Annotated in this window: 61 protein-coding genes, 6 pseudogenes and 1 riboswitch (1 of these 68 only partly in view); of the genes and pseudogenes, 29 read left to right on the forward strand and 38 right to left on the reverse strand. The window is 69.9% G+C overall.

All coding sequences use genetic code 11. The features are described 5' to 3' along the window. A protein-coding gene (locus ACIRR9_RS36935) for an IS630 family transposase (RefSeq protein ID WP_403761196.1) crosses the window boundary here: on the forward strand, positions 1–159 show its end. Its footprint begins 963 nt before the window's first position; only the last 159 of its 1,122 coding nucleotides appear in the window; its start codon lies beyond the left edge, outside the window; it ends in the stop codon at positions 157–159. 31 nt (positions 160–190) lie between these two features. Here the strand turns inward: ACIRR9_RS36935 and ACIRR9_RS36940 are convergent, their stop codons facing one another. The 5 genes from ACIRR9_RS36940 to ACIRR9_RS36960 form a co-directional block, all read right to left on the reverse strand. Continuing rightward, positions 191–1,279, reverse strand: coding sequence for a pentapeptide repeat-containing protein (locus ACIRR9_RS36940; RefSeq protein WP_403761199.1), 1,089 nt, complete (start codon positions 1,277–1,279; stop codon positions 191–193). A gap of 102 nt (positions 1,280–1,381) precedes the next feature. Next, complete coding sequence (locus tag ACIRR9_RS36945) at positions 1,382–2,920, reverse strand: CHAD domain-containing protein (RefSeq protein WP_403761202.1); 1,539 nt, start codon at positions 2,918–2,920, stop codon at positions 1,382–1,384. 307 nt (positions 2,921–3,227) lie between these two features. After that, positions 3,228–3,383, reverse strand: coding sequence for a DUF6131 family protein (locus ACIRR9_RS36950; RefSeq protein WP_403761205.1), 156 nt, complete (start codon positions 3,381–3,383; stop codon positions 3,228–3,230). 116 nt (positions 3,384–3,499) lie between these two features. Further along, positions 3,500–3,979, reverse strand: a complete 480-nt coding sequence (locus ACIRR9_RS36955) for a hypothetical protein (RefSeq protein ID WP_403761208.1) — start codon at positions 3,977–3,979, stop codon at positions 3,500–3,502. A gap of 33 nt (positions 3,980–4,012) precedes the next feature. Then, complete coding sequence (locus ACIRR9_RS36960) at positions 4,013–4,570, reverse strand: hypothetical protein (protein WP_403761210.1); 558 nt, start codon at positions 4,568–4,570, stop codon at positions 4,013–4,015. A 252-nt stretch (positions 4,571–4,822) separates the two neighbouring features. On the opposite strand from ACIRR9_RS36960, the gene ACIRR9_RS36965 reads away from it, so the two are divergent. Both ACIRR9_RS36965 and ACIRR9_RS36970 read left to right on the forward strand, forming a co-directional pair. After that, positions 4,823–6,340, forward strand: coding sequence for a catalase (locus ACIRR9_RS36965; protein ID WP_403761212.1), 1,518 nt, complete (start codon positions 4,823–4,825; stop codon positions 6,338–6,340). Between the two features lie 67 nt (positions 6,341–6,407). Then, positions 6,408–6,566, forward strand: coding sequence for a hypothetical protein (locus tag ACIRR9_RS36970; protein WP_403761215.1), 159 nt, complete (start codon positions 6,408–6,410; stop codon positions 6,564–6,566). A 134-nt stretch (positions 6,567–6,700) separates the two neighbouring features. Here the strand turns inward: ACIRR9_RS36970 and ACIRR9_RS36975 are convergent, their stop codons facing one another. The 7 genes from ACIRR9_RS36975 to ACIRR9_RS37005 are packed head-to-tail and all read right to left on the reverse strand — an operon-like array spanning position 6,701 to position 11,056. Beyond that, positions 6,701–8,551, reverse strand: coding sequence for a complex I subunit 5 family protein (locus ACIRR9_RS36975; RefSeq protein WP_403761217.1), 1,851 nt, complete (start codon positions 8,549–8,551; stop codon positions 6,701–6,703). An 11-nt stretch (positions 8,552–8,562) separates the two neighbouring features. Continuing rightward, the gene (locus ACIRR9_RS36980; RefSeq protein WP_158927556.1) at positions 8,563–8,907 is read right to left on the reverse strand and encodes a sodium:proton antiporter; all 345 of its coding nucleotides are present in this window, start codon (positions 8,905–8,907) and stop codon (positions 8,563–8,565) included. After that, entirely contained in the window at positions 8,904–9,659 is a 756-nt protein-coding gene (locus ACIRR9_RS36985; RefSeq protein ID WP_403761220.1) for an MnhB domain-containing protein, read from the reverse strand. The genes ACIRR9_RS36980 and ACIRR9_RS36985 overlap by 4 nt, the downstream gene beginning before the upstream one ends. Further along, complete coding sequence (locus ACIRR9_RS36990) at positions 9,649–9,954, reverse strand: Na(+)/H(+) antiporter subunit B (protein WP_403761223.1); 306 nt, start codon at positions 9,952–9,954, stop codon at positions 9,649–9,651. The genes ACIRR9_RS36985 and ACIRR9_RS36990 overlap by 11 nt, the downstream gene beginning before the upstream one ends. Positions 9,955–9,961: 7 nt before the next feature. Next, entirely contained in the window at positions 9,962–10,270 is a 309-nt protein-coding gene (locus tag ACIRR9_RS36995) for a cation:proton antiporter (protein ID WP_403761226.1), read from the reverse strand. Between the two features lies 1 nt (position 10,271). Next, positions 10,272–10,565 (reverse strand): MrpF/PhaF family protein, encoded by a 294-nt coding sequence (locus tag ACIRR9_RS37000; protein WP_403761229.1) that lies wholly within the window; start codon positions 10,563–10,565, stop codon positions 10,272–10,274. Beyond that, positions 10,562–11,056: a hypothetical protein gene (locus tag ACIRR9_RS37005; protein WP_403761230.1), complete on the reverse strand. Its 495-nt coding sequence runs from the start codon at positions 11,054–11,056 to the stop codon at positions 10,562–10,564. Before ACIRR9_RS37005 ends, ACIRR9_RS37000 begins: the two co-directional genes overlap by 4 nt. A 424-nt stretch (positions 11,057–11,480) precedes the next feature. On the opposite strand from ACIRR9_RS37005, the gene ACIRR9_RS37010 reads away from it, so the two are divergent. The 3 genes from ACIRR9_RS37010 (at position 11,481) to ACIRR9_RS37020 (ending at position 13,247) form a co-directional block, all read left to right on the forward strand. After that, positions 11,481–11,912 carry a low affinity iron permease family protein gene (locus ACIRR9_RS37010; protein ID WP_403761232.1) on the forward strand — a complete coding sequence of 144 codons (432 nt, stop codon included), beginning with the start codon at positions 11,481–11,483 and terminating at the stop codon, positions 11,910–11,912. Between the two features lie 139 nt (positions 11,913–12,051). Beyond that, complete coding sequence (locus ACIRR9_RS37015; protein WP_403761235.1) at positions 12,052–12,978, forward strand: PhzF family phenazine biosynthesis protein; 927 nt, start codon at positions 12,052–12,054, stop codon at positions 12,976–12,978. Positions 12,979–13,124: 146 nt separating this feature from the next. After that, positions 13,125–13,247: a hypothetical protein gene (locus ACIRR9_RS37020; RefSeq protein WP_403761238.1), complete on the forward strand. Its 123-nt coding sequence runs from the start codon at positions 13,125–13,127 to the stop codon at positions 13,245–13,247. A gap of 58 nt (positions 13,248–13,305) precedes the next feature. Here ACIRR9_RS37020 and ACIRR9_RS37025 read toward each other — a convergent pair whose 3' ends face one another. Further along, positions 13,306–14,076, reverse strand: coding sequence for a maleylpyruvate isomerase N-terminal domain-containing protein (locus ACIRR9_RS37025; protein WP_403761241.1), 771 nt, complete (start codon positions 14,074–14,076; stop codon positions 13,306–13,308). Positions 14,077–14,414: 338 nt separating this feature from the next. Here ACIRR9_RS37025 and ACIRR9_RS37030 point away from each other — a divergent pair, with 338 nt between their 5' ends. Continuing rightward, positions 14,415–15,209 carry a VOC family protein gene (locus ACIRR9_RS37030; protein ID WP_403761395.1) on the forward strand — a complete coding sequence of 265 codons (795 nt, stop codon included), beginning with the start codon at positions 14,415–14,417 and terminating at the stop codon, positions 15,207–15,209. Here the strand turns inward: ACIRR9_RS37030 and ACIRR9_RS37035 are convergent. Beyond that, positions 15,190–16,089: an AraC family transcriptional regulator gene (locus tag ACIRR9_RS37035; RefSeq protein ID WP_403761397.1), complete on the reverse strand. Its 900-nt coding sequence runs from the start codon at positions 16,087–16,089 to the stop codon at positions 15,190–15,192. The two genes, ACIRR9_RS37030 and ACIRR9_RS37035, sit on opposite strands and share 20 nt — an antisense overlap. On the opposite strand from ACIRR9_RS37035, the gene ACIRR9_RS37040 reads away from it, so the two are divergent. The 4 genes from ACIRR9_RS37040 to ACIRR9_RS37055 are packed head-to-tail and all read left to right on the forward strand — an operon-like array spanning position 16,063 to position 18,147. Further along, positions 16,063–16,380 (forward strand): hypothetical protein, encoded by a 318-nt coding sequence (locus ACIRR9_RS37040; RefSeq protein WP_403761406.1) that lies wholly within the window; start codon positions 16,063–16,065, stop codon positions 16,378–16,380. The two genes, ACIRR9_RS37035 and ACIRR9_RS37040, sit on opposite strands and share 27 nt — an antisense overlap. A gap of 44 nt (positions 16,381–16,424) precedes the next feature. Further along, the gene (locus tag ACIRR9_RS37045; protein WP_403761244.1) at positions 16,425–17,069 is read left to right on the forward strand and encodes an NAD(P)-dependent oxidoreductase; all 645 of its coding nucleotides are present in this window, start codon (positions 16,425–16,427) and stop codon (positions 17,067–17,069) included. Positions 17,070–17,107: 38 nt separating this feature from the next. Further along, positions 17,108–17,389 (forward strand): YaaC family protein, encoded by a 282-nt coding sequence (locus ACIRR9_RS37050; protein WP_403761248.1) that lies wholly within the window; start codon positions 17,108–17,110, stop codon positions 17,387–17,389. Further along, complete coding sequence (locus ACIRR9_RS37055; protein WP_403761251.1) at positions 17,386–18,147, forward strand: YaaC family protein; 762 nt, start codon at positions 17,386–17,388, stop codon at positions 18,145–18,147. Before ACIRR9_RS37050 ends, ACIRR9_RS37055 begins: the two co-directional genes overlap by 4 nt. A 458-nt stretch (positions 18,148–18,605) precedes the next feature. Here ACIRR9_RS37055 and ACIRR9_RS37060 read toward each other — a convergent pair. The 3 genes and pseudogenes from ACIRR9_RS37060 to ACIRR9_RS37070 all read right to left on the reverse strand — a co-directional run. Continuing rightward, positions 18,606–18,797 (reverse strand): annotated as a pseudogene (locus ACIRR9_RS37060) (hypothetical protein); the annotation flags it as partial. Further along, positions 18,721–19,659 (reverse strand): transposase, encoded by a 939-nt coding sequence (locus ACIRR9_RS37065; RefSeq protein WP_403761254.1) that lies wholly within the window; start codon positions 19,657–19,659, stop codon positions 18,721–18,723. The gene ACIRR9_RS37065 and the pseudogene ACIRR9_RS37060, both read right to left, overlap by 77 nt. Positions 19,660–20,033: 374 nt before the next feature. Then, positions 20,034–20,129: pseudogene (locus ACIRR9_RS37070) on the reverse strand (hypothetical protein); the annotation flags it as partial. Positions 20,130–20,164: 35 nt separating this feature from the next. On the opposite strand from ACIRR9_RS37070, the pseudogene ACIRR9_RS37075 reads away from it, so the two are divergent. Together ACIRR9_RS37075 and ACIRR9_RS37080 are read left to right on the forward strand one after the other, a co-directional pair. After that, positions 20,165–20,356 (forward strand): annotated as a pseudogene (locus ACIRR9_RS37075) (hypothetical protein); the annotation flags it as partial. Beyond that, positions 20,337–20,564, forward strand: coding sequence for a hypothetical protein (locus tag ACIRR9_RS37080; protein ID WP_403761257.1), 228 nt, complete (start codon positions 20,337–20,339; stop codon positions 20,562–20,564). The pseudogene ACIRR9_RS37075 and the gene ACIRR9_RS37080, both read left to right, overlap by 20 nt. Before the next feature lie 50 nt (positions 20,565–20,614). Here ACIRR9_RS37080 and ACIRR9_RS37085 read toward each other — a convergent pair whose 3' ends face one another. From ACIRR9_RS37085 to ACIRR9_RS37120, 8 genes are all read right to left on the reverse strand, one after another. Next, positions 20,615–21,214, reverse strand: a complete 600-nt coding sequence (locus ACIRR9_RS37085) for a cation transporter (RefSeq protein ID WP_403761259.1) — start codon at positions 21,212–21,214, stop codon at positions 20,615–20,617. A gap of 124 nt (positions 21,215–21,338) precedes the next feature. Continuing rightward, a complete protein-coding gene (locus tag ACIRR9_RS37090; RefSeq protein ID WP_403761262.1) occupies positions 21,339–22,628 on the reverse strand; it encodes an NRAMP family divalent metal transporter in 1,290 nt (429 codons plus the stop codon). Next, positions 22,625–23,992 (reverse strand): magnesium transporter MgtE N-terminal domain-containing protein, encoded by a 1,368-nt coding sequence (locus ACIRR9_RS37095; protein WP_403761264.1) that lies wholly within the window; start codon positions 23,990–23,992, stop codon positions 22,625–22,627. The genes ACIRR9_RS37090 and ACIRR9_RS37095 overlap by 4 nt, the downstream gene beginning before the upstream one ends. Positions 23,993–24,281: 289 nt before the next feature. Then, positions 24,282–24,459, reverse strand: a riboswitch (M-box (ykoK) riboswitch). 154 nt (positions 24,460–24,613) lie between these two features. Further along, entirely contained in the window at positions 24,614–25,672 is a 1,059-nt protein-coding gene (locus ACIRR9_RS37100) for a cation diffusion facilitator family transporter (protein WP_403761267.1), read from the reverse strand. Between the two features lie 496 nt (positions 25,673–26,168). Beyond that, complete coding sequence (locus tag ACIRR9_RS37105; RefSeq protein WP_403761270.1) at positions 26,169–26,513, reverse strand: transposase; 345 nt, start codon at positions 26,511–26,513, stop codon at positions 26,169–26,171. Beyond that, on the reverse strand, positions 26,471–27,025 hold the full coding sequence (locus ACIRR9_RS37110) for a transposase (protein ID WP_403761400.1): 555 nt from the start codon (positions 27,023–27,025) through the stop codon (positions 26,471–26,473). Before ACIRR9_RS37110 ends, ACIRR9_RS37105 begins: the two co-directional genes overlap by 43 nt. Continuing rightward, positions 26,922–27,371, reverse strand: coding sequence for a helix-turn-helix domain-containing protein (locus tag ACIRR9_RS37115; RefSeq protein ID WP_403761273.1), 450 nt, complete (start codon positions 27,369–27,371; stop codon positions 26,922–26,924). The genes ACIRR9_RS37110 and ACIRR9_RS37115 overlap by 104 nt, the downstream gene beginning before the upstream one ends. Before the next feature lie 217 nt (positions 27,372–27,588). Further along, complete coding sequence (locus ACIRR9_RS37120) at positions 27,589–28,290, reverse strand: hypothetical protein (protein WP_403761276.1); 702 nt, start codon at positions 28,288–28,290, stop codon at positions 27,589–27,591. Positions 28,291–28,751: 461 nt separating this feature from the next. On the opposite strand from ACIRR9_RS37120, the gene ACIRR9_RS37125 reads away from it, so the two are divergent. Continuing rightward, positions 28,752–30,008: a sialidase family protein gene (locus ACIRR9_RS37125; RefSeq protein WP_403761278.1), complete on the forward strand. Its 1,257-nt coding sequence runs from the start codon at positions 28,752–28,754 to the stop codon at positions 30,006–30,008. Between the two features lie 135 nt (positions 30,009–30,143). Next, positions 30,144–30,533: a hypothetical protein gene (locus ACIRR9_RS37130; protein ID WP_403761281.1), complete on the forward strand. Its 390-nt coding sequence runs from the start codon at positions 30,144–30,146 to the stop codon at positions 30,531–30,533. Between the two features lie 692 nt (positions 30,534–31,225). On the opposite strand, the gene ACIRR9_RS37135 is transcribed toward ACIRR9_RS37130, so the two are convergent. Then, entirely contained in the window at positions 31,226–31,702 is a 477-nt protein-coding gene (locus ACIRR9_RS37135) for a hypothetical protein (RefSeq protein WP_403761284.1), read from the reverse strand. A gap of 77 nt (positions 31,703–31,779) precedes the next feature. Then, a pseudogene (locus ACIRR9_RS37140) lies at positions 31,780–31,851 on the reverse strand (hypothetical protein); the annotation flags it as partial. Positions 31,852–32,279: 428 nt separating this feature from the next. Between ACIRR9_RS37140 and ACIRR9_RS37145 the strand changes: the two are divergent. Together ACIRR9_RS37145 and ACIRR9_RS37150 are read left to right on the forward strand one after the other, a co-directional pair. After that, on the forward strand, positions 32,280–32,996 hold the full coding sequence (locus ACIRR9_RS37145; protein WP_403761287.1) for a DUF4232 domain-containing protein: 717 nt from the start codon (positions 32,280–32,282) through the stop codon (positions 32,994–32,996). Between the two features lie 128 nt (positions 32,997–33,124). Then, positions 33,125–33,226, forward strand: a pseudogene (locus tag ACIRR9_RS37150) (VapC toxin family PIN domain ribonuclease); the annotation flags it as partial. Positions 33,227–33,373: 147 nt separating this feature from the next. Here ACIRR9_RS37150 and ACIRR9_RS37155 read toward each other — a convergent pair. Then, a complete protein-coding gene (locus ACIRR9_RS37155; protein ID WP_403761403.1) occupies positions 33,374–34,033 on the reverse strand; it encodes a response regulator transcription factor in 660 nt (219 codons plus the stop codon). 1 nt (position 34,034) lies between these two features. Continuing rightward, complete coding sequence (locus ACIRR9_RS37160) at positions 34,035–35,339, reverse strand: sensor histidine kinase (protein WP_403761290.1); 1,305 nt, start codon at positions 35,337–35,339, stop codon at positions 34,035–34,037. Between the two features lie 170 nt (positions 35,340–35,509). Between ACIRR9_RS37160 and ACIRR9_RS37165 the strand changes: the two genes are divergently transcribed. The 5 genes from ACIRR9_RS37165 (at position 35,510) to ACIRR9_RS37185 (ending at position 40,538) form a co-directional block, all read left to right on the forward strand. Then, positions 35,510–35,752: a hypothetical protein gene (locus ACIRR9_RS37165; protein ID WP_403761293.1), complete on the forward strand. Its 243-nt coding sequence runs from the start codon at positions 35,510–35,512 to the stop codon at positions 35,750–35,752. Next, positions 35,749–36,522: an ABC transporter ATP-binding protein gene (locus ACIRR9_RS37170; protein WP_403761296.1), complete on the forward strand. Its 774-nt coding sequence runs from the start codon at positions 35,749–35,751 to the stop codon at positions 36,520–36,522. Before ACIRR9_RS37165 ends, ACIRR9_RS37170 begins: the two co-directional genes overlap by 4 nt. Positions 36,523–36,525: 3 nt before the next feature. Further along, positions 36,526–39,051, forward strand: coding sequence for an FtsX-like permease family protein (locus tag ACIRR9_RS37175; RefSeq protein WP_403761299.1), 2,526 nt, complete (start codon positions 36,526–36,528; stop codon positions 39,049–39,051). Between the two features lie 217 nt (positions 39,052–39,268). Continuing rightward, positions 39,269–40,204 (forward strand): CPBP family intramembrane glutamic endopeptidase, encoded by a 936-nt coding sequence (locus ACIRR9_RS37180; protein ID WP_403761302.1) that lies wholly within the window; start codon positions 39,269–39,271, stop codon positions 40,202–40,204. A 64-nt stretch (positions 40,205–40,268) separates the two neighbouring features. Continuing rightward, entirely contained in the window at positions 40,269–40,538 is a 270-nt protein-coding gene (locus ACIRR9_RS37185; protein ID WP_403761304.1) for a hypothetical protein, read from the forward strand. Positions 40,539–40,777: 239 nt separating this feature from the next. On the opposite strand, the gene ACIRR9_RS37190 is transcribed toward ACIRR9_RS37185, so the two are convergent. The 5 genes from ACIRR9_RS37190 to ACIRR9_RS37210 form a co-directional block, all read right to left on the reverse strand. Continuing rightward, positions 40,778–41,392 carry a hypothetical protein gene (locus ACIRR9_RS37190; RefSeq protein WP_403761306.1) on the reverse strand — a complete coding sequence of 205 codons (615 nt, stop codon included), beginning with the start codon at positions 41,390–41,392 and terminating at the stop codon, positions 40,778–40,780. A 238-nt stretch (positions 41,393–41,630) separates the two neighbouring features. Further along, positions 41,631–42,689: a CPBP family intramembrane glutamic endopeptidase gene (locus tag ACIRR9_RS37195; protein WP_403761309.1), complete on the reverse strand. Its 1,059-nt coding sequence runs from the start codon at positions 42,687–42,689 to the stop codon at positions 41,631–41,633. A gap of 186 nt (positions 42,690–42,875) precedes the next feature. Further along, positions 42,876–44,102, reverse strand: a complete 1,227-nt coding sequence (locus ACIRR9_RS37200) for a DMT family transporter (protein WP_403761312.1) — start codon at positions 44,100–44,102, stop codon at positions 42,876–42,878. Beyond that, positions 44,099–44,332: a hypothetical protein gene (locus tag ACIRR9_RS37205; protein ID WP_403761315.1), complete on the reverse strand. Its 234-nt coding sequence runs from the start codon at positions 44,330–44,332 to the stop codon at positions 44,099–44,101. Before ACIRR9_RS37205 ends, ACIRR9_RS37200 begins: the two co-directional genes overlap by 4 nt. 406 nt (positions 44,333–44,738) lie before the next feature. Further along, positions 44,739–45,164 carry an organic hydroperoxide resistance protein gene (locus ACIRR9_RS37210; protein ID WP_403761318.1) on the reverse strand — a complete coding sequence of 142 codons (426 nt, stop codon included), beginning with the start codon at positions 45,162–45,164 and terminating at the stop codon, positions 44,739–44,741. Positions 45,165–45,534: 370 nt separating this feature from the next. Here ACIRR9_RS37210 and ACIRR9_RS37215 point away from each other — a divergent pair, with 370 nt between their 5' ends. Continuing rightward, on the forward strand, positions 45,535–46,470 hold the full coding sequence (locus ACIRR9_RS37215) for a helix-turn-helix transcriptional regulator (protein ID WP_403761321.1): 936 nt from the start codon (positions 45,535–45,537) through the stop codon (positions 46,468–46,470). 52 nt (positions 46,471–46,522) lie between these two features. Further along, positions 46,523–46,693: a hypothetical protein gene (locus ACIRR9_RS37220; RefSeq protein WP_403761324.1), complete on the forward strand. Its 171-nt coding sequence runs from the start codon at positions 46,523–46,525 to the stop codon at positions 46,691–46,693. 69 nt (positions 46,694–46,762) lie between these two features. Here the strand turns inward: ACIRR9_RS37220 and ACIRR9_RS37225 are convergent, their stop codons facing one another. Continuing rightward, on the reverse strand, positions 46,763–48,148 hold the full coding sequence (locus ACIRR9_RS37225) for a nucleotide disphospho-sugar-binding domain-containing protein (RefSeq protein WP_403761327.1): 1,386 nt from the start codon (positions 48,146–48,148) through the stop codon (positions 46,763–46,765). 54 nt (positions 48,149–48,202) lie between these two features. Here ACIRR9_RS37225 and ACIRR9_RS37230 point away from each other — a divergent pair, with 54 nt between their 5' ends. From ACIRR9_RS37230 to ACIRR9_RS37245, 4 genes and pseudogenes are all read left to right on the forward strand, one after another. Next, positions 48,203–49,093 (forward strand): LysR family transcriptional regulator, encoded by an 891-nt coding sequence (locus ACIRR9_RS37230; RefSeq protein WP_403761330.1) that lies wholly within the window; start codon positions 48,203–48,205, stop codon positions 49,091–49,093. 135 nt (positions 49,094–49,228) lie between these two features. Beyond that, positions 49,229–49,426: pseudogene (locus ACIRR9_RS37235) on the forward strand (hypothetical protein); the annotation flags it as partial. Positions 49,427–49,430: 4 nt separating this feature from the next. Further along, positions 49,431–49,595, forward strand: coding sequence for an acyl-CoA dehydrogenase family protein (locus ACIRR9_RS37240; protein WP_403761333.1), 165 nt, complete (start codon positions 49,431–49,433; stop codon positions 49,593–49,595). 105 nt (positions 49,596–49,700) lie between these two features. Beyond that, on the forward strand, positions 49,701–51,665 hold the full coding sequence (locus tag ACIRR9_RS37245; RefSeq protein ID WP_403761336.1) for a protein kinase: 1,965 nt from the start codon (positions 49,701–49,703) through the stop codon (positions 51,663–51,665). A gap of 859 nt (positions 51,666–52,524) precedes the next feature. On the opposite strand, the gene ACIRR9_RS37250 is transcribed toward ACIRR9_RS37245, so the two are convergent. From ACIRR9_RS37250 to ACIRR9_RS37260, 3 genes are read right to left on the reverse strand one after another with little or no spacing between them, the layout of a single operon-like run. Then, a complete protein-coding gene (locus ACIRR9_RS37250) occupies positions 52,525–52,767 on the reverse strand; it encodes a tautomerase family protein (RefSeq protein WP_382726866.1) in 243 nt (80 codons plus the stop codon). 17 nt (positions 52,768–52,784) lie between these two features. Next, the gene (locus tag ACIRR9_RS37255; RefSeq protein WP_403761339.1) at positions 52,785–52,910 is read right to left on the reverse strand and encodes a hypothetical protein; all 126 of its coding nucleotides are present in this window, start codon (positions 52,908–52,910) and stop codon (positions 52,785–52,787) included. Positions 52,911–52,916: 6 nt separating this feature from the next. Continuing rightward, on the reverse strand, positions 52,917–53,507 hold the full coding sequence (locus tag ACIRR9_RS37260) for a flavodoxin family protein (RefSeq protein WP_403761342.1): 591 nt from the start codon (positions 53,505–53,507) through the stop codon (positions 52,917–52,919). Positions 53,508–53,668: 161 nt separating this feature from the next. On the opposite strand from ACIRR9_RS37260, the gene ACIRR9_RS37265 reads away from it, so the two are divergent. Beyond that, positions 53,669–54,094, forward strand: a complete 426-nt coding sequence (locus tag ACIRR9_RS37265) for a winged helix-turn-helix transcriptional regulator (protein ID WP_403761345.1) — start codon at positions 53,669–53,671, stop codon at positions 54,092–54,094. The last annotated feature ends 74 nt before the right edge of the window (positions 54,095–54,168 follow it).

The following is a 54,168-nucleotide window of genomic DNA, read 5'->3' on the forward strand; positions in this document are numbered from 1 at the left end:
CACACCGTCCTGACCAGAGCCCTGCACGCCTACCTACGCTGGCGGAACAAGAACGCTCGGCACCCCGACCTGTTGGCCGCCCAACGCAAGGAGCGCGCCCGCGTCCGCAGCGAGAAGGGCATCCGCTGGGGCGGACGCCCCCTCAAGTCGGCGGCCTGATCAATCCAATGCGATAAAGTCGAACCAAGCATCAGGCTGACATCAGGGGCGGGACTGGCCTCGTGATCGCGGCAGCCGGCAGCAGAACGTCAGGTTCGGCGCCGGGGTCCTCGGTGATGACAAGGCCAGCCGCGTCGATGTCGAAGCCGTTCGGCCAGATGGTCAGGTCGCTCGCCAGCGCGCCTTCGAGCCTCGCGTGCCGCAGGTCGGCACCGCCGAGGTCGCAGCCCCGCAGATCGGCCAATCGCAGGTCCGCACGGACGAACACCGCCCCATGGGACCGAGCCTTGCGCAAGTTCGCCTCCCTGAGGTCCGCACCGGAGAAGTCCGCCTCCCGCAGGTCGGCCTTGACCAGGCGCGCGCCGCGCAGATCGGCGTCAAGACACCGGACCTGATGGAGTATCGACGTCCCGAGTTCGGCATGCCGCAGGTTGGTCTCGATCATTGACGCCCCGCTCAGGTTGACCTGGTACACGCTCGCCGCTTCCAGGCACGTGGCGTCGAGATTGACACCGTTCAGCCACAGCCCGTCGCAGTCGGCCCGACGAAGGTCGGTGAAGCTGACGTTGACCCACCCCGGGCTGCGTTCCTGACCAAGCACCCCGAGGCAGGTGAGCGCCACCTGAGCATCGGCGGCACGGGTCTCCAGCGGGCGCACTGAGTTGATCGACACGTCCGCCGCCGGAGCGCCCGGTTCCTGCGGCGGCCACGGCAGGTGCGTCCGAAGGTACGCCGCCATGATCGAGACGACCGCCTCGTGGTCGCGGGCGGAATGGTCCGCGATCCGCCACAGTGCGTAGAGGCCACCGATCCGCACGTCCAACTTGTCACTGCCGAGCTGTTCCACGGCCCGGCTGAAGCGATCGGTCACCTGGCCCTCTCGAGTGGCGTTCAGCCCGTCCTGGCTGACACGCAACTGCCGCCAGGTGGCGTAGGCACCGAACAGGACGACTGCGCCACCGATCGCCTGCAGGAGCGTGGTGCGCACGTTGTTCACCGCGTTCATCCGGTCCGCGGCGGCGAGGCGGGCACCGGCGAGATCGTGGTCCACCATCATGCCTGGAAGAACCAGGAGCACGACGAACAGCACAGCCAGTGCAGCCACCACGACCGACGCCATGGCGACCATGCGAGTCCCACGCCAACGGCGATGAACAGATCCCCCCATAGCCATCGGATCCTAGAGCAAGGCCGAACCCGGCGAACCTACGTGGTCAGAGCACTAGTTGAGCGTCTTACGCGGATCGCGCCGCGAAGCGTCGGCCCACACCATCGGCAACTCCCGTTCGCGCCTGTCGGCCTCGGCTTGCTCCTGTCCGTACAACAGGCCCCAGACGAAGGAGGGTTCATCGGCCGCGTGGGCTGCCACGGTCAGCTTACGCAGGGCGCCCCGTGCCACAACGCTGTCCTGATGGTCCCCAAGCACCTTCTGGACGGCTTTGACGCGTTTACCCAGGCGCTTGGCAGGTTTGCCGAGTGCGTCGCGCGCCGGCTCCGTGGCGTACCTGGTCTTCTTCGCCGCCTTACGGGCTGCGTGGAGGGCCGTGTCGCGTTCTGGCCCCGGCGAGAGTTCCAGCGCGTAGGAAACGCGGCCGGCGAGACGGTCGTATTCCTTGAGGATGGCCTTGGCCAAGACGTTCTCCGCTCCCCGGTCGGCCTTGTCACGTAGTGGGGGCTGTTCCGTAAGCATTGCCAGGGAGTCCAGTAGCGCCAGGTAACGGGGGGAATTCAGGGCGTCGAGGGTGCCTTGGTGGGCCTCGGAGCTGTTGCCGAGGTCCCACACCTGCAGCCGGGCGGCGACGGGACCGAAGACCAGTTCCGGAGGCAGAGCGTCGATCCTCGAAGTCAGTCTCTCCAGGAGTACCTCCTGGTCGCGTTCGGCGGCGAGCTCGTTTCCCAACCACTTGAGTTCCTCGCGGACGGGATCGGTGACCTTCCGGTCCAGGACGGACCGGAAGGAGCGCAGGACGCTACGCAGCCGCCGGCATGTGACGCGCATTTTGTGCACCGAGTCGGGCACATCGCGCCGTACCGCGGGGTCCAGGCTCACCAGAGTGTGAACCCGGTCTTCCACATAGCCCAGCACAGCTTCACCGGCGGATTCCGGCACCGCGGTCTCGGCAGCACGCTCGTCCGGCAGAAGGGGGGTTCCCGTCATCGTCTCCTCCAGCGCCCGGGCCAGCTTGGACGCAGAGTGCGCACGGTCCACACCGCTCTCGCGCAGCTTCTCGTCCACGACGTCCAAAAGCGCCGGGTCGGTCTCCGGTGCGAGTTCGACCTCCATCTCGGTCCAAGAAGCCCGCGCGTCGGAGCCGAGCAGGGACTCGGCGCGGACCGAGTCGATGCTCAGCTCGGCGAGGACAGTGCTCCCGGAATCGACGAGTTGCCGTATGCCACGGGTGGAACGGATCCGGACGACCGGCCGCACCTCCGCTCGCCGGGTACGTGAAAGGGCCAGGTCGCGCAGCGTGTCCGGAAGGGCATCGGACAGTGGGGCCCGTACCTCTTCCCGGCTGTCCGGGGACAGGGGCAGTTTGAGATGCCAGCCCGCATCGGTCCCGCCCGTCCTCCGCCTGAGCACGGCCGAGGTAGCAGCCAGGCGCAAGTCGTCCGTGTCGTAGTACACCGCGTCCAAATCCTCGGTGCCCTGATCCACGACGGTATCAATCGGGCCCACACCGGTGAGGTCGGGCAGCCACGTCGTGTCGTCAGCCCAAGGGACTTCGTACTTTCGCTCGATTTCCTGCTTCGTGTCGGTCATATCCTTCGCCTACACGCATGTGCCCCGTACAAACATCGCCAACCCGGATCCGGCGGCCCACGCCCATCAGGTCACTCGTCCCCAGGACGGCATTTCCATGATCGGTGATGGCCGCGTTTCCTCTCCCCCAGTCACTTCCGCGATGGCGCCCCGCCGGGCCGGCGCTCGAAGGCGCAGCAGCCCGCAGACTCCAGGACCTGGCAGGACCGGCCGCACCGCCGTCGCCGTGGGGCCGAAGCTGGCCTGTACCGGGCAGCACGCCTTTCGTTGGAGCCTGTCGGGTGTCCTGGGCGCACCGACTGGGGCGCTACCAGTAGTGGCGCCGTCCGGCGACGGCATGCCCCAGGGAGCCGAGAAGGAACAGGACGAGCCCGATCACGAGCAGGACGATCCCGATTGTCCACAGGATGGCGATGTGGAAGATGAATCCGAGGATGAGCAGGATGACGCCGATGGCGATCACGGCCTTCTCCTCTCTATCCGGCCGGAGTGCCGGCCTCTGATGGGTGTGGGACGGGGGTCGCCCTTTGGTCTTCCCGCCGCTGCCGGCCGTCTGCCTTCGGCCATCGGACCGGCGTTTCAGGTGGTCAGCAGGCGGTTGAAGAACGAGCGGTAGTGGCGGAGGGCCGTACGCAGGGCTTCGGTGTCCGCCTCCCCGCCCTGGTTCCACTGGCCTTCGAGCTCCTTCTTGTGCTCGTCGAACGTCGCGGCGAGTGTCTGCATGACGCCGGCGACCAGGCTGTCCGCGTCCTGCACGGCATGGCGGGGGTCGTCGACGAACGTGGTCTGGATCTTCTCCCAGTCAGTACGGAATTCCTGCTCGTCGTGGACCGTCAGCAGTCGCGGCATCTCGTCCGCGTCCTCGGCCCGTGCCTCCGCCGCAGGGGCGTCTGCGTCGTGAGCCCCGAAGCCCTTCACGTCGGCTCGCGCGTCGCTCTCGCCAGGGTAGGCGGGGGCCGGCGACGTGCTGTCCGGTGCTCGGTCGGTCTCGCGAGGCTGTGCGAGGTCCTGGGTCGAGAGCCTGGTGTCAGCCGTGTGCGGTGTGTCGTTGCGTTCCATGTCGTCTCCGTCGGGCTTCTGTCCGCTTGGCAGTCAGGCCCTTGCATGGCGGGTCTGGCCGCCGTCGATGAGGAGTTCGTCGAACAGTGCCCGGTAGTGCACCATGGCGCCGCGCAGCTGTTCGGTGGTGGCTTTGTGGCCCGTGCTGAGCGTGTCGATCTCGTGGGCGGCCCGGTAGTGGTCAAGGGTGCGGCCGTGTTCCACGGAGAGATCCTTGAGCTGCTGGTCGTAGCTCTCCGTCGGATAACCGCGTGCCTGCATCAGTGACGTCACCAGCCGGTCCGCATCGTGCACGGCGTCCTCGGGCCGGTCCACGAACTCGTGCTGCACGTCGTTCCAGTCCCGGGTGTAGCGCTCCCGGACACCGTCGGGCAGCGGCTTGATGTCGAGCTTGTCATGTCGCTTCTCGCGCGTGCTGAGCTCGCGCTCCGCGGCCATCCTGCTGTCCGCGCCGTCGACCGTCCGGTCGTACTCCGGGCCGAACCGCTCGCGCAGAGCCCTGCGCCGCCGGACGAGAGCCAGAGCCAGGACGATCAGCACGACGACCACCGCGACGGGAATGACGATCTCCAGAAGCGTGCCGGTAGACATCGGATCGGCCTCCTTTCCGATGGGTCGATGTCGTCCGGGTACCCCTTCCGCTTCGGATATCCCAAGGCGCGGAAAGAGTTTGGGTCAGCAGGGACCCGGCGCGTCGGGGATCCATCGTCCAGAGGATGTTTGGCGCGGCTGCTCGGGATCACGCGGCTTGTGGGTCCCGCGAGGCCGCCGCAACAGGCGCCGAATTTCCTGCGCTCGTCCAGTGCGACGGCTGTGAAGCCCGGCGAAGGGAGAAGAAGTGCCATGACGGAGATCCACAACACCACCACGACCGACTCGGGCGCTCCGGTGGAGAGCGACGAACACTCACTGACCGTCGGCCCCGGGGGGCCGATCCTCCTGCAGGACGCCTATCTGATCGAGCAGATGGCGCAGTTCAACCGCGAGCGGATTCCCGAGCGCCAGCCGCATGCGAAGGGCAGCGGCGCCTTCGGCCGCTTCGAGGTGACTCATGACGTGAGCGCCTTTACCAAGGCGGCCCTCTTCCAGCCGGGCACCCGTACCGACCTGGTGGTCCGGTTCTCGACCGTGGCCGGCGAGCGCGGCAGCCCGGACACCTGGCGCGACCCGCGCGGCTTCGCGGTGAAGTTCTACACCAGCGAGGGCAACTACGACATGGTCGGCAACAACACGCCGGTGTTCTTCGTGAAGGACCCGATGAAGTTCCAGCACTTCATCCGCTCCCAGAAGCGCCGCGCGGACAACAACCTGCGCGACCACGACATGCAGTGGGACTTCTGGACGCTCTCTCCGGAGTCCGCGCACCAGGTCACCTGGCTGATGGGCGACCGCGGCATTCCGCGGAGCTGGCGCCACATGAACGGCTACACCTCCCACACCTACATGTGGATCAACGCCTCCGGCGAGCGGTTCTGGGTGAAGTACCACTTCAAGACGGACCAGGGCATCGAGTGCTTCACCCAGCACGAGGCCGACCAGATGGCCGCCGTCGACACGGATTACCACATGCGGGATCTCTTCGAGCACATCCGGGACGGCGACTTCCCCAGCTGGACACTGTATGTGCAGGTGATGCCGTACGAGGAGGCGCCGGGCTACCGCTTCAACCCGTTCGACCTGACCAAGGTGTGGCCGCACGGCGACTACCCGCTCGTCCCGGTCGGCCGGATGACGCTCGACCGCAACCCGACCGACAACCACGCCGAGATCGAGCAGGCGGCCTTCCAGCCCAACAACCTGGTCCCGGGTATCGGGCCGAGCCCGGACCGGATGCTGCTCGCCCGGCTCTTCTCGTACGCGGACGCGCATCGCCACCGCATCGGCACCAACTACCAGCAACTCCCCGTGAACGCCCCGATCACCGACGTCCGTTCCTACTCCAAGGACGGGGCGATGGCCTACCGGAAGACATCCGATCCGGTCTACGCCCCGAACTCCAAGGGCGGCCCGGCGGCCGACCCCGCCCGATACATCCCGCCGAGCTGGGAGGCCGACGGCGAGATCGTCCGCGCGGCCTACGTCAGCCACCCCGAGGACGACGACTGGGGGCAGCCCGGCACTCTGGTGCGCGAGGTCATGGACGACGACGCCCGTGACCGACTGGTCGACAACGTCGTGGGGCACCTCCTCAACGGCGTGAGTGAGCCCGTCCTCGACCGCGCCTTCGAGTACTGGTCGAACATCGACGAGACCATCGGCAAACGCATCGCCGACGGTGTGCGAGCGAAGTCCCACGAAAAGGACCCGAAGGCGGCCGAACAGGGCAGTCCCGCGCGCCGCGCCATGCAGCGCAAGGCATAGGACGCTTCAGCAGCGGCCACGTCGAGCGACACGGCCCACGCTCCGAAATCCGAGAGAGGAGAATCCCATGAAGACACCCGACGACAACGACACACCTCCACTCGACGACGAGACACGGCAACGGTCCGCAGAGCAGCGGCATGTCACCGCACCCACACCGCGAGACGTACGGGAAAAGGCCGAGCGTGATGACGAGCCCGAATTCCCGACCGGAGACAGGACCTGACCACCGTCGCATATCCCGGGAGAAGGAAACCCGCCGTATGCCGGCGGGTTTTCCTGTTGCCGCCGCAGGCGGTGCCGTGCCGCGATGGCGGCCGTCGTCTCAAGGTCAGTTGGCGGCGGCTCAGTGACAGCGCACTACGCGGTCATGGCGACCAGCAGCACCGCGACCCCGACGACGAGCCAGGCGACGTAGTCACCCAGGTGTCCTGAGTGCAGCCGTCGCAACGGCACGATCACCCGTCGTCCCACCGTCTCGCAGACAGCCGTGACCCGGCCCGCGAACGGTGACCGCAGAGCTGGACCCCATACGGCGACTGCGGCAAGGAGTACCGCCACAAGAGTCGAGACGAGCCCGAGGAGCACGCCCTCGGTGTTCCAGCCGACGGTGGGCACCGGCGCGGACGGCGCCACGGGATGGCCGAATGCGGCGGTGGTGTAGGCGGTGCGGTCGGTGAACTGCCTGGCCGCGTGGGCGAGGGCGACACCGGGGCCGGGGAGGAGCCCGACGGCGAGAGCTGCGGCCAGCAGGACGGAGGGCACCGCGAGCATCGGGACCGGGATCCGTCGCCGTGGATCGCGGATCTCCGGTTCCTCGCCGTCGCCGGTGGTCTCCGGGCCGGCATACCGCTCGCGAGGCTGAGGCCCGGCACCGGCGAAGATCCGGGCGCCGGCGCGCAGCACGGCCCCGCCCGTGAGGGCCGACACGAACACGAACACCGCGGGCAGCCAGGGGAACCGCTCCGCACCGGCATGCTCGGTGACGGCCTTGCCCAGGCCCGTGCCGAACGGGGGCAGGCCGGCAAGCGCGAGACCGCCGACGGCGAACAGCGCCCCCACGAAAGGCAGTTCGCGGCCGCGCCGGTACAGCCCGTGCTCGTCGACGGAGCCGAACCGGTCCAGCAGTACGCCTGTCGTGGCGAACAGGGCCGCCTTCACCCCGGCGTGGGCGGCGACGTACAGGGCCACCCCGGCCGTCCCGGCGGGGGTGAGCAGCGCCGCCCCGGCGAGGAAGAGGCCGACATGGCCGACGGTGGAGAAGGCGAGCAGACGCTTGAGATGCCGCTGCTGCCAGCACATCACGGCACCCACCAGCGCCGTCAGCACCCCGGCGGCCACGAAGGTGCCACGCAGGTGTGCCTGGGCGATGCCGTGGGGTCCGGAGAACACGACCCAGTAGACGCGCGCGACGCCGTAGACACCGAGTTCCACCATGACGCCGGAGAGCAGCATGCACACTGGGGTCGGGGCGACGGAATGGGCGTCGGGCAGCCAGAAGTGCAGCGGTACCACCGCCGCCTTGACCAGCAGGCCGGTGACGATCAGCACGAAGGCGACGGAGAGCAGGGCGTCGGGGCGGTGCCTCGTCAGCTGCACCCCGATCTGCGCGAAACCGAGCTCACCGGTGCGGGCGTACACCAGGCCGATGCCGAGCAACGAGCAGTACGCGCCGAGGGAGTTGACGACGCCGAAGACCAGGGCGCCCTGTACCGGCCGTGGATCCTCGATGCGATAGCCGGTGAGTGCGTAGGCGACCGCCCCCATCAGCTCGAAGAAGACGAACGCGTCGAACAGGTCGCCGGTCAGCGCGAACCCGACCATACCGGCCTCGAAGAGAAGGAGGAGAGCGGGGAAGGTGCCCGCGTGCGCCACGGGCGGCTCGTCGAAGTAGCGCCAGGAGTAGGCGACGACCGCGAGGACGAGCGCGCTGGTCAGCAGTGCGAGGCCGATACCGATCCGGTCACCGACGAGCACGATGCCGACGCTCTCACCGTGCACCGGTGTCCAGCCGCCCAGCCACGAGACACTGTGCCCGTCGCCGGTGCGCAGCCACAGCAGGACGAGGCCGGCGACCTCCAGCACCGCCCAGACGGCGACCAGCGCGTCGATGGCCGGGCGTGGCAGCCGGCGCCCGGTGATCACGAGGACGACGGCGCCCAGCAGCGGGACGGCGACGGCGAGCGGCAGCAGATCGGCGGTACGCACCATAACCCGGCCCGCTAGCCCTTCAGCCCGGTCAGCGCGTCCGGGTCGACCGTGCCGTGGCGCTTGCGGATCTGGATGGCGAGTGCCAGCAGCAGCGCCGTGACCGTGGCGCCCACGACGACGTCGGTGAGCGCGAGCGCCTGCACGACCGGGTCGACGGTCCGGGTGCGCAGGGGAGTGTCGGTGAAATACGGCGCGATGCCGCCGCGCCGGTAGCCGACGGTGAGCAGCAGCACGTACGTCGACGACTGCGCCACGGCGAGACAGCCGACGGCGTGGACGATGTCCCGGCTGGTGACCATGCCGTACACACCGGCGAGGAAGATCCAGCCGGCGGTCAGGAAGGGCAGGATGGTCATGTGCGGCCTCCCGAGCCGGAGTTCTGCTCAGATCTCACCTCTACGGCCTGGTCCAGGAAGGAGGCGAGCAGGACGATGAGGCCGGAGCCGACCTCGATGCCGACCGCCGCGTTCAGCAGCGGCACCAGGCCACCGGAGGAAAGCTCCCCGAAGGTGCCGAGCGGCAGCACGTTCTGGAGAAAGGCGGCACCGGCGATCAACCCCGCGAAACCCAACGCCACGAACGCGCCCGCGCCGCAGGCGTCGGCCACATCGAGCACGCCCAGTGGACGGATCCGTTTCAGCACGAGGTAGTCGGCGGCCACGTACGCCATGTGCAGCCCGGTGGCCAGGATGACGCCGCCCTGGAAGCCGCCGCCCGGCGACAACTGGCCGTGCGCCACGATGTACACACCGGTCAGCAGTGTGAGCGGCACCATCACCAGGCCCAGCAGCCGGGTGCTGGGCAGGACCCGGCCCGCGCGCGGCCGGCCGACGCGCTCGTCGCGGGCATGGCGCAGCAGCGCCATGGTCCCGAGTACCGAGGCAAACAGGATCGACTCCTCTCCGAGGGTGTCCAGGGCGCGCTGGTCGAAGTTGACCGACGAGACCACGTTGGCGGTGCGCTGCCGCAGGGACGCGGCCACCGCGCGACTGCCGTAGGGGTGCACCGTCGTCCCGAAGTGCGGCAGTCCGGTACAGGCGAGCGTGTACACCACGGCGAAGACGACGGCTGCGGCCCAGAACAGCCTGATGCGCGCGCTACGACTCATCGGCGCCCTCGGGCCCGCGGTCGTCCCGGTCGTGGTGCGACGCCGTGGCGCGCCGCACCTTCCGGACCGTCAGCAGGATCAGCAGCGGGGTGACCGCGGTACCGACGGCCAGTTGGGACAGCGCCACGTCCGGCGCCTGGAGCAGCGTGAACAGGACGGTGAGACACAGACCGAGAACGGCCAGCTGCACGGCCTGCCGCACCGGGTCGCGGGCGAGCGCCGCGGCGGTGGCACTCGCCGCCACCAGCACCAGCGCGACGGCGATCAGATACTCCTGCGCGGTCGCGGTGTTCATTGCGGGTTCATTCCGGGGAGTCCTCTCGCAGCAGACGTTCGTGCTGGGCCGTCGCCCTGCCGATCGCCATGGCGGTGACCGCCCCGCCGAACGCGACGAGCACCGCGATGACCAACAGCTTGAGGGCGGCGCGCCCCGGGCCGGTCTCGACTGCCATCGCGAGGGCGACGAGCGGCCCGCCGACGGTGGAGGCGGGGGTGAGGGCGTGCAGCCGTTGAAACGGTCCGGGCAGCACCAGCAGGCCCACGGCCGAGAGCAGCAGTACGCCGGTACCGACGGTGAGCAGGACGAGCGCGCATACATGACGAGCCGTCATCTCAGGTATCCTCGTGGGTTTCTCGTGCGCCGGCGGTGTCGATCGACCGGCCACCGAGGAAACGGGCGAAGACCAGGGTCCCGGCGGGCCCCAGGACCGCCAGGACCAGGCCGAGATCGGTGAAGGAACCGCGGCCGAACCCCTGTGCCGTCAGCAGCAGGACGGCGGTGACTACGGTGGTCGCCAGGCTGAGCCCCGCCAGCCGCTCGACTGCCGTTCCCCTGCCGACGGCCCACACGCACGGCGGCATACCCAGCGTCAACAGGATCGCCGTCGCGAGCAGCCAGGCGTTCACCGGCGCGCGCCTTCGGTGAGTACATCCTCCAGGCGCGTACGGTCAGCGGTGAGGAAGTGGGCGACGACTGTCGGAGACTCCTGCGCCGCCTCTCGCGTTCCGTGTACGTCGACGACGTACGCGCCGGGAGTGGAGGACAGCAGGGCGCAGGCCCACGCCGCACCGGTACCGGGGGCCAGCGTCGTCGACTTCAGGCTCCCCTCGGGCGAACGACCGCCGACCGCACGCGCCGTGAGCCACCACAGCCCGACCAGGTCGGCGAGAACCGCACCGGGCCAGGCGAGTACAGCCGCACCCCATCGCCGGGTGCCGCCGAGCCGGGCACCCGACGCCGTGTGGACGGCCCGCGCGGCGACCGCTGCGATCGCGGCTCCGCCGGCGACCACGGCGAGTTCGAGGGCGGAGACAGTGCTGATGAACAGGATGTTGAGGACCGCCAGTACAGCCCACCAGGCCAGCACCTCACCGAACGCCGTCGGCGCCATGCGCATCGCCCCTCCTCACCCCCGTGCGTCGTCGTCGCGGACCAGCAACGTGTACCGCGTACGGCCGACGCCATGCCCCACGCACGCCGGAGAACGCGACCCGTCAGGCCGAGCGTCACCGCGATGGCGCATCCTGCGCGGACGCGCGGACACGGCACACCACCGGGTATCGACCGGATCGGCGGCGAAGGGGCGGCACACTTCTCCCACCTGTTCGTCCCGGTTGCCGGCCGCCATCCCGATTTACTGCCCAAAAGGGGGTACCCGGGATGGGTGCACTATTTTCCACGGCGGGAGGAGAGCGAACAGCAATGGCCGGAGAGTGAAAGGCCAAGGGTAAGCGGCAGCGGCCGCGGGCGAGGCCACTGCTGGGCGAATTCTCTTTCGGGACCCGCTCCCTCGTGCCCTGACATCCCAGACTCGGCGAAAGGTGACTGACCTGCCGGTTCGTCGGCACTCCAGGACATCGCTGTTGGTCTTGGTCTCGGGAGGCGAGGAGATCATGGTGATACGGCATCCCGCCGAGAAGGGCCAAGGGAGATTCGAGCGCTTCGCCGAATCTGCCTCGAACGTGACCAGCTCTCCGGTGTTCTACGGGTTCTGCCTACTGCTCGTCGCCTTTTTCATAGCCACGCACGTTGCGGGTCTGTCGGTTTCGCAGCAGATGCTGGCCAGTGATTTGATGACTTCTGTCACCTTGTTGCTGATCGCGTTGTTGAAGAACTCGGAGCGACGGGCAGAGCGCGCTGTCCAACGAAAGCTTGATGCGATCGCCGCAGCGCTCCTGGAACAGGACGAGGGCGAGGCGCGCGAAGCTCAGGAGGATCTTCGGAGCGCCATCAGGATGGAGGAAGATCTCTGAGCCCCGGGCGTCTCCTGGACCAGGTGCCGGCCGAGCGGATGTGGGGCAGGGATCACGGCAGCTCGGCGCCGTCAGCACTGCTGCGGTGAACGTGCCATCGGGTTCAGTTTCGGCCTGACCGGAGAGGAGAGGCAGCCTCATGTCGGACCATCGATCTCCGGGCGACCATGTGCCGTTCGCCTTGGTCGACGTCTTCGCGGACGCGCCACTGACCGGCAACCCGTTGGCCGTCGTCGACATGAGCCATCTCGACGAGGACCCGCCCGTCGCATGGATGCGGAAGGTGGCGCGCGAGTTCAACCAGGCCGAAAGCACGTTCGTCGTACGCCCGAAACCCACTGCGGGCAAGGATGTCGCGGCCCGACTGCGTTCCTTCACTGCAGGCGGAACCGAGGTCTTCGGAGCCGGCCACAACGCGTTGGGTGCGTGGTGGTGGCTCTTCGAGACCGGCCGAGTGACGAGGCCGGACGATGGCGGCCGTCTCACGCAGCAGATCGGCGACCGGGAATCGGATGTCCTGGTGCTTGGGGACACGCTCGGATTGATTCAGGAGCCGGCACGCTTCGGTCGGCAAGCGGATCCGAAGGCCGTCGCCGACGCGCTGCACCTGCACCCTGATGACGTCGACCTCTCCCTTCCCCCGCGGAGCGTCGATACCGGTGCCAGTCATCTCCTCGTCGCGCTTGCCGACGCCGCAGCGCTCACCCGTTGTGCGCCCGAGAAGGCCACGTTGGTCCGAGTCGCACGCGAGTGCCACGCGCAGGGTCTCTACGCAGTGGTCATTGGCGATGAACGCCCCGTGACCAACGTGTCGGCACGATTCTTCAACCCCGGCTCCGGACTCGACGAGGACCCAGCCACCGGAAGCGCCGCAGGCCCATTGTGCGCCTACCTGGACCACCTCGGCCTCCTCGGTGTCCCAAAGCGGTTGACCATCGCACAAGGCGAGTCCATGGTCCGGCCCGGCGTCATCGACATCCATCTCGACCGCAGTTCCCGGCCAGTGGTCACAGGCCGCTGCGCCACCTCTGCGGATGGTCAGTTGAGGGTGAGTTCGATGTGGTGAGGCGATCCGCTTTCCCACCGGGGGTCCCGGGAGCAACCCGAAGCCACGCAGGCAACCGCCCAGCGAAGCCGGACAACTCTATGGCAGAGGGTGCGCCCGTGCCCACCTGTGCCAAATCCTGCGGGGAACCGCGAGAATCCCGATTCGTGAGCGGGCAACGTGCGAGCCACCTGACGCACACGGCAGCACTGCACCCGACGAACACCGTCCTCGGCGTGCTGGTCGGCGGTGCGCTCCTGGGCTTCATCGGCGCTCGTGTCGCCAGGTGAGGCACCACGACCGCGGCCGGAGCTCATGCCGAAGGCGGGAAATCGAGGATGAGCGTCCTCAGTAGCCGCCGAGGAGGGTGCGCATCCGGAGCAGGGCCTCCGGGCCGGCGCTGCTGTGCCAGCGGGACGGGTCGGCGGGGCGGCGGCCCCAGAGCAGCAGGACGCGTACGGCCGCGTCGCTCTCGATCGTCGCGGGACCCTCGGGGGCCGCGAGCCGGATGCCCGCTCCATCGGCGTCTGCGGTGACCACGACGTCGTCCGTACCGGGCGTGCGCAGCCGGCCCTCGATCCGGCCTTCGGGGCCCAGGTCGAGACCGACGCGCCCCTTCTCCAGCAGGGGGCGGCCGACCGAGACCACGCTGTGCTCCGTCATCCACGGCTCGGTGAGCGACTGCACCGCCGCGCGGTCGTCGCCGGTCAGGTCCCAGCGGTGCAGGATCAGCTCCTCCCGCATGTGTTCCGCGAAGAAGGGGGCCTTCACCAGCCGCCCGGTCCACATCATCTCCGTGTCCGGGGACAGGTCCTGGGCGGCTGCTGCCGCCACCTCCGACAGCTTCTCGCAGCGGCTCAGGAAGGTCGCCCACAACTCGGTGTCGGACAGCCGCCGGTACGGCTCCTCGCGATCGAAGCCCCGCGTCTCCACCGGCGTGCCGTCGAGGAACGCCTGGAGCACCCGGGCCAGTTCCTCGGCGTTGCCCGTCTGGTGGACGAGGACGTCCCGTACTGTCCACGCCTCGCACCAGGTGCCGTCGTCGGGGCGCCGCGCCTGTACGGCGTGGACGAAGGGCGCCAGTTCGGGCAGGGTCTCCTCGACCCGGGAGGGAATCATGCGCCATGGGTAGCCTGCCGAGGTGCCGGCCAAACCGGCGCCCGCGCCTGCGGGCCCCCGAGGGCCTGGTCGTCAATGGTCGGCTTACGCTCCGCTGATCCGAGCCCGAGCCGTCCCGGTGGACACACAGAGAATGTAGTTTCAACTCGGTGTATCGCGCACCCAATGTCATGCCCCTGTGCTGCATGACAGAACCAACGACTTGCGCCTCGGCAGTGAAGTGTGCCGGACGGCCGGAACGGCGAGCCCGCCGCGAGAGACGTGCGGGACGCGAACTCTGGTCGGACACTGGAGGTCAGAGCGGCTGCTGACGGGGTACGGAACCAGGACGCATGGCCATGATCCACGGCACGACACACTCCTCCGGTGCGACGGACACCGTCTCCACGCGCTCCGTGTTCGGCGCGCCGTGCTGGGTGAGCCTGAGCAGCCGCGACCTCGACGCGACCCAGGACTTCTATGGGGCCGTGCTGGGCTGGCGGTGGCGCACCGCCCGGCTCGGCGACCGGTTCCGGACCGCGCTGGCGGATGGGGCACCCGTTGCGGGGATCGCTGAGACGGCCACCGTTTGGCAGATGGCCGTGGCCTGGACGCCGTATTTCGCCGTGGCGGACGCGGACGAGGCGGTCGGCCGCGTCCGGGAGCGCGGTGGAACCGTGGCCGTGGGGCCGATCTCCTTCCCTCCCGGAAGGGCGGCGCTGCTCGCGGACCGCGACGGTGCCCGCTTCGGAGTGTGGCAGGGGCAACTCGTCACCGAGTGGGAGGCGTGGCGGCAGGCGGCGCCGACGTTCATCACCCTGCACACCTGGGACGCCTTCGACGCAGCCATCTTCTACGGCGAGGTCCTCGACTGGGCCTCGGACCTGCCCGGCTGTTGCGAGGTCGAGTACGCCGCGGGCGAAGTGCTGCTGCGTAGCCGGGGCCACGTCGTGGCCCGCATCGAGTCGGGCTCGGTGGAGGCACCACCCGACCCTTCTGTCCGGCCGCGCTGGCAGGTCACCTTCGCCGTGGCCGACGTGGAACCGTGCGTCCAGACGGCGGGGATGTACGGCGGCAGTGTCCTGCACGAAGGCGAGCACGAGGCCGTGCTGCGCGACCCCGACGGCGCCCAGTTCACGGTGACCTCGCGTTGATCAGGATCTCCGGAACCGAACAGACGTGCTCCTCCCTGGGTGGTCCACCTGTTGACGAACTGGGGATCATCGGGAGTATCTGCTTGATCCCGGTCCTGTCGTCCGCGGCTTGAGGCCGCGGTGTCAGCGGCTTCGCCGGGCGGCGTGGCTCCGACGGGGGCCGCGACGGTCGCATCCTGCTGGGTACGGCGGAGTCGCCCGGAGCGGTGCCGGTGCGGCGGGTGAAGAACTTGCCGAAGTCGGTGGGTTCCGAGAATCCCGGTCGGCGGGCGATGACGGCGACGGGTTCGTCGGAGTGGGCGAGGAGCCGTTGGGCCTGCAGGGCGACGCAGGCGTCGATGACGTGCTTGACGGGGCCTCCGGTGGCGGCCTGGCAGGCGCGGGTGAGGGTCTTGACGGTGTAGCCCAGGCGGTCGGCGTAGTCCTCGGCGCGCCGGATGGTGGCGCAGGAGCGTTCCAGTTCGGGGTGGAAGCGGGCGTAGGTGTCGCCGCCGGCGTGTGGAGCGGCGCGCGTGCCGGGGCGGGGGAGGCGGTTGACGTGCAGCAGCAGCCCGGCCAGCAGCAGGCGCAGGATCTCGTGCGACGCACCGCCTGGGCGGTCGTAGTCGGCGTGGAGCCGGGCGAGGGGAGCGGAGGCGGCGGCGTAGTCGGTACTGGTGTTCAGCTGCCGGCAGCCCGGTGCGGACCAGTCGTCGGAGAGACGGGTGACGGCGGAGGTCGTTTCGGGGAAGGCGGGCGTGAACAGCAGGTAGGCGCCGTTCATCCGGCCGTGCGGGCAGAAGCGTTGCACCTGGCCGGGGCGGACCCACAGCAGTGTGCCGGGGCGGTACGAGTAGGTGACGAAGTCGATGGTGTGCTCGCCGCTTCCCTGCGCGACCAGGGTGAGGGAGTGGAAGTCGGCACGACATCGCCGGCTGGGGCCAAGGCCGTCGACGCGCCGGCCGCCGACACCGGCTACGACACCGCCCTCGCCGGGCACGGCCTGCCCGCCGGCCTCGAGGTCTTCGACCAGCTGCGCCACTGCCTCGTCGTCGCCGACGACCTGCTCGGCGACGACGGCGAGGCGTACAAGCAGGCCAGCACCGTGCGCTGTCCCGCTTTCGGCGGCCCGTTCCTGATCGACATCGGCAACCAGTGTCTCTTCGGCACCCAGAATGCAGAGAGCGCCTGACGCCCCCGTCCCGCCCCGCACCAGCCACCGAAAGAGATCACAGCATGAGCAGGATCGTCGTGTTCGACGCCGCCGGAAAGGCAGGCTTCCGCGTCGTCGCCGAGGCGGCATCCCGCGGCCACCCGGTCACCGCCGTCGCCCGCAACCTCGATGCGCCGGTCACGCAGCCCGACAGGGTCCACGTGGTGGCCGGGGACGTCACCGACCGGGGGACGGTCGCCGTCCTCGCCAAGGACGCCGACGTCCTGGTGCTGACCGTCGGCGGCCCGGACGCCGCCCTCTACACCGACGCCGTCGCAGCGGCAGCAGCGGCCGCCCGCGCACTGGGCCCGGCCGGCCCCCGCATCATCCACATGGGCGGCGGCGCCGACCTCCTCGACGAGCAGGGCGAGCACATCTTCAACGGCCCAGGATTTCCCGAGGAGTTCAAGCCCTACGCCAGCGGGCAGATCCGCGCGCTCGACTCCTGCCTCACCCTGGACGACGGCGTGACCTGGACCCGTCTGTCCCCTCCTCCGGTCCACTTCGCCCCTGGCGGGCGCACCGGCCGCCACCGCACCGGCCTCGACCACCCCGTCATCGGCGACGACGGCCAGGCCCGCATCTCCTACGAGGACTACGCCGCTGACCTCGTGAACGAGATCGAAACCCCGCACCACCTCAACCGACGCTTCACCGTCGGCAACTGACCCTCGTCCCGGACTGCTCCGGCGATGCCGGGGTGTTCGTGACGGAGACCGAGACTGCGGGTGACCATCTGTACGGGCCCGGCCGGGAACAGTGTGGCCGACAGACGGACGGGACGACAGAGATCCGACTTGGGCTACGGCACTGCCGGACGAGCCTGACGGACAGAACCCAGCTCAGGGAATCGGTCTCCAGAAGAAGAACATTCTCCGCTGCCCTGCAGCAGTTCGAGGAGCAGATGAAGGCCGCGGAGGTTGTCTCACCCGCAACCCGCCCCATCAACCTGTATTACGGCCTGGTCCAGGCAGGTCTGGCTATATGACGGCTGCCCACACCGCGGGGCAGTTCACCTTCGACAAGCACGGCCTAAAGATCGTGGACATGAAGTGCGGCATACCCGACATCGCCGTCCGGCCAGCGGGAGTGGGTGCCTCCCAGGCGGTGTCCGACGCCACGGAATCCGAACCTACGGCGGACACTGTCAGTCTCGGAGCGGTGTGGAGCTCGCTTCCCGAACTCGCCGGACTCCCTCTCCACGGAACGAAATACACGCCTGCGGCCGAATTCATGGCGAGCAACTACCCATCGGTCAAAGATACGGAGGACTGGCAAACCGCCACCACAGCGACGGAGTTTCTGCAGGCGACCGTCTGGGTGAACGAGGACATGCCCTCCTTGCCGGACAGAAGGGCATGGGCGCGGGACTTCCTGACCAGGTATCCGGTGCTGGAAGGCGGCGACCTCTGGGGCGACGAGGACGACGTATTCGTCGAGATCCGCCCAGGACGATTCTCCGCCGAACTGTGTTGGCCCGCCCCCAAAGACGGAATGCGGTCGTCGGAGATCGCGGCGCACTTCGACACCTCGGCCCCCGTCTACCGTTTCAACGAGCACCGTCACCTGCGCCCCGCATTCGAACCAGGCAGGACACCGCCCACGCCACTGATGCCCTGGTGGCTGCTCCTCTACAGCTTCTCCATGTTGGCTCGCTACCAGCCCCCGCAAGTGGACAGAGGCCCTCGACATCGACAAGTCCCCCGACGCAGCCGCCTTGGAATATTGCCTGGACGTCGCCCTTGAAGTCATCCCCCACCTGGTACTGGAGGGCCTGCTCCAAGAGCCGGTACTGCTCTACAGGCCAGTCTCGCGGTAGACCGCCAGGACACATGAGCTCGGAAAACGACGGGGAGTTGTCGTAGGTCACCCCATATTCCTCCGGGAAGGCCCGGGTCAGCACCCTCCGGCTTCCCATACCTGCACAACTGTCAGGGCCGCGGGTCCCACCGGCAATGCAGGCAGGGCCTGCGCGATTCCTTGCAGCGGAGCCGGGGTACAACGGAGCCCTCGCGTGGGCTCCACCCCATCCCGACCAGCCGCACGATGGAGCCCCGCCGGACTGGTCCGGCGGGGCTCCATCGTACATTCAGCTGTCACGGGCGAATCACAAACCCCGTGGACACCATCCCACCACCGGATCCCGAAACTGGACATACGTGTCCGCATAGGACTGGATGGACGGCCTTGGACGGCTTCTACGACATGTGCCATGTGGTACCCAGTGAGGGACCGAGGATCAGGACAGGAGCGTCTTCTGGCCCGTCAAAGCGGTATTGCAGGGTGTTCATCGGTGTCTCACTCACCCGCCTGAGCCTCTCATCTGTCACGACAGCCCCTGTGAGCGGGGTGCCGGCTGCAGCTGTTTGACCAGGTGGAAGACCTCCGCACCGCACAGCGTTTGGGGCAACGGACGATTTCACGCCGGGTCTTGCCCTCCTTGATCCGCCGTTCGTAGTAGTCCTGGGTACGCGGGTCGACCCGCAGGCGGGTGAACACGATCCGATGCAGCGCGGCATTGGCCTGCCGGTCGCCACCGCGGTTGAGGCGACGGAACTGCCGGCGTCCCGAGGAGCGCTCGACGGGGCTCACGCCGCACAGCGCGGCGAAGGATGCCTCACCGTCCAGCCGTTCCGGGTTGTCCCCCACCGTGATCAACAACGTTGCGGCCGTGTCCGGACCGATCCCGACCACGTCCAGCAGGTGCGGGGCATGTCGCTCCACGAGCCGGGTCGGACGAGCGTCCACTTCCCGGATCTGTTCGGAGAGCCGGCCGATGCGATGAGCCAGCAGGCCCAGTGTGATCCGGGTGGCCAGCAGCACCGACTCCCCACCCGCTTCCTCGCCGCTGCTCGCGTCGGTGAACTGCACACAAGTACGCAGGAGTTCGGCATTGCCCAGGCCGGACAGCTCTTCCCGCAAGGCCGGATCGGCCGTGACGAGGACGGACTTGAGCTGATCGAACACGTCGATGCCCTGGGCCGGCAAATAGCGGGACAGCGACGCTCCATAGGAACCGGTCCCCTCAACACCGGCCCGCCGCACGGTTCCCGACCTCCTGGCCCACTTCAGCAGAGCGCGGTACCCGGCCGCGGAGGCCGGGAACTCCTCAGTGCCGAGAACCGCCCCGGACAAGGACAGCACCGCAGCCAGATGCGCATCGCGGTGCGTATCCACTCCCAGCACCACCTCCCTCACAGGGCGGCGGGTCCGCGGCGCCGACGACGCACCGGGCACAGTCTCACCGGACATGCCCATCCCGTTCCTCCTTCCGGTCCGATGGCCTGTCGCGTTGCCGGTGCCGGGCCGCGTAAGACAGTCGGAATCGTGAGAACGCCACAACATCAGGCAGGCCCCTATCGGGACACGCCCCGCCAGCCCGGCACCGCCAACGCACCATCCCCGACCGACGGCCGACACCGTGTGACTCGGACACCTTGGTCAAGAGAGTCATGGGTCAGACCCCGGGCCCGGGACAGCACCCGCCGATCCTCCCGCCCCTCGCAACTCGTCTACCCCTGCTGTTCGAACCCGATCGCCAGTGGAGGCTTTCCGACAGCCGACGCCAAACGCCGACTGCGAGTGAGCGAAAGAGGAAGCACACCGCAAGGTGCAGGCATGACGACTGGGGACAGCAGCCGGTGTACCTGGGGGTAGTCGTGCCGGCCGCGGGCCTGCCACCAGCGGCGGATCGCGGCGACAGCGAACGCCGCCGTGTCGTGATCGGTGTCCGACGCCTAGGCGACGACGGCGGGCCCGCGGCTCACCTCGCGTACCCAGCACCGAGGAGGCCGCCGAGCTGCTGCGAACCGGGCTGAAGGCCATCCCCGCCGAACGGCTCTGGGTCAACCCCGACTGCGGGGTGAAGACCCGCGGCTGGCACGAGACCCGCGCTTCGCTGGAGAACCTGGTCGCCGCCGCCCACACCATCCGCGGTGAGCTTGCCGCCCCCTGATCAGAAGGATTCCGGCAGGCCGGGGACCCCCACAAGTGGCGTCCCCGGCGGCCAGTACGACGTGGGCGTCGTGATCTTCATCGCCGCCTCCGGCCGGTCCGTGGTCCGGAACCTCCATGCTCTCGGCAACATCCCCGAGGCGGTCGTCTGCTCACTGTGCCTGAGCACGGACAACATCGGCGACCACGTGCTGCCGGCCACCGTCTGACGCACACGCTCAGCGGGCTGCTGACGGACGGGACGTGCACGTTCCGTCCGTCAGTGCTCACCGGTGAAGATCTCCCTCACCTCGCGCAGCGCGTAGTACACCAGCACGTATCCGGCGGCCGGGTCGGCCCACCACAGCCCGGCCAGGGAGTTCAGCAGCAGCCCGAGCAGTACGGCGGCTGCCAGCAGGCCGTCGATGAGGGTGACGCGGCCCTCGGTCTTCAACACCGGGTTGTCCAACGCGGTACCGGTACGTGCCTTGCCGGCGGCCAGCGCGAACATCACGACGGCGGTCACCGCGGTCCAGCCGATGCCCAGCGGTGAGTGACGCGGGCGGAGGCCCGCGACCAGCACCCAGGTGGACTGCGTCAGCAGGTACACCGCGAGGAGCGCGAAACCGACGCCGATCAGCTTCAGGGCACGGCGCCGGCGGTCCTCGCCTGTGCCGGACAGTTCCCAGATCACCACGGTGGAGGCACCGATCTCGATCAGGGAATCCAGGCCGAACCCGGCCAGTGCCACGGACCTTGCCGAGAGCGCCGCGACAGCAAGCACCGCGATGCCGATCACGTTCCAGCCGAGCGTGGCGTACTCCAGGGCGAAGCCCCGCCGGATCATCGTCTGGCGGGCGGTGGCATCGGTGTCGGTCACCTGCGGGATCCTCCCAGACCATCTGGCGGCGGGGCGGCCGGCCCGTGCCCGGTCGCCAGGTACGGGCCGTATCTCTTCATCGGGGTCCTTCCGGATGTTCGGGGCAGCGTGGATCTGCGGCGGGTCAGGCCAGGCCGAACCAGCCGAGCACTGTCTGGACCAGCAGGATGGTGGACATGCCGGCGACGCCCACGACCACGGCGGTGGCGGCGATGCGGTAGCGCGGGCTGTTGGCGGCACCGCCGAGGACCGAGCGGCGGTTGGTCAGGACCAGCAGGTAGACGAGGACGATCGGGCTGATCAGGCCCTGGAGGACCTGGGTGCCGATGAGGAGCTGGATGACGTCGACCGGGGTCATGGCGACGGTGGCGCCGAGCACGATCTGGGCGGTGAACAGGCCCAGGAACAGAGGTGCGTCGCGGAAGCTGCGGGAGACCGAGCGTTCGACGCCGGCGGCTTCCCCTATGGCGTAGCTGGCGGAGAGGGGCACCACGGCGCCGGCCAGGGCGGAGGCGCCGATCAGGCCGAGCGCGAAGAGGAGTTCGGCGTTCTGGCCGGCGACGGGTCTGAGGGCCTCGGCGGCCTGGGCCGCGGAGTTGAGCGGGCCGGTGCCGCCGATGGCGGACGCCGTGGCGATGATGATCGTCAGGCTGATGACGCAGGCGAAGACCGCGCCGAGGATCGCGTCGGCGCGGATGAGGGGGTAGTCGGCGGGCTTGGCGCCCCGGTCGACGACGCCCGCGGCGGCGTAGAACTGCATGTACGGGCTGACCGTCGTCCCGATCAGTGCGACCGCGAGCAGGATGAAGTCCTTGCTGGGCTCGACGTGCGGGACGATCAGGTGGTGGCCGACGTCGCCCCAGTGCGGGTGGCCGAGGATCATCGCGACCGGGTAGGCGAAGAACGCCAGCGACATGATGAGGAAGATGCGTTCGGCCCAGTGGTAGGAGCCGAAGAGGACGAGCGCCCAGAGCAGGATCGCGGCCGGTGGGATGACCGCCCACTTGGGTACGCCGAGGAGTTCGAAGGCGGCGCCGATGCCCGCGAACTCCGAGACGACCAGGCCGGTGTTGGCCAGCAGGAGGCAGAAGACCGCGAGGGCGGTCAGGCGCAGGCTGAACTGCTCGCGGATCAGGGCGCCCAGGCCCTTGCCGGTGTAGGCGCCGAGGCGGACGGCCATCTCCTGGACCATCACGAGGGCGATGGTGACCAGCACCATGAAGAAGAGGGTGCCGTAGGCGAACTGGGAGCCGGCCGAGGCGTAGGTGGCAATGCCCGCCGCGTCGTTCCCGGCGTTCGCGGCGACCAGGCCGGGGCCTGCGACCGCGGCGACCATGGTGATGCGCCGCCAGCCCGTGCGGCGGACCGCAGGAGTGGTCGTGGGAGCGGCGATGGTGTCCGGCTCGTGGGTCACTGGAGGAACCTCCGGAAGTGCAGGCGGCCGCGCTCGGGCAGCATCGCGTCGAGCAGGTCGTCGGCCAGGATCCGGCCGAGCGGGCGGCCGTTCTCGTCCGCGACCAGGAGGGAGGAGGCGCGGGCGGCGACCAGTTGGTCGGCGGCGTCGGGCAGGGCGGTGTCGGGGGGTACGACCACGGGCGGGCCGAACTGGACCAGCCAGGCCACCACGTCGGCCACCGGGGTGGTGTCCTCCGCCACCGCCAGGTCGAACAGGGGGATGTCCCAGACCACCCGGCCCGTCTCGTCCAGGACGGCGACGGCGTCGATCTCGGTGCGGTGCTCGGCCTGTTCGGCGAGGCGTCCCCGTACCTCGGCGACGGTCTCGTCCCGACGGGCGGTGACCAGCAGGGTGGTCATGGCGCCGCCCGCGGTGCCCTCGCGGTGGGTCAGCAGGCGGCGCAGTTCGGCCGCCTCGCCGGTCGGCATCCGGCGCAGCAGGTTCTCGCGTTCCTCGGGGGTGAGGTCGCGCAGGGCGTCGGTGGCCTCGTCCGGCTCCATCTCGTCGACCAGCCGGGCGGCGTGCTCGGGGGCGGCCTCGCGCAGCAGGTTCTCCAGCTCGGCCGGTTCCATCTCCTCCAGGGCGTCGGCGGCCTGCTCCGGCTCCAGCCAGTCCAGCAGCTGCTGGCGCTCGCTGCGGCCGAGGTCTTCGAGGATGTCGGCGAGGTCGGCCGGGCGCAGCCGGTGCAGCGCGGTCCGGGACGCGCGCAGCCGTACCTCGGGCGGGCCGTCGGTGGCCTGTTCGGCGAAGGGGGCCACCGCCTGCCAGTCCAGCACCCGTTCCGGGGTGGGGCGGGCCTGCCAGCGGCGCGGGCCGAGCCGGCGCAGGAGGGTGGGCAGGGAGACGTCCACGCCGACCAGCACCACCCGGTCCACCAGGGGTGCCAGATAGAGGTCGGCGGCCCGGGTGACCTGCACCCCGTCCACGTCGACGAGCTGGTGGTCAAGGACATCGCGGGCCAGCAGCACCTCGCCGGGGCGGCGGACGAAGTCGCGCAGGTCGACGCGGGCGGTACGCAGCCGTACGTGCCCGGCGTGCACCTTGCCTACGGCGTCCGCGGCGAGGAAGGTGTGCCGTCGACCGATGCGCAGGATCAGCCCGGTGACCGGCGGATACGACTCCTCGCCGTACAGCCGGGCCACGACGTCGACGACCCGGCCGACCTCCTCACCGGCCTGGTTGGTGACCGGGCCGCCGATCAGGCCGGCGAGCGAGACGAGTGAGGTACGGACGGCCTTGGAGGCGGTGGCGCGACGCTCCAGGGTGACCCGGCGGTCGCGCAGCCGGGCCGAGGTGGACATGAGCAGAGTGTTGACGGACATGCTGAACACCCCCTTGCCCCGGGACGACGGGGCAGCGGGCGGCCGGAACAGCAGCCTCTTCCAGGAATCGGGCACGCGTGTGCCCACCACGCCCGGCAGGCCGACGACCGGACCGGGCGGGTTGACTCAGTGGGAGAGGACGGGCTGCCCCGGGCCGCGGAAGGACGGCGAGGACAACTCGGAAAGGGGCCGACTATGGCCCGGACTACTGTCCAATTTCGCCTCCTCCCGGTCGCGGCCGCGCGCGAGGTCACGGCCGTACGGCAGGGGGAACCAGGCGACTGCACCCGGTACACCCCAACTCGTCAGAGCTTTGGCACTCCACGGCGTAATCCCCGTAGCGGTACGGGGAAGCCACTTGGGGTCACCCCTTGGGCCGGGGAGACCTGTCCTGATCCGGAGCGTCTCTCGACGGGTGGGATCAGTGGCCTGTGTCCGTGAAGACGCCTCACCGAACGAGGTGTCTTATCAAATCCGCGTCCACGGTACTCCCCCGTCGGCCCGCCCTCACAATCCATGACCGGCACTTGACCGGGGGTCTACGGCACCGTGACTGAAGAGGGGTGTCAGATATGCCCGTGTATCGGTGCGGCCTTGGGGAGTTCTCCCGCACCCCGGAGGTCAGTGCTCGTGCGGTCCCGGTCGGTGGACGGGACCGTGGGCATCGTCGCAGTGCTCGGCGGCATCCGCGGGATCCGCGGCGGGCGTGGTGATCTGCAGAAGAGTCCCGGCTCCGGCCTCCTCACCGAGGTGGTCGACCTGGAGGGTGGTGTGGGTGATGCCGTAGTCGCGCTGGAGCACGGCTTCGAGGTCGCGGCGGACGGCGTGGCAGTCGCCTCCGGGTTCGACCAGAACGTGCGCGGAGAGCGCGGACTGGCCGGAGGTGATCTGCCAGACGTGCAGGTCGTGCACCTCGACCACGGCGGGCCGGGCGGCGAGTCGGTCACCGACGGCGTCCGGGTCGACGTCCGCCGGGGCAGCTTCCAAGAAGATACGGCCGGACTCGCGCAGCAGCCCGTACCCGGCCTTCACCATCAGCGCGACGACGACGAGTGTGGCGATGGGGTCGGCACGGTCGAAGCCGGTCAGGACGACGATCAGCGCGGCGATCGCGGTACCGATGAAGGCGAACAGGTCGTTGAGGATGTGCTGATAGGCGCCCTCGACGTTCAGGGAACTCCGGTTGGCCTTGGAGATGCACCAGGTGGCGACCACGTTCACGGCGATCCCGGTGAGCGCCGTGCCGAGCATCAGGCCGCCGTCGACCTGCGGCGGGCTGATCAGCCGCCGCACCGCCTCGTACGCCAGCCAGGCGCCCAGCAGGAGCAGGGTCAGGCCGTTGGCCTGGGCGGAGAGGATCTCCGCGCGCTTGAGCCCGAAGGTGAAGCCGCCGCGGGCCGGGCGGGCGGCGAGCCGCATCGCGATCAGCGCGAGGACGATCGAGGCGGCGTCGGTGAGCATGTGCGCCGCGTCGGAGATCAGGGCCAGCGAGCCGGCCATGATGCCGACGACCACCTCGACCGCCATGAAGACGGCGATCAGGGTCAGCGCGATGCCGAGCCAGCGGCGGTCGGCGTCCGCCGACACACCATGGGAGTGACCGGCGTGCCCGCCGGAACCATGCTCGTGATCGTGCCCGTGCCCGTGCCCCGGCTCATCGCCATGGTCGTGATCGCTCATGTCCTACGCCTTTCCCCCCGCGACGGTTGCTTCGCCCGCAGTGAAGCGCATGATCGAACGAATCGCCAAAGACTGCACCGGTGACCGTTGTCATCACCGTTAAGATGCCTCTGACCTGCGCGAATATTCTGAATTCAGTTCGTGATGAGATCGCTCTCCGGGGATGCGGGAGCCGTGGGCGTGCTGCGGTCGGCCCGGCCGACAGGCTGCGCGAGCCGGTACGGTCGCGGTCACCTGCATTTTCGCTGGTCAGCGAATTCCTGCCGGTCCGTGGGGGTGCGCGGAAGTGCCGTGCTGTGCGCCTGTGTTGCCGTCGGCGTTGCCGCTGAGATTGAAATGGCGGGGTGACAGCGTTACGGAGGCTCCAGTGTCAGTCCGGTTCCGGTGATGAAGCCGTCGAGTAATTCGGGTCGGTGTTGGATGGCGCGTAAGCGGTTCTTCACGAGTGGGGTGAGGTCTTCGATCGTGTGGGGTGCGAGGTTGGCCAGGGACTTCTTCACGTGAGCCCAGACGCCTTCGACGGGTTGAGGTCGGGCGCGCAGGGCGGGAGCTTGACGATGGTCAGCCAGTCGCTGTTGCGCTCGCAGAACTCCCGCAAGGGCTTGGCGTGATGGGTGCCGGCGTTGTCCCACACCATGACCAGCGGGACGTCGCCGAGCTGCCGCCGGGCAGAGGCCAACAGGTCCGCGAACTCGCGGGCCCGGAAGCCCTTCTTCTCGCCGGTTCGGCCCCGGTACGTCTGGGTCCGGTAGATCAGACGGGTCTCGTGGCCTGGCCGGACGCAGATCATCCCGGCCATCAGGACCCGGCCCGAACCCTTGCCCACCACTTTGACCAGCACCGTCGCGCCCCGCCTTTTCCCTTGCCGGGCTTCAGATCTTGGTTCAGCCAAGATTTTCGTGAAGCGGTAACGGAGTGTCGTGCGAGAAGGACTCGCTTGCGCAGGAGCGGGAGCGAGGCCCGTCCGTACATCTGGCGTTTCAGCATTTTGATCCGGTTGACGTGGCCTTCGACGGGGCCGCTGCTCCAGGGCAGGGTGAGACCTGCGATGACGGCGTCCATATCGCGTTCGAGTCCGTCGCTGAAGGCGTGCAGGTACGGCAGTTCGCCCGCACGGACGGCGCGGATCCATGCCGGGAGATCAGCGCCGGTGTGGTCGCAGATCATGCACGCGAAAGCGTGGACGTGGCCTCGGAGTCCGGCCAACTGCGGGCAGCGAGAGAGTAGGTCGTCGAGTTGTTGTTCCTCCTCAGCGCGTAGATGTCCCGGGTGACGAGTGATCCACGCACTGACGTCCTGGGGTTTTGGCGGCGGCGTCGGTGCTGTCTTCGCAGTGCCGCGTAACGGGCGCAGGAAGCGGCGGACTGCTTGTGGTGTGCGGCCCGGGTAGCCCTGCCTGGATCTCGCGGAAGAGTGTGGAAGCGTTGATGCAGCCCTGGTTCCAGCGGTTGATCAGGCAGGGGCGGTAGGCGTCCAGCCGGGTGGTGCGGATGGCGTGATCGGCGAGGGCGTCGGGGTTCTCGCAGCGCGCGTAGCGGCGGGCGGTGTGGCGGGCCAGTCCCAGTTCACGTCCGATCGCGCTGATCGTCCATCCCTGGGCCAGCAGGTCCTGGACCGCCCGGTAGCGTTCCCGGGTCCGCGTGACCAGCCACTTCTCAGCGCCGGTGTCCGGGTTGAGGGCAGCATCGGGTGCTGCCACTGGCGTGGGCTGGCGCTGCTGCGGCGACGGTGGTGTCAGGCAGGACCGATGAGCAATCACGGTGCGTTCGACCGCGTGGGCCAGGTTGTCCCACAGGTGCCACGCGTCGGCGACCTGCCGGGCTTGGGGTGCTCCGGTGCTCGCTGCCTCTAATGGTGGAGTCGGGTATTGGAACTCTCGGAATGCCGTCGTGGTCGGCGTCCATCAGCGGGATCGGTCAGCCGTGATCGGCGGCCGAGTGGCGCTTGGTGTCGACCGCGAAGCCCGCGGTGGCTCGGTGCAGCTGTTGAAGGAACTGCGGCAGGGACGGGGCTGCCGGCTCGAAGTCATCGAGCCATGACGGCGTAGTGGATCGGTGAACCTGCCCGTTCTGGTCGAGAGCGAAGAGGTGTCCTCCGCCGTCGCTGCCGAAAACGATGCCGGTGCGGTGGTCGGCTAGGCGAACCGCTCCGTACTCCGTGAGGTGGTCAAGCACCAGGTCGGGAGTGTGGATGAAGTATCCGTGGTCGATGTCCGGCAGATGCAGCAATGCGATTGAGGAGTAGAAGATGACCAGCGCGGCGGGGAGGTCAGCGGTGTCATTCAGCCGCGAGGCCGCGGCCCGGCTTTGGTCGTCGGCCACGAGGACACGGTTGTCGCCCGGCGGGTAGCCCAGGAGGTCGTAGGTGTAGCCGAGTTCGACGTGTTTGGCGTCGGTGGTGGAGATCAGGTTGCCGGCGTCGTCGTACCCGTAGCTGCTCCCGCCCGTGTCCGGGTCGGTCTGGGACTTCTTGCGGCCCAGCAGGTCGTAATCGAACGTCCAGACCGTGTTGTCGGGGCCGGTGACCTGGTGCTGCTGCCCGGCAGCCGTGTACTGGTAGGTGGTGGCCGACGTGGTGACGCCGGTGGCGGTGAAGCCGGCGGCCGCGGACCCGGACACGGTGGGCGGGGCGGTGTACTGGTCCAGCTCGCTGGTCTGGCCGCGCGCGCTGACCCGCGCTCGGCGCTTCCCGAAATGGGCTTGCGCCCAAGGCGGTTACTGCCGTGAGTTCGTCCACGGCGTTGCGCCTGGCCTGGACAGGAACGAGTGGGATGTCACTCGTTCCCGAGGATGACTTGCCGGGCAGCCAGTACGACTGCGGGCTCAATACCCCGGCGCGATTACAAGGCACCGGGAAGCGCGCAGCATCGGGAGTGTCGGCGGATCCGCGCGACGCGTCCCAAGCCGACGCTCCTTTGCTGTGCAGATCCGGTGTAGCCGAAGGGAACTTTCCCATGAGGACGTTCGATCGAGTCGTGTCACGGCGGGCCTTCGGCGCTCTGGCGGGCGCGGCGTTGTCGTGTATGGCGGCTGGCGGCGTGTCATGGGCGGGGGCGCCTCGGCGAAGAGAAGGGGAGACAGTGCCGACCAACGCACGGGTCACCGATGACGCCTTCGCCGCGCACATCGAACCCGTCCTCGCCGTGAACCCGCGTGATCCGCACAACCTCCTTGCCGCGTGCCGGGTATTCGTCAGGTCGAGCATCGGCCTGGCCACGTACGCGTCTTTCGACGGGGGTGACACCTGGCGGGAGCACGGCCTGCTGCCCGGCCTGGTGCCGGACTACGACGGCAACCCGACCGTGGCCTTCGACGGTCATGGTCGCGGTTTCGTGTGCGGCGTCGTGGCCGCCCAGGGGCCGTCACGGCAGGGTGACGCCCTCGTCTGGCGTACTGACGACGGCGGGCGCAGCTTCCGTCCACCCGTCACGGCGATCGCGGGCGGTCTCGGCCTGGTGGACCATCCCTGGCTCGCGATCGGCACCGGACTCCTCCCCTCGCCCGTGCCTCTGTACATCGCCGCACGGATGTACGGCACCGCGGACGACGGAGTGGTCCTGGCACGATCCATGGACGGCGGCCGCACCTTCGAGTCACCGCGCGCGCTCGATTCGGCCACCGGAGCCCAGGCCACCGCCCCCGTGGCCGCGGCCGGACCCGACGGCTCGCTCACCGTCGTCTACGGGGCCAGATCCCATGATGGTGGCGTAGTCCTGCGAGCCGTCTCGTCCGGCGACCACGGCGAGAGTTTCACAGCGCCCCAAGATGTGGCCGAGGTTCCGGCGATGGCACCGGACCTGGGAGACGTCACCGCAAGGAGCGGTCCGGCCCTCGCCGCCGCACCCGACAGCGGTCTCGTGTGCGCGGCGCTGACCGGCTTCGACGAGGCAACCGGCATGTCGCGGCTGCTGTTGACCACCTCGACCGCCTCCGCCGGTCGGACACCGCTGTGGAACGAAGCGATGACCGTTGCGGCCAGCGACAAGACGGTCTTCCTGCAACCGCAGGTCGCCGTCGACGACAGCCTCCGCATCGCGATCTCCGTCTACGCCCTGTCCGTCGCGACACTGCGCATGGACGTTCTGCTCCTCGTATCTGATCCGGTGCGCCCTGCAACGATGCCCCCCACCTTCGCGCCACCCCTGCGCGTGACCACGCGGGCTTTCGACCCGCGGCAGGCCATCGACACAGGCAGCACGCACTGGCTGGGCAACTACCAGGGTCTGGCCGCAGCCGCCGGCCAGGTCTTCCACCCCATCTGGACCGACACACGTACCGGCCGCGCGCAGATCTTCACCGCGGCCGTTCGCCCGCACGGGCGGTCGCTCCGTGCCTGACAACCTCGGGTGAGGGGGGCGTGAACACTCATGATGGCCGGATCAACCTGAGCGAGGAGCAACCCAGCAACCCTGGTCGCTTTCAAGAATCGTCATCAGCGCCGGACAAGCGGGCCGCCCGCTAGCGCACCCTGCTTGCCGGGCTCCGCATTCTGGTGGTCCTGGACGACATCGCGTCGGCGGACGAGATACGGCCGCTGCTCCCCGGCACCCCGCGCTGCCTCGTGCTCGCCACCGGCCGGGGCCGCCTCGCGCGCGGACCTGGTCGCCCGGCACGGGGCGCACCGCATCGGGCTCGGCCCGCTACCGCCCGGCGAGGCGCTGCGCCTGCTGCGCACCCTCGTCGGGGACCGAGTCGCTGCCGACAGCCATAGCGCCACCGCCCTCACCGAACGGTGCGGCCGGTTGCCGCTCCCGCTGCGCGCCGCCGCCGAGGCCGCTCTGATGCACCCGATGTTTCCGCTGTCCGCAGTCGACGGGGGCCTGGTGGCGGCGGACGCCCGGGGGACGGTGTCGCAGGAGTGAGGTCCAGGTGCTCAGGAGGTCACAGCCGGAATCATGGCGTGAGGAGCGTGCGGCGGGAACCGGACGCCCGGACCCGTCCCGGCTCGGCCGCCGGGGTGGGTGCCGCCGCCGGAGGCCCTGCACCCACCCCGGCGGCCCGTAGGCGCACCCCGGCGGGTCAGCCCCGCAGAAAGGTGACCCGCTCACCCGTCTCCGTCATCTGCCGGGCCAGCGCCAGCGCCGCACCGTCTGGGGCCCATCGAAGCTCAGTGTCGTCAGCAAGCAACCGCATGTGCAGTTCAAGCGGCCCGAAACGCTCTTGGACGCGGTCCGCGTCGCGCGAGTGGCGGCTTACCAGGCTTGTCACCCGCCGCCGCCCGATCTGCAGGATCCACCTCTCCTCCCGGCCCTGCCCCGGACCCCATCCGGGGTCGCGGCACGATCCGGCGGCAGATCCCGGTCTCAGGTCACTGGTACACCGGTACTCGATTTCACGCGGCTCGCAGTCGCGCAGTACTTCTACCTGAACCGGTACGCACGCCGCCGTCGCCGGTAGTCGCATCAGCCTGCCGACCACCCGGCCTGTCCACCGCTCCCCGCGGCGGACGTCGAAAACACCGCGACCGCGGACGCTGTGGTCACCGAGGCGGAACCGGAGAACCCAATCGGACCGCTCCTTCACCACGCCTCCCGGTGGCCCCGGCCAAGGGTACTCACCCTCCTCGGCGACGCCGCGCACCTGATGTCCCCGTTCTCCGGCATGGGCGCCGGCCCCGCCCACACGCGACGACGCCGAGAAGGCCCTCACGCACATGGCCCAAAACCACTGTGGCTACGGCGAATTCTTCCGGGAGTAGTGCGGCCTGGGAGGGCGAGTCGGCTTCGGCAGTTGCGACCACGATGCGCTGGTCCGGTTCCTGCGGGATCGGCAGGGTCTGCGGGGTCGGGTACATCGGGCCGAGCAGCGGGTGGTGCATCCGGTAGGTCGCGAAGTCCCACTTCCTGACCTTGTGCTCGGACGACACCGCGGCGAATTCCGGGCTCTTCATGGTCAGTTCGCCGATGATGGCGGCCAGGGCCGGGTCCTCCGGGTGCTGGCCGGCGGCCAGGCGCAGTCTGCCCACCACGTCGCGGGCTTTCTTACGCCGGCCCACGAAGAGGTCGCGGAGGTGAGCGTCCAGGAACACCACGCGCGGTGGTGTGCGGGCGCCCGGCCCGGATGTGCGGCGCTGTCGGGCTCGAAGTGTCCGGCGAACAGCGCGTGCCCGATGCGGTTCCAGGCCCGTACGTCGCCGCGGCAGCCCAGCACGACCGCAGGGGCGTCGCCGAAGGCGTGCATGCACCGGTTGCTTGGGGGGCACTGGCGAGGTCGTGCGGATGCAGTCGCTCCACCCCCGCCAGGCGCAGGGCTCGGGCGAGCGCATCCAGCATCTCGTCCGAAGGACCATCGTGATCCGCACGAACCCACCCACCCCCGTCTGCCGGACCGACCTACGGCAACTGGAGATGAAGCCGGGATGAACCCGTGGGATGTCGCGCACTTCACCGCGTGTGCCTTCAGGGCCCGGCCGGCCGTTGCAAAACGCCCCGTCTGCCCGCGTCTCTCCGCCTTGCCGTAACGGCGCGTCAACTCACATGTCACAGCGGTGTCTTGGTGCAACTCCTACGGCAACACATGACCCGGCACCGGCCTCCTATGAATCAACCGTGGCCGCTCAGCCGGAGCGAGCGACCGATACGACACCTCTTCTCTTCCCAGGAGTACCGATGCGCGTCAAGAAGATGTCCGCCCTCGCCCTCGTCGTCGCTGCCGCCGGCCTCTCGCTGACCGCATGCAGCAGCGACGGATCGAGCGCTTCCGCCGGCACCAGCCCGTCCACCGGCGCTTCCATCGCCGCGAGCAGCTCCACCGGCGCGAGCGGCTCCACCACCGCCGCCACCTCCACCAGCGGCCAGGGCTCGACCTCAGGTTCCTCCTCGTCCGGCTCCAGCGGCTCCAGCGGCTCCAGCGGCTCCAGCAAGGGCAGCGGAACCACCGCCCAGGCCCAGGCCTCGACGTCGGGCGCCAAGTGCACGACCGACCATCTCACCTACAGCGTCACCGCCTCCGGGACCAAGAACGAGATAGTCGTCAACATGAAGAACGTCGGTTCCCGCACATGCAGCATGCACGGCTTCCCCGGCGTCCAGCTCGTGGGCCCCGACGGACTGGGCGACACCGGGCCCGACACCGCCCGCTCCGACGCCACGCCCTCCACCGTCACCGTCGGCCCCGGCGAGGAGACCCGCTTCCTGCTCCACTTCAGCGCCGACACCAGCGGCTCCGGCAAGACCTACACCCGGCTCTCCGTCACCCCGCCCAACGAGACGATCTCCCAGATCGCGAACCTCAACGACCTGACCATCACCGTCTCCGCCACCAGTGGCGGCGTGCCGGACGTCGTCGTCGACCCCGTCGGCTACCGCGTCGGCTCCGGCAAGTAAGCCCAGCAGCCACGGGTCTGTGCGGATCACGATGGTCCTTCGGAAATCCTGAAGAATCATCATGATCTACACGCAGACGCGTAGGCCCAGAGCGGTGAACCGCCTGATCAAACCCCGCGCCGAGGAACGACACGGACGCGATCCTCACCCTCGACCGACGGGACTTACGGACCGCCCGCGCGTTGGGCCGCCACAAGGCGTTCCGGGTACTCCCCGACGACCTCCCGCTCTGGCGCGGGGATCCTCCGCGGTCAAGTGCCCGCTCCCACAAGGCCGGATCCTCACCCGCACCGGCTGCTCCCACCGCGTGCAGGCCGCCGTGCCCACCCAGGATGCCGGGCTGCCCGACGCCCGTTGAGCGCTCTGCGGCGCCGTCTTCACGCCAGTCGGCGCAGGTCTTCCAGGTAGCGCAGGACGGCGGCGACCCGACGGTCCACCTGGTCGGCGGGGGACAGGTCGAGCTTGGCGAAGATGCTGCGGATGTGTTTGTGGACGGCGCCGTCGGTGACGACGAGCCGTTCGGCGATGGCGCCGTTGCCCAGTCCCTCGGCCATCAGGGCGAGGACGTCCCGTTCGCGCGGGCTGAGGCGTTCGAGGCGGGTGTCCTGGCGGGAGCGGGTGAAGAGCTGGGCGACGACCTCGGGGTCGATGGCGGTGCCTCCGGACGCCACCCGGTGCAGCGCGTCGAGGAACTCCTCGACCCGGCCGACCCGTTCCTTGAGCAGGTAGCCGAGGCCGCCGACGCCGCCGCCGAGCAGTTCGGTGGCGAAGCTCTGCTCGACGTACGCGGACAGCACCAGGACGGCGAGGTCGGGGCGGCGGCGCCGGGCCTCGACCGCCGCGACGATGCCCTCGTCGGTGTGGGTCGGCGGCATCCGTACGTCGAGGATGGCGACGTCCGGTTCATGTGCGTCGATGGCGTCCAGTGCCTCGTCGGGGGTGCCCGCGGTCGCCACCACGTCGAGCCCCTCGGCACGCAGCAGCAGGGCGAGCCCCTCGCGCAGCAACGGGTCGTCCTCGGCTATCACGAGACGCAGTTCACGATCCACAGGGAAGATCCACCTTCAGGGTTGTCGGGCCGCCGGGCGGGCTGGACAGGGAGAGGGTGCCGTCGTGCGCCGCGATCCGGCGGCGGATGCCGGTCAGGCCGGAGCCGCCGTCCTCTCCCCCAGTGCCAATAGCCTGGGAGGTGCCCCCAGCCCCGCCCCGGCCGTCGTCCTCGACGCACAGGTGGAGACGGCCCCCGCGGGCGCGGACGGTCACCGCGGCCTGCCCGGCGGCGCTGTGCTTGGCGATGTTGGTCAGGGCTTCGGCGACGACGAAGTAGGCGGTCGCCTCGACGGAGGCGGCGCACCGCTCGGGTACGTCCACGTCGACGCGGCAGGGCACCGCGCACTCCGCGGCCAGCCCGGACAGCGCTCCGGCGAGCCCGCGGTCGTCCAGCACCGGCGGCAGGATGCTCCGGGAGACCGTACGCAGCTCGGACAGGGCCTGCTCAGCAGCGGACTGGGCGCGTTCGAGGAGTTCGTCGGCTCCGGCCGGGTCGCGGGCCACCATGCGGCGGGCGGCACCGAGCAGGACGGTGACGCTGACGATCCGGTTCTGGGTGCCGTCGTGCAACGAGCGCTCGATGCGGCGCAGTTCGGTGGCGTGGGCGTCGAGTGCGGCCGCGCGGGTGGCGGTGAGCTCCGCGACCCGCAAGGAGAGATCGGTGTCGGGGCCGGCGGCGAGGAGCCGGCGTCCGGGCCCGGCCTGCAGGCGCGCCATGCCAGGGGCGAGCCCCAGGACGATCGCGATCCAGCCCACGCCGAGCAGGGCGACGGCGAGGGCGTCCGGCCAGGAGTGCGCGTGGCCGATCCCCACGGACGAGGCGGTCGTGTCCGTGGGCAGGAGCTTCCAGTACAGCGGAAAGGTGCTGTCGCGCACGGCGGAGATCGGCAGGACGACGCCGAGCAGCCCCAGCAGGAACCCCAGGGTGGCGTGCCGGGCCAGCCAGCGCAGCTCCCGCCGGGTGGTGGGGTCGACGAGTGCGGCCCGCAGCCGCGTCGGCGCAGGCTCGGGGGCGACGACCTCGGGGCCCCAGCGGCCGAGCCGTTCGCGCTCCTGTCCGGCCAGGGAGTGCAGGGCGCGCGCCACGGCGGGCACCATGAGCAGCCCCACGCCGACCAGGCTCGTCACGGCGGTGACGGCCAGCCAGAGCAGCACGAGAACGGCCAGGAACGCGGTATTGAGTCCGGATGCGAGCTGCGCGATCGCGATGCCGGCGGCGCTCAGGGCCCGTAAGACGTTGTCCTTGAGCCCCGTACTCCGGTCACCGGCCGCGGCGTCCTGGTGGATGGCCATACGTCCTCCCTTCGTCGCGAAGGACCTTATGGGGGCGGCACGTTCGCCGTCAGCCCGGGGGCCGAGGAGTACAGCCTGCTGTACCTCGAACCGGGCGGGCTGCGGGATCGGCCGAGGGGGCCGCGATCCATAGCGTCGGTGACGACAGCCGACCTCGGGAGGAAGCCCCCATGCCGAACAGCGACCCCTACCGCCTGACCGGTGCCGACGCAGCACCCGGCGCACCGTCGCCCGCCCTCGCCCGCGGGGAGATCGCCCGCTCGCTGCTCTGGATCCTGGTCGTGATCAGTGCGGTCGCCAACATGGCGGCCTCCTACGGCGACGCGACCACCTGGGTGCACCTGGCCTGCGGCGCGGTCACCGTGCTCTGCGGCGGAATCCTCGTCGTGCGCAACCTGCGGGGCCGTCGATGAGCCCCGCCTTCGCCCGCGCCTCCCACCCGGCCACGACCGGGGATCACACAGCTGTGCCGGCCATCGTGCTGGACCGGGTCGGCAAGGAGTACCCGGGAGGCGTACGCGCCCTCGACGAGGTGTCGCTGACGGTGGAACGCGGCACGTTCCTCGCCGTGATGGGGCCCTCGGGTTCCGGCAAGAGCACGCTGATGCACTGCGCCGCGGGCCTTGACTCCCCGACGTCGGGCAGCATCCGTATCGACGGCCACGAGATCGCCGGGCTGAACGAGACCCGCCGCACCGAACTGCGCCGCGAGCGCATCGGGTTCGTGTTCCAGGCTTACAACCTGATCCCCTCCCTCACCATCGAGGACAACATCACGCTGCCCCTGCGGCTCGCGGGACGCACCCCGGACCACGACTGGCTGCGCACCCTGGTCGAGCGGGTCGGTCTCACCGAACGGCTCACCCACCGCCCGGCCGAGCTCTCCGGCGGACAGCAGCAAAGGGCCGCCGTCGTAAGGGCGTTGGTGGCCAAGCCGGCCGTCGTGTTCGCCGACGAGCCGACCGGCGCGCTGGATCTGCGCAGCGCCCACGAGGTACTGGACCTGCTGCGTGATCTCGTGGGCGAGCTGCGCCAGACGGTGGTGATGGTCACCCACGACCCGGCGGCCGCGGCGCGGGCGCACCACGTGCTGGTGATGGCCGACGGCCGGGTGGTCGAGGCCCTGGAGGCCCCCTCCGCCCCCCAACTGGCCGAGCGTCTCGTCGCGTTGGGAGAGGTCTGAGTCATGTTCCGTCTTGCCCTGCAGATGGTCCGGCACCGGATCGCCGCGCTGATCGCCGTGGCGTGCGCGGTCGTCGGCGGCGCGGCGTTGATCACCGGCACCGGCGTACTGGCCGAGTCCGGCCTGCGCTCGCACCTGCCCGCCGGGCGCCTCGGCGGCGCGGACGTCGTGGTCGCGGCCGACCAGGAGTTCCATCCCGCCGAGGACCTGCCGATCGCGCTCCCGGAACGCCGTACGGTCCCGTCCCGGCTGACCGGTGAACTGGCCGGGCTGCCGGGTGTCACCGTGGCGGTCGGCGACATCGGCTTTCCCGCCGCCCTCGTCGACGCCCACGGACGGGTCGTGGCGGCCGGGGATCCCCAGGCGTCGGGGCACGGCTGGTCCTCGACGAAGCTGCTGGACGCCCCGCGGGTCGAGGGCGGTGCGCCGTCCGGTTCCGGCGAGATCGCCGTGGACAGCGCCACCGCGGCCGCGGCGGGGGTGACGGTCGGCGACCGGGTCCAGGTCGTGGCCGCCGGACGGGCCGCCGCCGGTTACCGCGTCTCGGCGGTGGTCGGCTCACCCGGCGCGGGCGTCTTCTTCGCCGATACGACGGCCGTACGGCTGTCCGGTCGCGCGGACCGCGTCGACCTGGTCGGCCTGCGTACCGCACCCGGCGCCGCGGAACGCGTCGCCGCCGAGGTCCGTACGAAGCTGAAGGGCACCGGACTTGAGGTGACGACCGGCGCGGCCCGCAGGGATCTGGTGTCGCCCGGCGCGGGCGCGTCCCGCTCCCTCCTGGTCCTCCTCGCCGGTTCACTCGCCGGGATCGTCCTGCTGATCACCGGGTTCGTCATGGCGAGCGCGCTGGCCGTGTCGATCGCCGGGCAGCGCCGGGACCTGGCCCTGATGCGGGCCGTCGGAGCAACTCCCAAGCAGATACGGCGACTTGCCGCCGCCCAGTCCACCGTCGTCGCGGCCGTGGCTCTCGTGCCGGGCGTGGCGCTGGGCTATCTGCTGGCCGGGCAGTTCCGCGGGCTGCTGGCGGACCGCGGTGTCGTCCCGTCCGAACTCCCGCTGACGGTCAGCCCGTTGCCCGCCCTCGCGGCCGTCCTCCTCATCGCCATCGCCGTCCAGGTCTCGGCCAGGAGCTCTGCCTGGCGCACCTCCCGCATGCCGGCCACCGAGGCCGTCGCCGAATCGCGCAGTGAGCCGCGCAACCCCTCCAGGGCCCGGACCCGTGTCGGAATGCTGGTCGTCGTGGCCGCAACCACCATGTCCGCGGTACCGCTGTTCTCCCGTACGGCCCTCGGCGCGACGGCCACGTCACTCGCGGGCATCATCGCGGCGATCGGTCTGGCCCTGGCCGGCCCGGCGCTGGTCCGGGGGATCGGGAACGCGGCGGCCCGGCGCACCCGGTCCGGCGTCTCCGCCCCCACCTGGCTGGCGATGGCCAACGTCCGCGCCTACGCCCTGCGCAACGCGGGGATCGTCAGCACCCTGGCCATGGCGGTCGTCTTCGTCCTGACCTACACCCTCACCCAGACCACCGTGCTGGCCGCCACCATGAACGACACCCGCACCGGCACCCTCGCCCAGCAGCGCCTGAGCGCACCGGGCCTGGGCGGACTGCCCGAGGGCACGCTCGCCGCCGTACGCGGGACGCCCGGTGTGAAGGCGGCGGTGCCGGTCGGCACGACGACCGTGGTGTGGCCGTTCAAGCAGTTCGGCGACACGGAGACCGACTCCGGCTCCGCGATGATCCTCACCCCGGACGCGTCCGACGTTCTGGACCTCGGCATACGGGAGGGGAACCTGGACCGTCTCAGCGGCGCAACCATCGCCGTCAGCAGCGATGCCGCCCGCTCGCGCGCCGCGGAAGTGGGCCACCGGGTGCGTCTCGTCCTCGGCGACGGCACCCCGGTCGAGGCCACGGTCGTCGCCGTCTACGACCGCGGCCTGGGCTTCGGCACGGTCGTCCTCTCCCACGACCTGGCGGCCGGACACACCACGACCGGCCTCGACCAGTCGGTCCTGATCCGCACCGACGGCACGGACAAGGCCCGGCGGGGCCTGACCGTCCTGGCCGCCTCCCGCCCGGGACTGGCCCTGGAGGACACGCACGCCACGGACACCGGTGGTCTGCGGGACGCCCCGCCCGAGGTGTGGATCAACCTGGCCACCATCGTGGTCCTGCTCGTCTACCTGCTGCTCAGCATCGCCAACAAGCTCGTCGCCGCCACCGCCCAGCGCCGGGTCGAGCTGGGGGCCCTCCGCCTGAACGGCACCACACCGCGTCAGATCCGCGCGATGATGCGACGCGAGGCCGCGGTGACCGCCGCCACCGCACTCTCCACCGCGGTGCTGCTGTCCGTGATCCCCCTCGCCCTCCTGGGCCAGGGCCTCCTCGGCCGCCCCTGGCCCGCGGGCCCGGTCTGGCTCCTGCCGGCGCTGGCGCTCACGGTCACCGTCACGGCCTTCCTGACCATCGAACTCCCCACCCGTCAGGCGCTGCGCACCCCACCCGCGGACGTCGTCCGCGCACAGTGACCCGGCCCGCGTCCACGCCGGCCGTCGCCGGCGCCGTACCCACTGCGACGACCCTGACCGAAGCGACGGCGCACACAGAGTCGGCGGGTCGCCACGGCTGACGACCCCTCAAGTACAGCGTGCTGTACCACCACTTGGGGTGCGCACGGCAATGATCCGCAGGCGCGGCGCTGGTGTGCTGGACGCATCACGTCAGCCCCCTCCGAAGGGACCCACGGTGAGCGTCCAAGCCCCCGTCACCATCGAAAACCCGGCCCGCCCGGCCCGCGCGACCGGCCTGCGAGGCAGCATCCGCCGCCGCCCCCTGACCTGGTTCTTCTCCCTCGCCTACCTGATGAGCTGGACGGCGTGGACCCCGTACATCCTGTCCGAGAACGGACTGGGCCTGTGGCACTTCGCCTTCCCCGGCGCCGGCGGCACCACCCAGCTCCTCGGCGTCCTGCCCGGCGCCTACCTCGGCCCGATCAGTGCGGCCCTCCTCGTCACCGGGATCACCGAGGGACGCCCCGGACTGCGGGCCTGGCGCGGACGCATGACCAAGTTCCGGGTCGGCTGGCGCTGGTACCTCGTGGTGCTGTTCTCGGTGCCCGCCGCGTTGACCCTCGCCACGGTCGCGCTGGCCGGACACGGCCCCGCGATGCCGCCCGCCACGGTGCTGGCCGCGTTCCTGCCCGGCCTGCTCCTGCAGATGATCACCACCGGCCTCGCCGAGGAGCCCGGCTGGCGCGAGTTCGCCATGCCCCGCCTGCAGCGCCGCTACGGCCCGCTGCTCGGCACCCTCGTCGTCGGCCCGCTGTGGGGCGCCTGGCATCTCCCGCTGTTCATGTCCGAGTGGGGCAACTGGCCGCATGTGTCCTGGACCACGCCCCTGGAGTTCATCGCCACCGCGATCGCCTTCAGCTTTGTCATGACCTGGGTGTTCAACCGCACCGGGGAGAGCCTGCCGCTGGCCATGCTGCTGCACTGCGGCGTCAACAACTTCTTCTCCCTGGCCTGGTCCGACATGTTCCCCTCCCTGTCCACCTCGGACGCCGCGCACGCCTTCCTGCTCAGCTCCACCATCGCGGCCGCCGTCCTGCTGATCGCCACCCGCGGCCGACTGGGTTGCCCGCCGGTACGCGATGCCCGTGCACCACAGGGCCGGACGGTCTGACCGCGGCGATCCTCGCCCCATCCGCCGAACAGCGCCCCCCAGGGCACATGACCACCGTGGTCACGTGCGGCACCGGCAGGCCGGCGTCGACCTCACCGACCCCGCCGCCGTCCGCGACGCCCTCCTGCACCGGTTCGCCGACTGGAGCCCCGCCCTGCGCGGCTTCATCACCGACACCGACACCGGCTACACCAACCGCCCCCTGTTCGCCCTGCCCGTCCCCCACAGCAGAAGATCCTCACCCCCCGCTCCGTCGAAGCGGCCGAGGCAGCCGCCGAAGGCATCGACGGCGCCTTCGCCCCCGACAGCGCCGAGCAGACCCTCGCTCACATGACCACCCACCACTGACGAGCTGCCCCCTAGCCGGCACGGGTTCGCCCCGGTGTTGACCGTCTGGGACAACGAACCTGCTGGGCCGTACCAGCCGACCGGGCTCAGCCCTCATCGCCATCGTGGTCCGGCTCGGCCGCGTCCGGGTCGCGCAGGGGCCGCTGTCCCCCATGGCCGCGGCGGTCGGCCTTCCGATGTCCTCAACTGTGGCAGGGGACAGTCGGGTTGTGGGCTTCAGAAGTCTCACCAGGCTGCCCTCGACCCCGCGGGGGAACATGATTGGCAATCGATGCGGTCGCAGATGGTCGAGTTGCCCGTGCCTGGTCCGGGGTGTCGGGGGCGACCGCCGATCTCCGTCGACGTCACCACGATCACGAGGCTGTTGCCGATGATTTGTATCGTTCCGTCGTAGTCGATGTCGTCGTCGGTCTGCTGCGGGTAGATCCCCACATTGACCTGCTCGGCCCGCCGGACGAGGGACTGGGCCAGGGAAAGCCCGTTGGCCTGATCGCTGCGGGTGGTGTCGACCACTTCCTGCATCGACTGCAGCAACTGGTCAGGGTGATCCTTGGGGTTGAAGTCGATGGCCGCCACGACATCGTCGTCGCTGTCGGCCAATGGGCGAAGGCTCCCGGAATCCGCCGCGCAGCCCACGCGCACCCCCGCGTCCGCGGCGTCGAGCGTCTCGGCGTCGAAGGACGTGGCATTCAGGGAGCAGCCAGGGGCATCCACCGCGGCGGCCTGTTGGCTCACGTCGGGCAGGGCGGTCCCGGCGACCGTCAGCGCCAGTGCGAGGGCAAGCGCGACGAGGAGACCACCCCCAAAACGTCTTCTTCTGGTCAACCCTGGTCTACGCATGCTTTTCAGCACTCCTCTTGCTTTTCGGTCGGAAGCGAGCAGGGTGAGACGGGGTGCCGTTTCCAGGTCCGGGGATATTGGTGACGGCACTGGCCTTGCCCGTGCAACCCGCGTTCAACTCCCGGCGCGGGCCCAGAACGAGGCACATCCGGTGGGGCTACCCAGCGGGATCACCGTGAGCGGGTAACCGCCCTGGCGGCGGCATTTCGGGCGGCTTCCGTCGTGCCGCCCGAAATGATCAGCCTCGGGTCCGGCTGATCTGATGCGGCGAGTTGGTGCCGGCCCGGTGTGCCTGAGGGACCACATGAACCGACGACCGGTCCACCGGGCGACCGCGCTGCCAGGCGAGCAGCGTGATCGCGACAATGCTCTGTACGGCCAGGACGGCTGCCTGGGCCGAGGGTGAACTGGCGCCCAGCACCGCTGTCGTCCCGTTGACGCCAAGGTGAACCGCGATCGACGCCGCGACCCCGGCACGCTCATAGGCGTCACCGGTCAGCAGTGCCACCGGGATGACGCTGAGCACGAAGAGCAGGCCGCTCCAGCTGATCAGGCCGAATCCGGCCTGGAGGGTTCCACGGACGAAGAACAGCGGCACATGCCATACCGCCCAGACGGCACCCAGCAGCAGGCCGGCCTGAAGTCGGCCCAGCGACGCCCGCATGCGTGGATATGCCGTGCCCCGCCAACCGGGCTCCTCGGACAACGGGCCGGCGACCAGCATGGCGACGAAGAACGGCACCGGTCCGCCGGCGTCCGAGATCAGGCTCCGCCCCTCTGCCAAGCTCACCGCGGGACCACCCAGAAGGTGCGCGAGCACCACGCCTGCCAGCACGGTTGCCGAGGCCATCACCAGCAGCGGCAGTACCCAGCCCAGCCGCTTACTCAGCCGGAGTCCGACGGTATGGGCGGGGGCGGGTTCCCGGCGGCGGGCGCGGCGCGCCCGGACCACGATCGCGCCGATCACCGGGCCGAAGCCACCGAGCACATAGGGAATGGCGGCGGGGGAACCCTTCACCGATCCCCCCAGTGCGATCGCGACAAGCCAGAAAGCCCAGCTCGTCGTGAACGTGACAGCGAAATACAGGGCAAGGTCGCCTGGCCGGCGAACAGGGGGTGCGGTAGTCACGCTTTTCCCTTTCAGGGGTGTCGCATCGTGCCGGTTGTGGGGCGATGCCGGTCGCGGTCCAGCCACCCGGATCCATACAGCAGCAGGACGGCCCGGCGCGGGCCGAGGGCCCGCGGGCGGGGTCAGCGGGCCGACCAGGGGCAGTCCGCCGTCCGCGGTGACTGTCATGCAGGCATCCCGCATGCCCCACCACCCGGTCCCTACCGGCTGTTTTCCGTCAGAGCTTCCTCTCACGCCCTGCTCCACTGCCTCGGCACAACGGCCGGTAGTGGCTCCCGAACCTCGGCCAGAAGAACGATGGCCGGGGCCGGGTCCGGAACACGACTGTGCTCGGGCCGCGATCGGATGGGCGGTCTACCTCCGTGCACTGCGGTCCGCCAATGCCTCAGCGGGACTGTCGGGGTTCGGCTCCTCTTCCTCCATGCGCGGCACCCGCAAGAACAAGGTGTCGAACGCCCCCGCACCGTGATAGGTGGGGAGGGCCAGGGTGACCGTAGGGCTGTCGTCCCCGGTGTGCCTCGCCCAGTCCACTCTGGGATCTCGTCCGGCGGGTTCCGGGAACGTCAGGCGCCGCCGCATCGGCAGGGGCTGGGGCGTGTACGGAGCGTAGGACGGGTACGGCGGCATTTCCGCAGTTCCCGTACTGGAGTGCCTACCCTGCTCTGCCGTGGCTTGTGCCGTGCTGCCGCTGGTCACCACGACCGTGACGCCGACGATGATCAACAGAAGCCCGGGCATGGTCGCGGGCTTGATGCCCTGCCCCATGAACCACCATGCGGCCAGCGCCGCCACGGGGGTCTCCAGCAGGAGCAGGACGCTCATCGTCGTTGCCGATGTCCTGCCGAGGGCGAAGTTCAGTGAGCCGAGTCCCAGGATCTGAGGAAGGACGAGCAGCCCGAGCAGCGACAGTTGTGTGGATCTGTCGAAGCCCGTCAGCGGGATGTGGGCCAACAGGCAGACGGCGAGGAGTTCCAGACCGCAGACCAGCGAGGTGAACGTCGAGTACAGCGGTGTACTCACATCCGCCCGCGACCGTTCGCTCAGCGCGGTGTACCCGGCCTGGGCGACGGCCCCGACGAGGGCGAGCAGGTCCCCCAGCAGCGCCGTACCGCCGGACTTGATGTCGAGACCGCCCGCCGCGGCCGCTCCCACCACCGCGAGCGCGAGACCCGCCCAGGTCCGGCGAGACGCCCGGACGCCCTGGCCCGCGGCGATGAGGGCCTGCCAGACGGGCTGGGTGGCGACAAGGGCCGTGGACATGGCGACCGAGGTCAGTCGAGTGCTGGTCATGAAGGCCGCGAAGTGGAGGGCGAGCGCCGTGGCCGCGAGGAAGCCGAAGACCAGGGGCCGCCACTGCTCCCGGCGCAGGATGCCGCGCTCGCCGCGCGCGACGCGCACCACCTCGCGACGGCGCAGCACCAACAGGAGTGGCCCGAGTACGGCGAAGCCCAGGCAGTTGCGCCAGAAGGCCATGGCGAGCGGCGAGGCGGAGGCCGCGGCGGTGAGTGGGGCGGTGGCCGAGACGGAGACCACGGTGACTGCCATCGCCGCCATGGACAGCGGATCGAGTTTGGACTTCACGTGTTCGTACCGCCGTTCACGGTCGACCGGGCGGCGGATGCCTGGGCTCCGATGCCGTCGCGCGGGGAACCCGGCGGCGGAACAGGGGCGTTCACACCGCGGTACTCCGCGCCGTCCCGCCCATCGCGGCCGCGACCGAAGACGTCCATGCCGGGCAGGCCCAGCCGTGTTCCGCGGCGTACTCGCACGACCTGCCGCAGGGCCGCGGACACCGACGCGCCGTCGGTCAAGGCGGACAAAGGGAATGGGCCGTCGGCGGTATGTCCGATATTGGTCACTGGGTACGCGGTTTCTGTGCTGTGGGAAGTGGGGGGCGGCTCAGGGCTTCGCGGCGGAGGCGAGACCGTCCGGCGCCGACGAGTCCTCGTCGTTCAGGCAGGCTGCAGGCGCCAGGGGTGCGGCAAGGAGGGTGAAGTGCCGGGGTCGCCGGGCGGCCCGGTCCGTGAGGGACGTTCTGTGTCACGGAACGCGAGCGACGCAGCTGCACCACGTTCCACCAGGTCACGCAACGCAGGTCCCACTCCACGGCCTGTACCGGAGCCGCGCAGGCCAGCAGCGACCGAACGGCGCGGCTGCCGCCAACGCGGCCGCGGCAGCCGTTGAGTCTCCTCGGGGGCCTCGGCCGTCCGAAGTCCCTTACTGGACCGTGGCCGTGAGGGTCACCTCGATGTTCCCCCGGGTGGCGTTGGAGTACGGGCACACTTCATGGGTGGCCTTCATCAACTGGTCGGCGGTGGACTGCTCCAGGCCCGGCAGGTGCGCGGTCAGCGACACGGCCAGGGTGAAACCGCCGGCCTCCCGCGCCAGCAGGCTCACCTTCGACTGCACGGTCGAGGCCGGGAGTTCGACGCCCTGTCCGCTCGCGATCAGGCGGAGTCCGTTGTGGAAGCAGGCGGCGTATCCGGCGGCGAAGAGCTGCTCCGGGTTGGTCCTGTCGCCGCCGGGGCCGCCCATCTCCTTCGGGACCGCCAGGACTTCGTCCAGGACGCCGTCGAGGGACCGGACTTCGCCGTTGCGACCGTCACCGGTCGACAGGGCCTCGGTGGTGTAGAGCGCGGTCATGTTGTTTCCCTTTCATGGGTGTTTCTTCAAAACCGGCACGGGGAGAGAGACGCCGACTCGGCGGGCCCGCCCAGGTAGCGCTTCCTTCCAAGTCGCTGTCCGGCCGGTAAGCCGGACAGCGCGTCCGGGACGTGGTGGGCGGGGATGCCCTGTCCAGGTGAGTCGGGCCGGGTCGGAGCCGGCGCCGCGTGGACGGCGAGGCCGCCGTACCGGGTTCCGGGCCGATGACGCCGGTCGGCCCCGCCCGTGTTCCGTTCCGGGGCCGACCCTGCGTCCTGCTCGTGGCTCCGAGTGTGCTGGCGCCGTCCGCGCGTAGCCTGCCCTTGCCAGGGGCAGGCTGCCTGGCGTCCCGGTGCTCGATACTCGACGCATGGACAAGAAGCCGCGGTTGGGGGAGTTCCTCAAGACCCGCCGGTCGCAGTTGCAGCCGACGGACGTGGGACTCCCGGATTTCGGAGAGCGCCGTCGCGTACCGGGGCTGCGCCGCGACGAGCTGGCACAACTCGCCGGGGTGGGCCTGTCCTACTACACGCGGCTGGAACAGGGGCTCTCGCTCAACGCGTCACCGGAGGTGCTGGACGCGCTGGCCCGTGCCCTCGGCCTTGACGAGGTGGAGCGGGCCCATCTCCACGACCTGGCCCGCGCCTCGCGCCGCACCGGCACCCGGCGCAGGCCCGCGCCCGAGCGGGCGAGTGACACGACCCGGCAGCTGCTCGACGCGTTCGGCGACGCGCCCGCGGTCGTACTCGGGCGCCGCAGCGACGTACTGGCCTGGAACCGCACGGGACACGCACTGTTCGCCGGGCATCTGGACCCGCGCATCCCCGATCAGCCCGACCAGCGCCCGAACACGGCCCGCCTGGTCTTCCTTGACGCACACACCCGGGACCTGTACGACGTGGACTGGCCGAAGAAGGCCAGGGACGTGGTGGGGAAGCTGCGGCTGGCCGCCGGGCAGCATCCGGACGATCCCCGGCTGGCCACGTTGATCGGTGAACTGGCCATGAAGAGCACGGAGTTCGCCACGATGTGGTCCGAGCACCGGGTGCGGAAGTGGGACCTCGCGACGTACCGCATGCACCATCCGCTCGTAGGCCACATGCAGCTCAACCTCCAGACCCTGAACGTCCCGCAGGAGGAGGGCCAGCGCATCGTCGTGGCGACCGCCGACGCCGGTACCACGTCAGCCGCAGCCCTATGCCTCCTCGCCCAGGCCGGTGTTCCGACCGTTGTTCCGACCGTGCGGCAGGCGGGGCGCACCGAGGCTCCGGGATCCTCACGGGACGGGGCGGACGGCCGGAGCTAGGCGCCTGTCGCGGAAGTGATGACCGCGCCGCACAATCAACCGCCGCGTACTCATGGCGGCCGGTGCAACCGCCACGGCATCGCTGGCCCTCGGCGTCTTCTCCAGCAGCGTAGGCGCGTCTGCCGCCCTCGCCACCACCGCATCGGCCTCGGCCATGGACTCCGGCTCCCGGTCCGCCACCGATGTCGTCGCTCATCCGTTCACGTTCTCCGTGGGCAGGTGATCGTGTCGTAGGCAGTCCGCTGCGGATCTCCGGCACCGCGATCAGCCGGCCGTGCTGAAAACGCTCCGTCTACCGGCCGAGTTCGGTCACGGTTTCGTGGATCGCGGTCAGCGCGTCGTGCCGGGCGTACTCCGCCGCCAGCTCCGCGGCGCGCTCTCGACAGGCCGTCTCGGTCAGCACCTTCTCGACCGCCGCCCGCACATCCTGCGCCTCCGGGCGCTGCATGGCCAGATTGATCGCAGCGCCCACCCACGCGGCACGCGCCGTCACCTCGGCCTTGTCCTCCGTCTGGCCGGCCAGGACCATCGGCACGCCGTGGCCGAGTGCCTGCTGCACCCCGCCGAATCCGCCGTTGCTCACCAGGACGTCGGTATGCGGCAGCAGATCGTCGAAGGGGATGAACTCAGCGACGCGGGCGTTCGTCGGCACCCTCTCCAGCTCGGCGTCACGCCCCAGCGTCGCGACCACCAGCACGTCCAGATCGGCCAGGGCATCGAGCGTCGGCTGGATCAGCTCGGTGAAGTCGACGTTCGCCGCGGTCCCTTGAGACACCACGACCACGCGGCGTGCTGACGCAACCTCGTCCCACCACGTCGGAAGCTCCGCCTTCCGGCCCGCCCCGGCAGGCAACGCGCCGACGTAGCGGATCGAGTCCGGCAGGTCGCCGCGCGGATAGTCCAGCTGCGCGATCGACAGCTGCAGGAACCGGTCCGGCAAGCGTGACATCCCGTCCATGACGAACGGCGCCTGCTCCGTCACCCCGCAGGAGGCGAGCACCTTCACCAGGTGCTCCTGCGTCGAACCGAACAGCGTCTCCTGCACCATCGTGTTCGCCGCCCGGTTGCGCTCCCTGCCCTCCGGCGAGCTGTCCGGCGGGAGACCGAGTCCGAACGGCGCGGTGTCCTGACTGCTGATCGTCAACGGCACCACCCCGAGCCCGACCACCGCGGCCGGCCGTGCCCCCGCCGCCCCGAGCAGAACGGGCCACGCTCCGAGGAATCCCGTCTCGTGCAACAGCACCACCGGCTCGCCGTCGGCCGCCGCGAGCAGCCCCTGCACTGTGCGGTGCTGATCCGGAACCGGATCGATGAACAGGTGCCGCAGCCCGAAAGCTATCTGCTCCGGCCCAGGCGCGATCGAGAGAATCTCCGGGAACAGCGTCGGCACGTCGTCGCCGTCGAAGTCGGCCGCACCCAGCAACGGCGCGAACTCAGCACCGACCGCCTCCACCGCCCCGCGATAGTTCGAGCCCGTGGTCACGGTGACCTGATGACCGCGCCGCACCAGGTCGGCGGCGATCCCACACATCGGCGCGAAATGCCCGTAGATCGGCGACGCAGCGACAACGACTCGCGTCATGAAAGGAGCCTCTTCCTTCGAGATACCCCCGGCCGTTCCGTCAAGCCGGGCTTCATGGCCTTCCCCCGCACCATGATCGAGCAGACCGGATGACATCGGAAACGAATACAATCGCTATCGCTTATCGCAGATCGCGATGAAGGGTCGACAATGGAGCTACGGCAGATCAGGGCGTTCGTCGTCGTCGCGGACGAGGCCAGCTTCACCCGCGCGGCGGCCCGACTGAACAAAGTGCAGTCGGCGGTCTCGGCCTCAGTACGGAACCTGGAACGGCAGTTGGGGGTGGAGCTGTTCGAACGCACGACCCACCACGTGCAACTGACCGAAGCAGGCCGGCTGTTCCTGCCCGAAGCCAGGCGAACGCTCGCCGCCGCGCAGGAGGCCCAGCATGTGCTCGAACAGCTGCGCGGCGGACTGCGCGGCGAGGTCCGACTCGGCCTGATCCAGACCCCCCGGCACATCGCCGTCCATCCGGCCCTGCTCATCGCGGAGTTCCGCGCCAGGCACCCCGGCGTGACCGTGTCCGTGCAGGCCGCCGGCAGCGTCAGACACGCGGAAGACCTGCGCAAAAGACGCCTCGACGTCGCCTTCGTGATCCTCCCGCCCGAAGCCACGGCCGGACTCGACCTGCACGTCCTGGCGTCGGAGAAGATCCAGCTGCTGTGCCGCGCCGACCACCCTCTCGCCGAACGCGACCAGGTGGAACTGGTGGAGCTGGTGGACCAGCCGTTCATCGAGACCCCGACCACCTGGGGCAACCGCCTGGCGACCGACACGGCCTTCGCCCGCGCCGGACTCACCCGCAAGATCGCCTACGAGATCGGCGACGCGGCCGGCCTGGCCTCCCTCGTCAAACACGGACTCGGAATAGCCCTCGGCCCGATGTCGTTCATCACCGAGGACGAGATCCGGGCGGTCCCCCTCGCTTCCGACGCGCCCAGCCTCGCGCTGTCGCTGGCCGTGCCCGCAGGACATGACGTGAGCGCACCCGCCAAGGCCCTGCTCCAAACGGCCCGGGAGTTGTCCGAGCCCACGGCGTAAGGTCCCGCGGCGGGGGCAGTGAGCTCCTTCGAGTCGGCCACCGATCAGGTGACGCTCCACAGACCGCAACGAGCGAGGCCCCGGGGCTGCTGATCGAGATACCTGACGTCTCAACCGCGCTGCCCGGGGGCCTCGTTGCCCAGCAATCCTTCCGCACTCGACCTGCCGCATGCGCTCGTGAAGTGGGTGACCATGCTCATCGTCACCCGTGAGGGCGACCGGGTCGGCGACGGACGGGCCGACTACTCGCACCAGCACCGCCGGCACGGGGTGAACGTACAGGTCGTCACCGATCCCGACAGCCGCCTGTGGCTCGCCCGCCCTGCCGGACCGGAAAGTGGACCGCGCGGTGCAGATCCACGGCGACGCGGGCTGTCTGTGCGGGGTGGCTGTGGAGCGCTGCTACCGTGACGCTCGGCCGTTCCACGTCTACGAGGGCACCGGCCAGATCCAGCAGGTGATCATCGCCAAGGCGTCGCCGGGTGAGTCGGCACGAGGTTGAATCGAACATCAACTCGCCTTTTCCACAAGGCCGTTGCGATACTCTCACGCTGCCAGACATCAGTCGCCACACGTCGCACATGTCACGCGAAAGTCCGGGATTCCCATGTCTGTCCCCCAATTCAGCCGGTCCAACGCGCTCGCCTACGCGGCGGCCGGTATGGAACCTCCGCCGCCGGTACCGCTCAGGAAGAACGACCCCGTCCGGGTCGGCCCGTACGTCCTGATGTCGGTGCTCGGCAGCGGGGGGATGGGCCGGGTCTATCTGGGCCAGGACACCACCGGCGGGTCGGGCCTGGCCGCCGTCAAGGTGATCCGCCCCGAATACGCGGAGGACCCCCAGTTCCGCAAGCGCTTCGAACGCGAGGTCGGAGCGCTGGACCGCGTCCAGGGAGCGCACATCGTACGGCTGCTCGGCAGCGGCTGCGACGAGGACCTGGTGTGGGTGGCCACCGAGTACGTCCCCGGGCCCACCCTTGCCGAAGTCGTCGACGCGCGGGGACCGATCGACGCGCCGGCCGCCTGGCGACTGCTGGCCGACCTGGGGCGCGCGGTCGAAGCCATCTGGCGCGCGGGGATCGTCCACCGCGACCTCAAGCCGTCCAATGTGATCCTGGCCGCCGACGGCGCCCGCGTCATCGACTTCGGTGTCGTCCAAGCCACCGACGGCACCTCGATCACCGTTACCGGCCAGAACGTGGGAACGCCCGCCTTCATGTCCCCGGAGCAGGTCAGGGGCAAGGAGGTGACCGCCGCCTCCGACGTCTTCGCGCTGGCCTCCGCCCTCGCCTACGCCGTCACGGGACAGGCACCGTTCGGCGACGGCACCGGTGTCGACATCCTGCACCGGGTCGCCTTCGAACCGCCGAAGAAACAGGTCCTCGACAAGGTCGCGGCCGTCGACACGGAACTGGCCGCGTTCATCCACACCTGTCTGAACAAGGAACCCGAAGCCCGCCCGTCACCGGAGACGGTGTTCCGGACCGCCATCGGCCACCAGCTGCCCGCGCCGACCGGGCGGCCACCACGGCCCGCGCCGCAGAGGGCACCCCTTCGCGACAACCGCCCCGCCGCCTCCGCGCCGCCCGTGGACCCGCCCCCCGACTCCGTCACACCCGCCACTCCTGCCACGCCCGCTCCGAGGAAGCGCAGGAGGCTCATCGTGGGGGCGGCTGCCGCGGCGGGTGTGGTGGCAGCCGCGGCCGTCACCGCGGCGCTGTTGTCGCAGGGCCACTCCAGCGCGACAACCGACCACGGACCCGGCGTGTCGGCGATCGCGACGGACAACTCAGCCTCCGCGCCCGGCAGTTCACAGACAGAGACACCGACCTCCAGCCCGTCGAAGACGGACCAGACGGTCAAGAAGTCGCCAAGCAAGGCGGCCACGAAGGACTCCACCGGGCAGGAATCCGGGACAGCGGACCTCCGCACCGCCGCATGCCCCGCCGAGCTCGCGTCGGGCGCCACCGGCGCCTGCGTCAAGGCCCTGCAGCTTCTCCTGGCCGACCACGGTCTCTATGTCCCGGTCGACGGGGAGTTCGGCGCGGCCACCGTCGCCGCGGTTGAGGCATTCCAGACCGAGGTCGGCCTCACCGCCGACGGAAAGGTCGACGCGCAGACCAAGAAACTCCTGTACGGCCTACCCCGCGGGGTCGTCCAGGCCGGCTCGGTCACGGTGACGGAGAGCGTCAACGCCACCCCGGTCGCGCGGTGCCTCGAGAGCCGCGGGTCGAACGCCCAGGTGTGGGGGTGCAATGCCACGGCCGCTCAGGAATGGGCGCTGTATCGCGTGGCCGGCCAGGACTCCCAGTACCTCGTCGTCAATCGTGGCAGCCATCTCTGTCTGGACGCCGACGCCGGCACGATCGGCCAGAACGGTCAGAAGGTCCAGGCCAGGAGCTGCGACGGACTCAGTGCCCAGCGATGGCGGCTCGGCAGCGGCGGGACGCTCGTCAGCATCCCGGACGGCCTCTGCCTCGACGCCGATGCCCCCGCCTCAGGACAGGACGGCCAGCCGGTACAGGGCTGGGGATGCGCGGGCAGCGTCAACCAGGTGTGGAACTGGTCCTGAGAGCCCGCCGCCGAAGGGTGGGCACGGAGTCTCCACTGCCCCACAACCGCGTCATGGCGCAGGCACGCCCGCCCGCGTGGATCGTGATGGGGGATCGAAGAAAGCCATCGCCCAAGACGGCTACGGTACCGCCGACTTCTCGGAGTCACGACGAGAGATCGAGTGCCTGAGCCCCGCGACGACGAAGTGCTCCTGCGGGTGCACGCGGCGGGCGTCGACCCGAGTGTCTGGCACCTCATGACCGGCCTGCCCTATCTGGCCCGCCTCGGCTTCGGACTCCGCAAGCCCAGGACCCCGCTACGGGGCTGCAATGGCGCTGGGCGCAAAGGTGACCCGCTTCAAGCGCGGCGACGAGGTCTTCGGCACCTGCGACAGCTCCTTTGCCAAATACACGCGCGCCAAGGCCGACCGGATCGTAGCCCGCCGGCCCCACCTTCGCCCAGGCCGCCGTCCCGCCCACCTCCAGCCTCACCGCCGCGACTACAGCTACCCGAGTGGCGCTTCGGGACACCTGAGGCGCCCCCCAAAGTGCCGACATGCCCGTGCGTCGGCCTCTCCGAGAGCCTCGGACGTAGGTACGCCCAGGGGCATACAGGAGAAGAGACGGGGTCCTGCCCGACCGTGTCAGCCATAGATCCGAAGGAGGAAGAACATGCCCGCGGGTCTCGATGCACCCGCGGGGGACTTCCCGTAGAAGCGTTGCGCATGCGGGGTGTCCGGGGCGGCCTCCAGAGATCGTCGCCGCGAACGAATGTCGGCGGCGGATCCGAGCGCGAACATGCCGGCCCCGACGCACGGTCCGTTCAGGCAAGGCGAGATCGCCGCCGCGCCCGAAGCGAACCGGCTCACCTCCTCAGCCCTACACCTCACCACCCGACCCGTCCGACCCGCCCCCGCCGCCACCCTGCAGCGCAGCGAGCGTCAGCACCTGGTCGCCGATACCCCAGCCGCCGTCGGCGACCTCCTCGACCAGCACCATGGTGGTGGCGCGGGCGCGTTCGCCGAAGATCTCCACGTAGAGCTCTGTTGTGCGGTGGATGATCTTCTCCTTCTGTTCGGGGGCGAGGGTGCCGGCGGGGACCTTGAAGTTTGCGAATGGCATGTCTGGTTCCGTTCTTGTCAGCGGCTGGCGTGCCGGGGGTGCAGGTCGGCGATTCCGATGCGGCCTGCGAAGCCGTGGGCGACGGTGATCGCCGGGACGGACGTCGTCAGGTCCGCGCGGCGCAGGACCCAGGCGGGCCGCACCCGCCGTCAGGCGGCCAGTGCGGTGCGGCCTGCCACGTAGACCTGGGCGACCTCGGAGACGCGCTTGCCCAATTCCCTGGCGGTGGCGACGTCCGCCTTGTGTACGCCCTCGGTGCCCTGGTCATTGTTGCTTTGGGCGCCGGCGCCCAGGAAGAAACCCAGCCGGTTGAGGTCGTTCTCCGACCCCGTTGAGGAGTTCCAGCCGGGCAGCAGGCCCAGGGCGACCCAGTGCATGCCGTGCTGTGCGGCGAGGACCGTGAAGTTCTGGAGGACGTTGAGCTTGTCACCGCTCTTCGAGGCCGAGTTGGTGAAGCCGGCCGCGATCTTGTCCTTCCACTGCTGGGTGATCATCCGCTTTGCGGTCTTCTCGGCGAAGGCCTGGAAGACGGCGGAGGCGGTACCCATGTAGGTGGGCGAGCCGAAGATGATCGCGTCCGAGCCGTCGAGGAGGCTCCACTGCTCGTCGGAGATCTGCTCGAGGTCGATCAGGTGAACAGTGGCGCCCTCGGCGGCCGCGCCGTCGCGGACGCCCTCGGCGATGACTGCGGTGTGGCCGAAGCCGGAGTGGTAGGCGATGGAGATGACAGGTGTGGTCACGATCACTTTCCCCTTAAACAGATACGTGTAGATGCGTGCTGGTCGATGCATGTCACCCCGGGTACGGGAGGCGCCGGGGTGAGCCGATACCCACAAGCGAAGCACGTTCTTTTAGATAGCGCAATCTAAAAGTAAGTGCTAACTGTTGGTACGCTTTGTGGATGCACAGTGACGGAACGGCACAGGAGCACACCGAGGCAGGTAGCGAGCGACCCTTCGACGTCTTTGTTCGCACGTGTCCCTCGCGGCCGGCGCTGGAGCACGTCACAGGCAAGTGGGGCAGCCTGACGCTCAGCGCGCTCAGCTCGGGCACGCTGCGCTTCAACGAAGTGCGACGGCGCGTCGACGGCATCAGCGAGAAGATGTTGTCGCAGACCCTGCGCGCCTTGGAGCGCGACGGCCTGGTGCACCGCTCGGCGCAGCCCGGGAACCCTCCGTGGGTGGACTACACACTCACCGAACTGGGCGAGGTGACCGCGGCACGCCTGCTGGACCTGATCGACCTGGTCCAACGCCAGATGCCCGAGGTGCTCGCCGCCCGGAATCGCTACGACACGACACAGGACGCACAGAACCACCGCCCGTAGTCGCCGCCGGACCCGACCCTACGACTCAGCCGCCCAGGGGACGCCGTGCCGGTGGATGTCACCCGATGCGACGA

Source organism: Streptomyces sp. NPDC101234 (genome assembly GCF_044767525.1).
Taxonomy (GTDB): Bacteria; Actinomycetota; Actinomycetes; order Streptomycetales; family Streptomycetaceae; genus Streptomyces; species Streptomyces sasae.

Bases quoted from the DNA above. Each gene is read 5' to 3' on its own strand.
- ACIRR9_RS36940 (WP_403761199.1), bottom strand. From the start codon at position 1,279: ATGGCGTCGGTCGTGGTGGCTGCACTGGCTGTGCTGTTCGTCGTGCTC.
- ACIRR9_RS36945 (WP_403761202.1), bottom strand. From the start codon at position 2,920: ATGACCGACACGAAGCAGGAAATCGAGCGAAAGTACGAAGTCCCTTGG.
- ACIRR9_RS36955 (WP_403761208.1), bottom strand. From the start codon at position 3,979: ATGGAACGCAACGACACACCGCACACGGCTGACACCAGGCTCTCGACC.
- ACIRR9_RS36960 (WP_403761210.1), bottom strand. From the start codon at position 4,570: ATGTCTACCGGCACGCTTCTGGAGATCGTCATTCCCGTCGCGGTGGTC.
- ACIRR9_RS36965 (WP_403761212.1), top strand. From the start codon at position 4,823: ATGACGGAGATCCACAACACCACCACGACCGACTCGGGCGCTCCGGTG.
- ACIRR9_RS36970 (WP_403761215.1), top strand. From the start codon at position 6,408: ATGAAGACACCCGACGACAACGACACACCTCCACTCGACGACGAGACA.
- ACIRR9_RS36975 (WP_403761217.1), bottom strand. From the start codon at position 8,551: ATGGTGCGTACCGCCGATCTGCTGCCGCTCGCCGTCGCCGTCCCGCTG.
- ACIRR9_RS36980 (WP_158927556.1), bottom strand. From the start codon at position 8,907: ATGACCATCCTGCCCTTCCTGACCGCCGGCTGGATCTTCCTCGCCGGT.
- ACIRR9_RS36985 (WP_403761220.1), bottom strand. From the start codon at position 9,659: ATGAGTCGTAGCGCGCGCATCAGGCTGTTCTGGGCCGCAGCCGTCGTC.
- ACIRR9_RS36990 (WP_403761223.1), bottom strand. From the start codon at position 9,954: ATGAACACCGCGACCGCGCAGGAGTATCTGATCGCCGTCGCGCTGGTG.
- ACIRR9_RS36995 (WP_403761226.1), bottom strand. From the start codon at position 10,270: ATGACGGCTCGTCATGTATGCGCGCTCGTCCTGCTCACCGTCGGTACC.
- ACIRR9_RS37005 (WP_403761230.1), bottom strand. From the start codon at position 11,056: ATGCGCATGGCGCCGACGGCGTTCGGTGAGGTGCTGGCCTGGTGGGCT.
- ACIRR9_RS37015 (WP_403761235.1), top strand. From the start codon at position 12,052: ATGTCGGACCATCGATCTCCGGGCGACCATGTGCCGTTCGCCTTGGTC.
- ACIRR9_RS37025 (WP_403761241.1), bottom strand. From the start codon at position 14,076: ATGATTCCCTCCCGGGTCGAGGAGACCCTGCCCGAACTGGCGCCCTTC.
- ACIRR9_RS37030 (WP_403761395.1), top strand. From the start codon at position 14,415: ATGATCCACGGCACGACACACTCCTCCGGTGCGACGGACACCGTCTCC.
- ACIRR9_RS37045 (WP_403761244.1), top strand. From the start codon at position 16,425: ATGAGCAGGATCGTCGTGTTCGACGCCGCCGGAAAGGCAGGCTTCCGC.
- ACIRR9_RS37055 (WP_403761251.1), top strand. From the start codon at position 17,386: ATGACGGCTGCCCACACCGCGGGGCAGTTCACCTTCGACAAGCACGGC.
- ACIRR9_RS37065 (WP_403761254.1), bottom strand. From the start codon at position 19,659: ATGGGCATGTCCGGTGAGACTGTGCCCGGTGCGTCGTCGGCGCCGCGG.
- ACIRR9_RS37095 (WP_403761264.1), bottom strand. From the start codon at position 23,992: ATGTCCGTCAACACTCTGCTCATGTCCACCTCGGCCCGGCTGCGCGAC.
- ACIRR9_RS37100 (WP_403761267.1), bottom strand. From the start codon at position 25,672: ATGAGCGATCACGACCATGGCGATGAGCCGGGGCACGGGCACGGGCAC.
- ACIRR9_RS37145 (WP_403761287.1), top strand. From the start codon at position 32,280: ATGCGCGTCAAGAAGATGTCCGCCCTCGCCCTCGTCGTCGCTGCCGCC.
- ACIRR9_RS37160 (WP_403761290.1), bottom strand. From the start codon at position 35,339: ATGGCCATCCACCAGGACGCCGCGGCCGGTGACCGGAGTACGGGGCTC.
- ACIRR9_RS37165 (WP_403761293.1), top strand. From the start codon at position 35,510: ATGCCGAACAGCGACCCCTACCGCCTGACCGGTGCCGACGCAGCACCC.
- ACIRR9_RS37170 (WP_403761296.1), top strand. From the start codon at position 35,749: ATGAGCCCCGCCTTCGCCCGCGCCTCCCACCCGGCCACGACCGGGGAT.
- ACIRR9_RS37175 (WP_403761299.1), top strand. From the start codon at position 36,526: ATGTTCCGTCTTGCCCTGCAGATGGTCCGGCACCGGATCGCCGCGCTG.
- ACIRR9_RS37190 (WP_403761306.1), bottom strand. From the start codon at position 41,392: ATGCGTAGACCAGGGTTGACCAGAAGAAGACGTTTTGGGGGTGGTCTC.
- ACIRR9_RS37195 (WP_403761309.1), bottom strand. From the start codon at position 42,689: ATGACAGTCACCGCGGACGGCGGACTGCCCCTGGTCGGCCCGCTGACC.
- ACIRR9_RS37210 (WP_403761318.1), bottom strand. From the start codon at position 45,164: ATGACCGCGCTCTACACCACCGAGGCCCTGTCGACCGGTGACGGTCGC.
- ACIRR9_RS37215 (WP_403761321.1), top strand. From the start codon at position 45,535: ATGGACAAGAAGCCGCGGTTGGGGGAGTTCCTCAAGACCCGCCGGTCG.
- ACIRR9_RS37220 (WP_403761324.1), top strand. From the start codon at position 46,523: ATGGCGGCCGGTGCAACCGCCACGGCATCGCTGGCCCTCGGCGTCTTC.
- ACIRR9_RS37225 (WP_403761327.1), bottom strand. From the start codon at position 48,148: ATGTCATCCGGTCTGCTCGATCATGGTGCGGGGGAAGGCCATGAAGCC.
- ACIRR9_RS37230 (WP_403761330.1), top strand. From the start codon at position 48,203: ATGGAGCTACGGCAGATCAGGGCGTTCGTCGTCGTCGCGGACGAGGCC.
- ACIRR9_RS37245 (WP_403761336.1), top strand. From the start codon at position 49,701: ATGTCTGTCCCCCAATTCAGCCGGTCCAACGCGCTCGCCTACGCGGCG.
- ACIRR9_RS37250 (WP_382726866.1), bottom strand. From the start codon at position 52,767: ATGCCATTCGCAAACTTCAAGGTCCCCGCCGGCACCCTCGCCCCCGAA.
- ACIRR9_RS37265 (WP_403761345.1), top strand. From the start codon at position 53,669: ATGCACAGTGACGGAACGGCACAGGAGCACACCGAGGCAGGTAGCGAG.